This window comes from Streptococcus suis YS56 (assembly GCF_000440115.1).
Lineage (GTDB): Bacteria > Bacillota > Bacilli > Lactobacillales > Streptococcaceae > Streptococcus > Streptococcus suis_L.
Genome location: NZ_ALMY01000087.1, coordinates 1 through 47139, shown reverse-complemented (window position 1 = coordinate 47139; position 47139 = coordinate 1). Strand labels below are relative to the sequence as shown.

The following is a 47139-nucleotide window of genomic DNA, read 5'->3' as shown; positions in this document are numbered from 1 at the left end:
TGTACTACTTTGATTGATGTTTGGTTATGATTTTCGTTTTCTGAAAACGAATTTTTCTTCATGCGTTTGGCGTGCTAGGATACACAGTATTCTTAGATAAAAACACAATAAAACAAACAAATCTGGAAAAATTTCTACACGAGGCTGGGCAAAAAGCCCAGCTCCACTAGTCAGAGTTCGTGTCAACATCTCAGCGCAGTGGTTGATTGGCTTTAACAGTCTGGGAGACTGTTAAAGGTGGGAGATAGGATTTGCTTTGCAAATCTCAGCACTTCGTGTTTTACACTCCAAATCTAACCATTACGACTGTTGCGAACAAAGTTCGCTTTATCTCCAACCTCAAACTGTCTCCCAGGCAGTTTGAGCTGTGCGGGGGTGGAAGTAAAATAGTCCAGTGGACTATTTTAGCCCAAACCTAAATGTTTGGAAGTGAGGGGAACTCTTCTATGAATGGCTGAGGTCTTTCCCACTCCCAAAAAGAACATGATTAAGACACCAATTACTAAAATAAATTCCAGGATACCAGCCTCTATCTCTAGTAAAAATATACCATTTAAAATTTTTAAAAAATATGCACTATTGCCCCAAAAATGTGAACGATTTGGCATTTTTTTCTTCTTACAAGTAGTATAATCTGATTGTACAAGTAAATATGTAAAAAGGAGAGGAAAATGTATACCAAGAAAATCGCTCTTAAACAACTAGCCATATCTAGTACTACAGTAGCCATAGTGAGTAGCCTATGGGGAAGCCAGCCTCCTATAGTTTACGCAAATGATGCATCGACGGTATCTGTTCAATATCACTATATTGCACAAGATGAACTAACAAGTTCAGAGAAGGATTCTGTCTTATCTAAGCTGAAAACTGTCTCACCTTCCAAAGAAACAGCTACGGAGAATCAAACAATCTATCTCATCTACAAGACCGAACCTAAAAAAATATTTGGGATTCTTCCAGCTACAGGGGAGACTGGGATCAATCTATTAACGATTGGAGGGGGACTTCTTCTAGTTCTAGGAATAAGTTTGGCCGGAAAAGGCAAAAAGAAAAGGATTATTTCATCCATCCTTCTTCTGACCGCCACTGGTTCTATTCTACCTATCCAGAGCATCCAGGCTCTAGAAGGCAATTTACTTGCAGGCTACAATCAGGTTCATCAGCTCAAAGTCGGAGACCAACTCCCTGATCCAAGTAACATAAAGCTGTATCAGTATGTAGGCTATGTCACTGACAAAGATATAGGTCCACAATCTACCGAGAATAAAGAGAGCTCTTCCACAACTGCATCATCTCAGCAACAAGATAGTACCGATAGCGCTATAGATAATGAAACCTTGCTCTTCAATCTAAAAAAATTAGATCCAACAAGCGACAACCAGCAACTAAGAAAGGCTGCCAACAATATTGGTGCAGACCACAAATTGGCTAGTAGTAAAATGATCAGCCTTGTCCCCATGGCCGACAAAACCATTATTTCTGATATACAGGGAAGAGAGGAAAACATCAATACACTCCTAGCTCACTTTGAAGATGGCAGCACCTTATTTTTCCCACTCCAATATACAGAAAACAAAGATAAACGTGCTTACTACCAAGTAGCGGATTGGGGAGTTACTTATTCACCTCTCCAAACATTACAAGACTACTCTGACATTCTAGACAAGGTAGTTCCAAGCCTACAAGCGGTTGAATTTCGTTCTGAAAATATGTATACCGCTCTCTCCATTACAGAAAATCAAGAGCAGCAAATGGACCGTCTCTATCTAGAAGAACCATTTAACAAAGTTAAGACAAATATTCGTGACTATCTAAAAAAAGCGTTAATAAATGATGAGTCTGTTAAACTAGATGATCCAGAATCAGTCACACAAACCATTCGTACCATCGAAGAGAATAAAGAAATTATCTTACTCAGTTTAGCCTACCTCGATAGATGGTACGATATTGATTACGGAGAAATTAATAGCAAGGAATTAACAATGTTCCATACGGATTTCTTCGGAGGAGAAGCGGATTCACTAGATGCTCTCATAACTTTTGGACAAAATGACTACCAGAGTTACAGTCCGCAAAAAAGTTATTTTTCCTATGCAGAGAACTTTGCATCTGTCACAGACAAGGCATCCCTGACTGATTTCCTTGAAGCCTATCGAGAAATCTTTTTACCTGAAATGTCTGATAACGATTGGTTCAAACAAACGACAGATGCCTTTATCGTAGAGACTAAATCTACCGTTCTTAGCGATGAAGACAACAGCAGACTAAATGTCTATGAGCGATTAAAAGATCCTCAAATCCCTGAAGAAGTAATTACGCCTCGTATCCGCGATACCTATCCAAATATGTTACTCCCGCTATTAACAACGAGCGAGGACAATGTTTACATCATTTCAAACCTATCAAATCTCATCTTTAGTTCCTACGATCGTTACATTGATCAATCTCTAAAACTAAGCAATCCCGAAGCCTATCAGGCCGAACTCTCCAAAATAAAAGATCAAATCCTGGCAGATGCCGAGTTGTATCGTGCTCATTACGACATGTGGTACCGTATCCTGCCTGATTATCATAAGCATACCTTACTCTACTTCCAGCCAGTATGGGGAGGACACGGCAATTACGCCTACGACGCCTCTTCTTACGCTTGGAAAGGTGTTTGGTATTCCGATACAGGCAAGCTCACTCCTGAATTTGTTGATAAAATGCAAAATGACGCTACCGCTGAGACGACAGCTGTCATTCAAGAAGTTTTCGGTCCTTCTGGAACCTACTTCCTTCCTGAACTCACTTGGGCCGGTGCTTATGCTTGGAGACAGGAAGTCAACTTTGTCATCACCCCATTACTCGGAACAGATGGCGCCGTAACACTCACGCACGAGATGGTTCACGCATTTGATTATGATAAATTCTTACTCGGTCATAACCGAAGAGCTGGTATGCAACTTGAAGCATTTCCTGAAGGAATGTTACAAGCACCAGACCGCGTCGACTATCCAATCATCGGCTTTAATTCTCTATCTGATTATTCAGGTTATACTGGCACTCGCTACCACAATGTTAGTCCTGAACGCTTCCAAAATTCAACAGATTTACAACAATATATGCAGGGCTTATTCGATCTCATCTACACATTAGAATACGCCGAAGGTACAGCTATTTTAAAACAGGATAAAGACACTCAACGCCAATGGTTTCACAAATTAGAAACGAAAGAAAAAATCATCCCAGGTGCGGAAGAGTATGGACCTTACGGAGTAAACCTTAAACGTGATTTCACAGATGAAGAATGGAATAGCATCGAGCTAAAAACTGTTGATGACCTTGTTGATAATGATGTGACCGTCCGTCGTGAATCTGCAAATCGCATTGAGCGAGACCCTGATAATCCTGAAGAGGTGATGAACAACGGCTATCACAAACTAAGTCTCTTTGCTCCTATCTGGGCTACCGCAACAACCGAGCGTGTTCCTGGTGATCTTTCTTTTCGACGTACAGCATTTGAACTTCTAGCTGAAAAAGGATATGAAAATGGCATGGTACCTTACATGTCTAACCAATACAAACAAGCAGATAGCGATGTCGTTCCTGATTCACTCATCTTTACCAATATTCTCCCTGAATACAATGGCGATTATAAGACTTTCAAGAAAGCGATGTACCAAGAACGCGTCCAAAAACTTGCTTTCCTAAAACCTGTTACCATCAACTATGATGGGCAGGAGCTCACGGTAGCCAACTATGAGCAATTGCAAGAATTGATGGATCAAGCTGTCCTAGCCGATATTGCTGCAGGTAATTTTACAACAGAAAATACGAAAGTTTCTGAATTAAAAGGATTGTTACACGATGCCTATCTAAAACTTACAGATGATTATAGAACTAGTATTTTTACAGAATAAGAAAAAAGTTAGGGATTATTTCTAGTCCCTAACTTTTTATATTACTTTTCTGATACCTGTTTTGCCAAAGCAAAGTTTCCAAGAGTTGCAGAACCATTTTCAGCAACAGCTGGCGTCACGATATATTCTTTGACATCTGGTGTTGGGAGATAATCGTTCATCAAACCGACAAACTTCTCACGTACACGATTAAGCATGTGCTCTTGAGCCATAACTCCTCCACCAAATACAATTACTTGCGGACGATAAAGTAAGGTTGCCTGTACGGCTGCTTGAGCAATGTAGTAAGCCTGCACATCCCAAACGTCTGAATTTAACTCGATCAATTCACCACGAATACCTGTACGGCCTTCAAGAGAAGGACCTGCAGCTAAGCCTTCCAAACACCCATTGTGGAATGGACACATCCCTTTAAATTCATGTTTTACATCGTAAGGGTGTAGGGCAACGTAAGTATGACCCGCTTCGGTATGACCCAAGCCACCGATAAACTCACCATTTTGAATAGCACCTGCACCAATACCTGTACCAATTGTATAGTAAACTAAGCTCTTTACCCCTTTACGAACCAATGTTTCACCAAAAGCTGATGAATTCACATCTGTCGTGAAGTAGAATGGAATGTTAAATTCCTTAGCAATCAGACCAAGTAAATCAATATTTGACCAGTGTGGTTTTGGTGTCGAAGTGATATAACCATAAGTCTGTGAGTTTTGATCAACATCAATTGGACCGAAAGAACCAATCGCAATACCTGCCAAACGATCTTCATAGCGCTTGAAGAATTCAACCGTTCTCTCAATCGTTTCATAAGGAGTCGTCGTTAGAAATTGCGTTTTTTCAATTACTTGGAAATTCTCATCACCAACAGCACAAACAAATTTTGTACCACCAGCTTCCAAGCTTCCGTAAAGTTTTGTCATGTGAATATCTCCCATTTTTTATCTGTTCTATTATACCATAGATAATAACAGAAGAAAAAGGCTTACCGCCTTTTTCTAAATATTTTTACTTCTAGGCTCTCATCTTACTTTCAGTACTAGGCAACGAGCTGAAGGCTGTACTGAAGTACGCCAAAGCGAGTTAACGAAGTAATGAAAGCAAAGAGGGGGGCTAGAATTATTTAGCAACTTTCAAGAAGTCCGCACCGTGAGCGATTGTTCCCTCTGCAAGTGGAGTTACTTCTGTAAAGTCTGCAGTGTTTGTCACGATAATCATGGTTGTATCATCAAGACCAGCTTCAGCAATCTTAGCTGCATCGAATTTTGCAATTGCATCGCCAGCTTTAACCTTGTCGCCAGCTGCAACCAATTTCTCAAAACCGTTACCGTTCATTGATACTGTATCAATACCGATATGGATCAAGATTTCAGCACCTGAAGCTGTTTTCAAGCCATAAGCGTGACCTGTTTCAAAAGCAATTGTTACTTCTGCATCTGCTGGAGCGTAAACAACACCCTCAGACGGTTTAACAGCCAAACCTTTACCCATAGCTCCTGATGAGAAGACCGGGTCATTTACATTTTCAAGAGCAACAACATCACCTGAAAGTGGAGATACAAGAGTTTCTTCAGCTACAAGTCCTGTTTCTGCTTCTTCAAGCGTTTCAGCTGTTTCTTGTGCAGAAGCACTAGACTTTTTTACGTCTTTCTCCTCATCTTCATAACCGAAGAGGTAAGTCAAAGCGAAACCAAGAGCAAATGATACAGCAACCATAAGGATGTATGGAAGAATTTGACCATTACCTGCGTAAAGTGTCAAACCTGGGATGATAGTAACACCCATACCTGTACCGGCAAGACCAAGAAGAGATGCTACAGCACCACCGATGGCACCAGCAACCAATGAAAGAAGGAATGGTTTGCGGAAACGCAAGTTAACACCGAAGATAGCTGGCTCAGTAATACCGAGGAAGGCAGAAAGAGCTGCTGGGAAAGCAAGAGCTTTCAATTTAGGATTTTTAGTTTTCACACCAACCGCTACTGTAGCAGCACCTTGTGCTGTCATAGCTGCAGTGATGATAGCGTTGAATGGGTTAGCACCAGTGTTTGCTACCAATTGAGCTTCCAAGAAGTTGAAGATATGGTGAACACCTGATACAACGATGACTTGGTGAACACCACCGATAAGGAGACCACCAAGACCCATTGGCAAGTTCAAGATAGCTTGTGTACCAGCCAAGATGTAGTTTTCAACCACGTGGAAGACTGGACCAATGACAAACAAGCCAAGAATAGACATTACAAACAAGGTCACGAATGGCGTTACCAAGAGGTCAAGAACTTCTGGAACAACCTTGCGGACAGCTTTTTCAAATTTAGCACCAATCAAACCGATGATGAAGGCTGGCAATACTGAACCTTGCAAACCAACAACTGGGATGAAACCGAAGAAGATAGTTGGTTTCACATCGCCACCTGATGCTACAACCCAAGCGTTTGGCAATTGACCAGCAATGAGCATCATACCAAGAACGATACCAATTGTTTGGTTACCACCGAATACACGGAAGGTTGACCATACTACCAAGGCTGGCAATACGATGAATGCTGTATCTGTCAAGATTTGTGAGTAAACGTTCAAATCTTCTGGAAGAGTATAACCAAGAGCTCCAAGAAGACCACGAAGACCCATGAAAAGACCAGTTGCTACGATAGCAGGAATGATTGGAACGAATACGTCACCGAAAGTACGGATAGCACGTTGGAAAGCATTGCCTTGTTTAGCAGCTTCAGCTTTTTGCTCACCAGTAGTCGCTGTTGGCAAACCAAGGGCAACCACTTCATCGTAGATTTTGTTTACTGTACCAGTACCAAAGATGATTTGGTATTGACCAGAGTTGAAGAAAGCACCTTGTACTTTTTCGATGTCTTCGACTGTATCCTTGTCGATTTTTCCTTCATCAACAACCATGACACGAAGGCGAGTCGCACAGTGGGCAACACTGCGTACGTTCTCACGTCCACCAAGGGCGTCAATGACTTTTTTTGCAATTTCTGTATTATTCATCTTGCAAAAATCTCCTTATTAAATATTTTTTTATTTTTTTGAAAGTGTTTTCAAACTTTCGATGGTTTTATTATATCACTTTTATAAAATATGTCAAACGTTTATCACATTTTTTTTTGAATTTCTTAAAAACATTGTTAAAACTTGATTTTTTACAAGAAAACGTTTACTATATTAATGAAAAACTAGAAAATTTGGAGAAAATTATGGCATTTACAACAGAGGAGCGTTACAGGGCTTATGCTGACTGGACACCCGAATATATTGAAAAAATAAAGAAGAATACAGAGAGTTCACCTTGGAGGACCAACTTCCATATTGAAACACCACATGGACTGTTGAATGATCCAAATGGATTTTCTTATTTTAATGGAAAGTGGACGCTTTTTTACCAATACTTCCCATTCGGTGCTGCGCACGGATTAAAATCTTGGGTCCATACAGAGTCAACGGATCTGGTCCATTTTGAAGAAACTGGTACGGTTATGTACCCAGATACACCACTTGATAGCCACGGTGCCTACTCTGGCTCTGCCATGGAATTTGGCGACAAGCTCTTCCTCTTCTATACTGGAAATGTCCGCGATGAAAATTGGGTTCGCCATCCATACCAAATCGGTGCCTTGATGGATAAAGATGGTAAGATTGAAAAGATTGATAAAGTCTTGATTGAGCAACCAGAAGATACCACCGACCATTTCCGTGATCCACAAATTTTCGACTATAAAGGGCAATATTACGCTATCGTCGGTGGACAAAATCTGGAGAAAAAGGGAATTGTCAAACTTTATAAAGCTGAAAATAACGACTACCTCAACTGGACCTTGGTCGGTGACTTGGATTTTGCCAATGATATGACAGCCTACATGATGGAATGTCCAAATATTGCTTTTGTCGGTGAGCAACCAATCCTTCTCTACTGCCCACAAGGTTTGGACAAAGAAGTCTTGGACTATGGCAATATCTATCCCAACATGTATAAAATTGGACAGAGTTTTGACCCTGAAACAGCAACTATTGTTGAACCGAGTGAATTGATCAATCTGGACTATGGTTTTGAGTGCTATGCAACCCAGGCCTTTAATGCACCAGACGGTCGAACTCTATCTGTTAGCTGGCTGGCTCTTCCAGATGTGGAATACCCAACCGATGCTTATGACTACCAAGGCTGTCTGTCATTGGTTAAAGAATTATCTATCAAGGACGGTAAACTTTATCAGTACCCTGTGAAAGCCATTACCAGCCTTCGCCAAGAAGCTCAGCCATTTTCAGCCAAAAAAGAAACCAATAATGTTTACGAATTGGAACTTGATTTTTCAGCAGATACTAAGTATGAAATAGTACTTTTCGCAAATGAAGACAAGCAGGGTCTTGTCTTGACTGTCGATACAGAGAAGGGACAGATCACAGTGGACCGTGAACATTGTGGCCAGCCATTTGCTTTAGATTTCGGTACAAGTCGCTCATGTGCTATTGAGGCAGGTCCATTAACTGCCAATATATTCATTGACAAATCAGTCTTTGAAATTTTCATCAATAAAGGAGAGAAAGTATTTTCTGGTCGTGTCTTCCCTAATGCGGATCAGTCTGGTATCGTCATTACGACTGGTAATCCGACCGGAACCTACTACCATTTAGATTATGGTCGCAAAACTAACTGATGTCGCACAGTTAGCTGGGGTCAGCCCAACAACTGTCTCGCGCGTTATCAATAAAAAAGGATACCTATCTGAAAAAACCATTCGCAATGTCGAAGAGGCTATGCGTGAACTAGGCTACAAACCTAATAATGTAGCTCGTAGTTTACAAGGTAAATCTGCAAAATTAGTTGGTCTCATCTTCCCAACAATAAACAATATTTTTTATTCTGAATTGATTAGCCATTTAGAAAAAGAGCTTTTTGATCGAGGCTATAAAACCATTATTTGCAATAGCCAGCACGAGTCCGATAAGGAACGTGAGTATCTGGAAATGTTAGCAGCTAACCAAGTAGATGGGATTATCTCGGGCAGTCACAATCTCGGTATCCAAGACTACGACCGTGTCGTAGCTCCAATTATCGCTTTTGACCGCAACCTCTCTCCTTCCATTCCCATTGTCTCTTCAGATAATTTTGCTGGTGGGGTATTAGCTGCCCAAACCTTACAAAAAGCGGGATGTCACAATCCATTAATGATTACTGGAAACGATGATTCCAATTCACCTACCGGCCTTCGCCAAGTAGGTTTCACATCTATTTTGAACAAAGCCGAAGTTTTTCATATCTCCAGTGATTTCTCACCTGTGCGCAAGGAGATGGAAATCCGAGCCATTCTTGAAAAACAAAAACCAGATGGTATCTTTGTATCTGGCGATGCAACGGCTATGCTGGTATGGAACGTCATTCGTTCATTGAATCTGTCTATTCCAGAAGATATTAAATTGATTGGTTATGATGGAACAAGTTTCATCGAAAACTACTATCCTCAACTGACAACCATCAAGCAACCATTAACCGAAATAGCTCGCCTGCTGGTTGAACTATTAGTTGATAAAATCGAAGGAAAAAAACTGACAAAAACAGACTATATCCTACCGATTAGCCTACTAGCAGGAGCTAGTATATAAAAAAAAGCTGTGCCTAATAAAAAAATTAGGTACAGCTTTTTTGTGATACATTCTCTTGTTTCTCAAGTAAAAAAGAAGCTCATCAGGCTTCTTCTTTAATAAACTGGCTCAAAACTCCATTGACAAACTTAGCTGAAGATTCATCAGAAAATTCTTTAGCCAATTCAATAGCCTCGTTAACAGCAACACGGTCTGGTGTTTCTTCGAAATGTAAGATTTCAAATAGGCCTAGTCGCATGATATTCTTGTCAATCAAGGTTAAACGGTCTAAGGTCCATCCTGCTTTTAATCGGCTAGACAACTCCTTATCCAAGTCATCACGATAGTCTGCGACACCATTGACAAGGTTAAGGAGAAAGAGCGGAATTTCAACTCCTTCTTGCTCTTCCTCTCTATCATAAAGATAAGAAAACTGAGCTGCCTGAACAGGTTCTTGACCAAATTCAAGTGATACGATTGCCTGCAAAGCACACTTACGCAGGGCATGTCTGTTATTCTTCATCAAGGAAATCCTCTCCGAATAAATCTTTCAATGCTGGTTTTGGTGTTTTATCAGGAACAATGCCGCTGACATGGATATTAACCGCAGCCACTTGAACTTCTGCATAATTGTAAACTGCTGTCTTGACTGCACGCTGGATGTCCATTGATACGGCAGGAACATTTACACCATATTCTAGATAGACGTAAATATCCGCAGTCACTCGACCTTCCTCGTCAGTTTCAAGATAAACACCTTTATTTAACGATGTTTTTGACCAACTGTCTGCTACACGCTTATTTTGAAGAGAATGTACTCCATCAACTTTCGCTGCAGCAATGCCTGTAATTACTTCAAGGACGCGAGGTGCGATAACAATCTCGCCTTGATATTCTGTTGTCATAGGCTCTCCTTTCTTAAGAGGAAACGATTAAGCACGTGATACGTAAGTTCCTTCTGCTGTGTTGATAACGAGTTTTTGACCTGCTTCGATAAAGTCTGGTACGTTGACGACAAGACCTGTTTCCATCGTAGCTGGTTTACCTGAACCTGTAACAGTCGCACCTTTGATAGATGGTTGTGTTTCTGCAACGACCAATTCAACAGTTGTTGGTACAGTAACACCGATCACTTCTGTTCCGTAGAACTGGATCTTCACATCGGAATTCTCCAAGATATAGAGCAATTCTTCTTTGATGGTCGCTACTGGAATTTCATACTGATCGTAAGTCTCAGTATTCATGAAATAAGCTGTGTCATCCATTTGGTAAAGGTACTGTGCTGGAACTGTTTCGATAATAGCTTGTTCAAATTTTTCATCTGGACGGTAAGTTGTATCGAAGGTTGAACCTGTACGTACATCACGCAATTTCATACGCATGATGGTGTTTCCTTTACCTGGTTTGTGGTGGCTTGCATCCAAAACTTTAATCAATTTACCTTCAGCTTCGAAGGTCATACCTGCTCTAAGTTTACTTGCTTCAATCATTGTATTGAATACCTCTTCAAATTTTATTTATTCGTTTTATTTTACCACAAACTGTCAAATTTCTCAAATGACAATCAATTCCTTGGGTGCTAATGTCAAGACTTCACAACCGTTTTCCGTAATCAATAGGTCATCTTCGATACGGACACCATATTTGTCATCCAAATAGATACCAGGCTCATCCGTCAAGACCATACCTGCCTTGATAGTCTCGTCAGATTTTCCAAAATACGGATATTCATGAATATCCAAGCCGATACCGTGACCGATGCCGTGTGTAAAGTTGGCTCCGTAACCCGCCGCATTGATAATCTCACGAGGAATAGCATCAAACTCGCGGTAGGTGACGCCTTCTTTGGCCTGCTCAATTAAAGCCTTATTGGCACGCAAGACCACATCGTAAATCTCACGCTCTTGATCTGTCACATGACCGATATGGATGGTCCGTGTCATATCGCTGACATAATGCTGGTAATAGCAACCAAAATCCAGCGTCAAGGTCTCACCCGTTTGGATAACCTTTTCAGACGCTCTTCCATGAGGCATAGCAGAGCGGTAGCCAGATGCCACGATGAACTCAAATGATGCCCCTTCTGCACCGAGTTGACGCATGCGGTGGTCAAGGAAATGATTGACGTCCATCTCAGTCGTCTGACCTGGTTTGATAAAGTCAAGAACATCAATAAAAGCCTGATCCGAAATTTGACATGCACGGCGAATGGTCGCAATTTCTTTCTCATCCTTAATCATACGCAAGTCTTCGATAAAGTTGGACATAGCGACCAACTGATACCCCTCAAAAATGCTGGTCAGATATTGATAGAAACCATAGGTCACTTCGCTATCAAAACCAAGCTTTTCAAGTCCATCTTCCCTAATCACCTTAGCAATTTCTTCAAGAGCAAAACGGCTGTCGATAATATCAAAGCCTTGCACTGTCGCCTTGGCAATCAAGGTATAGCGTGCGTCCGTCACAAACAAACGACGTTTGCCACTGATGAAGACAGTCGCCTCTGTTCCCCAAAAACCAGTTAGGTAGTAAATATTGTTTTGACCAGTTACCAAGATTCCATCAACAGTTGATTGAGCTAATTTTGCTTCGAATTTTTCAAGTCTTTTTTGCATCCTATTCCTCCAATGATTTTTTAACTATTATAGCAGAAAATTATGAATAAGAAAAACTACTGCCAAAAGACAGTAGTCCTATTTTTAACGAGAACGCAGCTCAACAGGTTCCAAGAATATGAGTTGTCCTAATTTAGCTACACCAGTAATTCTAGCTTTGATATGAAGGTTCTGTCCCAACTGAACTGAATCTGTATCATCTACGAGTTTTAAATCATAAAAGTTAACATTTTCAAATTTCATTGGTACTCCAAAATAATTAGAGGTGTTTTCATCAACCCAATCTCCACCTTCAATCAAATAATCAAAGCGAGTATCGTAACTTCCGTGAGGCATAACATGAGCGACATGTCCATCAAATTCGACAATTACCCCCTTATATTTCTCAAAAAATTCCTTGGCCTTTGCTTCATCGGGATTAGATAAAATATAGGCAAAATCTGGATTATCTGGCGTGATTACCTGTGTTTGTTGCTCTGTCTGACTAGTGCTTGTTTCAGTACTTGCTTCTTGTTCAGAACTAGAAGACGAACTTTCTAAGCTTGAGCTACTCTCTACATTATTGCTTTCTGTACTCTCCTCAGAGTTGTTATAGTCTTTAAAAGTATGATAATGAATGGTTATAGGCGTATCCTTTTCAAACAAGTCTCCCTCCGAAAAACTATCTGTCCCCTTTACTGTAATCTTTTCAATCTCCCCATCCTTAGTAAAAATTCCAAAGGTCAAATCTTCGATTTTCTGTGTTGATACATTTTCAAAGCCGGCATCCTCTAATTGCTTTTGAATGGACTGATAGTCTGCTTCTTCAGGACTAGAACCAACTGGAATAGCAATTTTATTTGTATCTGTTGTTTCGCTACTGCTACCACAGGCTACTAAACTAATACTTACCAAACAGGCTAGACATAAAAATAAGAATTTCTTTAACATAGTTGCTCCTTTATCTTTTGTTAGGTATATTGTACTACACACCATTTATTTTTGCAATACAAATAGTAATACATTTTGTGATATTTATTATTCGTTTATTTCGCTATACACTTGTAACAAGGAGCAAATAGATGGCATTCAAATTAAAATCAGATAAAAAAGAAACAGAAATCAAAACCATTCGATTTCCGTCAGAGTTGGTAGATAGAATTGAGGAAGCAATCGTCAAAAAAGATGTCAGTTTCTCAAGCTTTGTCATTCAGGCCTGTGACTATGCCTTGAATAATATGGATAAAGAGCAGTAAAAAAGAGCCGATGGCTCTTTTTTATAGTCTTTTAGTTTACTTTTAGTACTAGGCAACGAGCTGCAGGCATAACTGAAGTTAGGCAAGGCGAGTTCAAACACTCCAGTGGAGTGTTTGAAGTTGGAAATAAGGAAACAAAGTTTCCTCATTCGTCCAAGTAATAAAAGAAAAACTAAATGACGATACTTGCTTATTTCAACTTCATTTTCAGATACTGGCCTGTAAAGCTGGCTGGATTTTGAGCAACTTCTTCTGGCGTTCCTGTCGCGACAACGGTACCGCCACCGACACCGCCTTCTGGTCCCATGTCGATAATATGGTCAGCCGTCTTAATGACATCCAGATTGTGCTCGATGACAAGGACAGTGTTGCCGTCATCGACAAAGCGGGCCAAGACCTTGAGCAACTGAGCAATGTCCTCAGTGTGCAGACCTGTCGTTGGCTCGTCCAAGATATAGAGGGACTTACCAGTTGACCGCTTGTGGAGTTCAGAGGCCAATTTCATCCGCTGGGCCTCCCCACCTGACAGGGTTGTCGCAGGTTGTCCCAAAGTCACATAGCCTAAGCCCACGTCTTGAATGGTGCGGAGCTTCCGTTCGATTTTGGGAATGTGTTTGAAGAATTCCACCGCATCATTAACCGTCATATCAAGGACCTGAGCGATATTCTTCTCCTTGTAGTGTACTTCCAAGGTTTCCGAGTTGTAGCGATGTCCATGACAGACTTCACAAGGCACAAAGACATCTGGCAGGAAGTGCATTTCAATCTTGATAATCCCGTCACCCGAGCAGGCTTCACAACGACCTCCTTTGACGTTAAAGGAGAACCGTCCTTTCTTGTAGCCACGGATTTTGGCTTCATTAGTCTGGGCAAAGAGGTCACGAATATCGTCAAAGACACCTGTGTAGGTAGCTGGGTTGGAACGCGGTGTCCGTCCAATCGGGCTTTGGTCAATGTCAATCAGGCGGTCCAAGTGTTCAATTCCTGAAATGGACTTGAATTTACCTGGCTTGTCCGAATTGCGATTGAGTTTCTGTGCAATAGCTTTTTTCAAAATGGAATTGACCAGGGTTGATTTACCTGAACCAGACACCCCTGTCACCGCTACAAATTTCCCAAGCGGGAAACGAACAGTCACATCTTGCAGGTTGTTTTCCTTGGCACCTGTCACCTCTAAGAATCGACCATTGCCAATACGACGTTCCAAAGGAACTGGAATTTCACGTTTGCCAGACAGGTACTGGCCTGTAATGGATTTTTTATTTTTAGCTACTTGGGCAGGCGTTCCAGAGGCCACGATTTCTCCGCCAAAGACACCCGCACCTGGACCAATATCAATCAACCAGTCCGCCTCCCGCATGGTGTCCTCGTCATGCTCCACCACAATCAAGGTATTGCCCAAGTCCCGCATCTTTTTCAAGCTGGCAATGAGACGATCATTGTCTCGCTGGTGCAGACCAATCGACGGCTCATCCAGAATATATAGGACACCAGACAGGTTGGAGCCAATCTGAGTCGCCAAACGAATTCGCTGGCTCTCACCACCAGACAATGTCCCCGCTGCTCGTGAAAGCGTCAGATAATTGAGACCAACATTATTTAGGAAGGACAGACGATCCTTGATTTCCTTGACAATCGGTGTCGCAATCGTCGCTTCATTTTCAGACAAGGTCAGATGTTCAATGACTTCCAGATGATCCGCTACGGACAAGTCAGACAACTGCCCGATATGAAGTCCCTGCTCGCCACCAACTTTGACAGACAGGGCTTGGTCATTGAGGCGGTAGCCGTGGCAGGTTCCACAGGTCAGCTCATTCATATAAGCCTTCATGACCGTCCGCGTATAGTCACTATTGGTTTCACGATAGCGGCGATTAATGTTGGTAATCAAGCCCTCGAATGGAATGTCAATGTCACGCACTCCACCGAACTCATTTTCATAATGGAAATGGAATTCTTTCCCATCAGAACCGTTGAAAATCAGGTTCTTCTCCTCTTCCGTCAATTCCTCAAAAGGCTTATCCATGTCCACACCAAAGTGGTTCATGGCCTGCTCCAACATCTGAGGATAGTAGTTGGATGAGATTGGATTCCAAGGAGCCAAGGCACCCTCACGCAAGGTCTTGCTGGCATCTGGGACAATCAAATCCGTATCCACTTCCAGCTTCATCCCCAAACCGTCACAATCGCTACAAGACCCAAAAGGCGCATTGAAAGAGAAAAGACGAGGCTCCAACTCTGGTACCGTAAAGCCACAAACTGGGCAGGCATAGTACTCAGAGAAAAGCATTCCCTTCTCGTCCATGGTGTCGATGATGACATAGCCGTCCGCAATCCGCAGGGCCGCCTCAATGGAGTCAAAAAGCCGCGAACGAATGCCCTCTTTGATGACAATCCGATCGACCACGACCTCAATGTTGTGAGCCTTGCTCTTGGACAATTCTGGTACTTCCGATACATCATAGACATCACCATTGACCCGCACCCGAACGTAGCCGTCCTTCTGGATTTTCTCAAAAATAGTCTTGTGTTGCCCCTTTTTCTTCCGAACAATCGGAGCTAGAATCTGCAAACGCTGGCGCTCTGGCAATTCCAAGACCTCATCAACGATTTGTTCCACCGAAGAAGCCGCAATCGCTCCGTGGCCATTGATACAGTAAGGCACCCCAACTCGAGCATAGAGCAAACGGAGATAATCATTGATTTCCGTCGCTGTACCGACTGTCGAACGCGGATTCCGCGACGTCGTTTTTTGGTCGATGGAAATAGCAGGGCTGAGACCCTCTATGGAATCCACATCTGGCTTGTCCATGTTGCCCAAGAACTGACGAGCATAGGCAGACAAGGACTCTACGTAGCGCCGTTGGCCTTCGGCATACAGAGTATCAAAAGCCAAACTCGACTTACCAGACCCCGACAACCCAGTCACCACCACCAGCTTCTCACGCGGAATGGTCACATCAATATTTTTTAAATTATGGGCACGCGCCCCATGAATCACAATATTTTCTTGCATAACATGATATAAGTGCGTTAAGAAAGCGAGAAGAAAATAGGAAAATGTGACGTCACTTCGTGACAAAACATTTTGTCTTTTTCTCGACGCTTTTAGCACGCATTCGAATCCTTTCTAAGATACAAAGGGCGTCAAATGCACAGTCAAAATAGGAAACTGACGATGTGTCTGAAAGACACAAGGAAGTTTATCTTTTTGACACTGCATTTAGCCCGTGTTCAATTCCTTTCTAAAGATACAGAGCCCGTAAAACGTAAGGTGAAAATAGGCGGTAAGTCCGAAATCTGTGATTTCGAAGACGCACCCCCGTCAAGACAACTAGTGCTTTCACAGGTTGAAAACCGAAGAAAGTACAGATGTCTACGACGCAGAAGCCAGTTCCACATGCTTAAACATGAAGAAACCAGCAATTTTTCACACAGCGTTTAGGGCGTGTTCATTTCCTTTCTTAAGAGGCTATAAGCTATGGTATACGGAACAAGGAAAAATCCGTACAACTTATTCGCTTAAATGTCTACATATTATATCACATTTCTATATAAAACCTTTCCGAAACTGCACATTTTTTGGTATAATAGAGGTTGCGTTAACGCAACAAAGATAAAAGGAGGGCAAAGATATGAAACAAATTTTTCTATCAACCATGACTGATTTAGAAGAAATTCAAACCTTTGAACCAGGGGCTTGGATTAATTTGGTCAACCCCTCCCAGAGCGAGTCTATGGAAGTGGCTGAGCACTATAAAATTGACATCGCTGACCTGCGAGCACCACTCGATGCGGAAGAATCCTCTCGTATCACCGTCGAAGATGACTATACGCTCATCCTGGTCGACGTCCCAATTCTTGAAGAACGAAACAACAAGACATATTATATTACTATTCCTTTGGGAATTATTCTAACAGATGATGCGATTATCACGACTTGTTTGGAACCATTGCCACTGTTTGAGCAGTTTATCCATCGTCGTCTACGGAATTTCTTCACTTTCATGAAGTCTCGTTTCGTTTTCCAAATTCTCTACCGCAATGCCCAACTCTACTTGTCAGCCCTACGGACCATTGACAGAAAGAGCGAAGAGATTGAGAAGCAACTCCATGAGGCCACTCGAAATGAAGAATTAATTGTACTCATGGAATTGGAAAAAACCATTGTCTATTTCAAGGCTTCCCTGAAAACCAACGAGCGGTTGGTCAAGAAACTGGCTTCTTCTTCTCGCCTATTACGAAAATACGAAGAAGACGAAGATTTGTTGGAAGACACCCTGGTTGAAACCCAACAGGCCATTGAGATGGCAGACATCTATGGTTCCATCCTGAACTCTATGACCCATGCCTTTGCTTCTATCATTTCTAACAACCAGAATACCATCATGAAAACCTTGGCATTAGTGACAATCGTTCTCTCTATCCCAACCATGGTCTTCTCCGCATACGGTATGAACTTTAAGGACAACATCATTCCTTTTAACGATATTCCCTATGCTTTTTGGTGGATTATCCTCTTCGCATTTGCAATCAGCCTATCACTCACCTTCTACTTCATCCGTAAGAGATGGTTTTAACCTAAGGAGATTAACATGTCATTTACAGAAATCAACGGATTAACAAAAAAGAACCAAGAATTTATCCATATTGCGACCAACCAACTGATTAAAGATGGAAAGTCTGATAGCGAAATCAAAGAACTCTTGGAAGAAATTTTACCAACTATCATTGAAAAGCAAAAAACTGGCGTGACTGCCCGCAATCTCTATGGAGCACCCAGTGAGTGGGCTGCTAGTAAGACAATTTCTGAACAGGAAAAGAAAGACCAAGTGGAATACAATGAAAATCCATGGTTGATGTGGCTGGATTCTAGTCTCTTTATGCTGGCTATCATCGCTGGTATCAATGGCTTGATGAACCTGTTAGGACAAGGTGCCCAATATGGATTCTTTACCCTCTTAGTTATCGGTTTCGGTGTTGGTGCAGGGATGTACTTGATGTACCATTTCGTTTACAGAGAACAAATTAAAACTGGGCAACGCCCTAAATTGCTGAAAGCTATCGCTTTTCTCGGACTTGCTACTCTGGCTTGGTCAGTCGTTTTCATTCTGGCAGCACTGATTCCGGCCGCTTTTAACCCAGTTCTCCCTCCGCTTGTTACTATTCTTATCGGAGCTGCTGCTTTCGGTGCACGCTACCTCTTGAAAAAGAAATATAACATTCGCAATGCCATGTCCCCAGTTCAATAATAAAACAAAGCGATTGGAATATTCCAGTCGCTTTTGTTTATCTATACGATAATCTGAATACTCAATATACTTTCGTATTCTAAGCAAGCCGTTGAAACAGTCTAGCCACAGACTGTAACTCGCTTTATTTTTTCTTGGCTCGGGTTGAAACAGTCTATCCCCAGACTGTTTCAATCCACCAGACAATTACTCGCTTTCTCATTTTCAAGCTCATGAAAAATAACCCGCTCTCGCTATTGCGCATTTCACATTTTCATAGCGCAAGCTAAAAAGACCCGTCAGGGTCTCAATTCACCTTCTAATTTCCGAGCTCATGAAAAAACAGTCCATACTCTTATTGCGCTTTTCACATTTCCAGAGCGCAAGAAAAAATCGCCACACAGGGCGATTGCGCCTTTCCAGCTTCTAGGTCGTAAGCTAAAAAGAGTCGTAAGCTAAAAAGACCCGTCAGGGTCTTGATTCGCCTTCTAATTTCCGAGCTCATGAAAAAATGGTCCACTGGACCATTTTTTTAATCTTCGTTTACGAATGGTAGCAATGCCATTACGCGAGCACGTTTGATAGCTGTTGTTACTTTACGTTGGTTTTTAGCTGAAGTTCCAGTTACACGGCGTGGAAGGATTTTTCCACGTTCAGAAATGAAACGGCTAAGAAGCTCAGTATCTTTGTAATCAACATATTCAATTTTGTTAGCTGCGATATAGTCAACTTTTTTACGGCGTTTGAAACCGCCACGACGTTGTTGAGCCATGTGTGTTCTCCTTTATATTATTATTTTCAGACCTAGAATGGTAGGTCATCGTCTGATATATCCATTGGATTGCTTGCTCCAAATGGACTTTCTTCTCGAGCGAAGTTTGGTGTAGATTGTGCAGGTGCTTGATAAGGTGAGTTATAGTCATTTCCTCCAGCAAACGAGTTGCCAGCTGAATAGCCTCCACCTTGACCTTCACGGGCAGTACGGCTTTCCAAGAGTTGGAAACTTTCTGCAACTACCTCAGTAACGTAGACACGCTGCCCTTGCTGATTATCATAGCTACGAGTCTGGATACGACCTGTAACACCAATCAGAGCACCTTTCTTAGCCCAATTCGCCAAATTCTCAGCTTGTTGACGCCAAATGACTACGTTGATAAAATCCGCTTCACGCTCACCGTTTTGATTTTTAAAATTGCGGTTAACCGCCAAAGTAAAAGTCGCAACAGCTTGGTTAGACGGAGTATAACGAAGTTCTGCATCACGGGTCATACGACCAACCAATACTACATTATTAATCATACAACACCTTCTTACGCGTCAAGTTTGACAATCATGTGACGAAGAATGTCGCCGTTGATTTTTGACAAACGGTCAAACTCTTTAAGAGCTTCATCGTTGTTAGCTTCAACGTTAACGATGTGGTACAAACCTTCGCGGAAATCTTTGATTTCGTATGCAAGGCGACGTTTTTCCCATGCTTTTGATTCAACGATAGTTGCACCGTTGTCAGTCAAGATAGAGTCAAAGCGTGCTACCAAAGCGTTTTTAGCTTCTTCTTCAATGTTTGGACGAATAATATAAAGAATTTCGTATTTAGCCATTGATATGTTCCTCCTTTTGGTCTAATGACTCATGGTCTAGCCACGAGTAAGTGAGGGATACTCACAGAAAATAATTATACCATAATATAGAAAATGTGCAAGTGAAAACAGCTTACTGAAAACAATTTCACGAAAGAAAAGACTATCCAAGTTCATGGACAGTCTGATAGATTAAGCCACAATCGCTTTGGCTACTTCTTCTGTTGTCATGCGTGAGAAGTACTGTGTGGTGTCGATTTCTTGCAATTTGGCAAGAACATCTGCGTATTCATAGCGGGTGCCAACCAGCAAGTCTTCAATGTCTGACACATCACCAATACCGAAGAAGTCTCCGTAAATCTTGATGGATTCGATAACAGATTTTTCGGCCTTGATGTAGGTTGTGATTTTACCTGCTGGGTAACGAACGCTACGCTCCACTGTATATTCTGGTGTTTGACCGTAGGTCCAATCCCATGTCGCAAACTGGGTATCACGGATTTCTTTGATACGAGCCAAGTCACCTTCTGACAAGACATACTCGTCCATATCTGGATATTCTTGCTTCATCTGGTTGAGGATAGCATCTTTGAAGTCCAAAATCGTCATCTTCTCTGGCAATTCGTTATTGATATTGGTCACGCGGGCACGGACTGACTTGACACCCTTGGATTCAATCTTGTCCTTGCTGACCTTGAGGGCACTTGCGAGGACTGACATATCCACATCAAAGAGCAAGCAACCGTGGTGCATCATACGTCCTTTGGCATAGGCTTGGGCATTACCACAGATTTTCTTACCATCGATTTCCAGGTCATTACGGCCAGTAAAGTTGGCTTCTACACCTAGTGTTGCCAGAGTATCGATAACTGGCTTGGAGAAGGTTTTGAAATCAAAAGCTCCCTCGTCTGCCTTGTTAGAGATAATGGTGTAGTTGAGGTTGTTGAGGTCATGATAGACAGCGCCACCACCTGACAGACGGCGAACAACATGGATGCCCTTTTCGTCTGTGAATTCCTTGTTGATTTCTTCAATAGCATTCTGGTGCTTACCGATAATGATGGCAGGCTCATTAATCCAGAGAATAAAAATTTCGTCAATATCTGTTAATTCCTTGAAAGCGTAGGCTTCGAGGGCAATGTTATAAGCTGGGTCATTGCTGTTATTTACAATGTATTTCATGCAAAACTCCTTTATTGTTAACTAATTTTTATTATAGTGGAAACGATAACAAAAGACAAGCCACAAGACTTGTCTTTCTATTGTATTTTAGACGCTCTTATTATTTCCGTTTTGGTGGGTTGTGAATCGCAACACCCAGAACATCAAGGAAGGCTTCGTACATTACTTCTGAGAAGGTTGGGTGACCGTGGATTGATGCTGCCACGTCGTCAACTGTCAACTCAGATTCCATGATGGTTGCTGCTTCGTTGATCATTTCAGCTGCAACTGGACCGATGATGTGAACACCAAGGATTTCATGGTATTTCTTCTCAGCGATAACTTTTACGAAACCATGTGCTTCGTTAGAAGCAATGGCACGACCGTTACCAGTGAAGCTGTTGCGACCGATAAGGATGTTTTCTTTACCGTATTTCTCGATAGCTTGGTCTTCTGTCAAACCAACCATAGCGATTTCTGGGTGTGTGTAAACCGCTGCTGGTGTGAAGTCCAATTTAGCTTTATGGTGGTTACCGTGGATCGCATTTTCAGCTGCCACTTCACCCATACGGTAAGCAGCGTGTGCCAACATCTTCGTACCGTTGACATCACCTGGTGCGTAGATGCCTGGGATAGAAGTTTCTTGGTATTCGTTGACCTTGATACGACCGCGGTCCAATTCAAGGTTAAGATTTTCAAGACCAGCCAATTGTGGTACACGACCGATTGAAAGAAGGGCTTTTTCAGAAACGATTTCTGAGCCGTCATTCAACTTGATAGTCAATTGGTTGTTAGCTTCAACGATTTCAGATACACCAACAGAAGTCAAGAATTTCATACCTTTCTTAGAAAGGACTTTTTGCAATTCAACAGACACTTCGCGGTCCATACCTGGAATGATACGGTCAGCCATTTCAACAACGGTTACTTCTGTACCGTATGATGCGTAAACCAGACCAAGTTCCACACCGACTACGCCACCACCCATAACAGTGAGTGACTTAGGAATTTCACGCAAGTCAAGGATATCGTCAGAAGTCAATACCAGCTTAGAATCAATACCTGGGATGTTGATGCGTGATACTTTAGAACCTGTTGCAAGGATGATGCTACGACCTTTGATAACCTTGTCGCCAATGACAACAGTCTTGTCAGGGTTTACTTGACCAAGACCGTTGAAGATCGTTACCTTGTTAGCTTTCAAGAGACCTTGAACGCCACCAGTCAATGTCTTCACAACCTTGTTCTTGAAGTCAACTGTCTTGTCCATATCAACGGTGTAGTTAGTTGAAGCAAGATTAATACCACGCTCAGCCGCAATCTTCAAGCCGTCAAGGATTTCAGCGTTCTTAAGGTAGGTCTTAGTTGGGATACAACCCTTGTTCAAGCAGGTACCACCAAATTCTGATTTCTCAACGATAGCGATTTTACCGCCCAATTGAGCACCACGAATAGCGGCATAGTAACCAGCAGGACCACCACCGACAACAACCATGTCGTACTCATCAGCTGCCAATTCAGCCTTAGGAGCTTGTAGAGCTGCTGCAGGAGCTGCAGGTACTTCCAAACCAGCCGCCTTCAAGTCAGCAGTTGCTTGAGCAACTTCAGCTGGAGCAGGTGCAGCACCCACTTCAACTGTTTCACCTTCTGCACCAAGGTAAGCAATGACTTCAGTTACAGGAACAGTTGCACCGTTACCGTGAACAATTTTCAAAAGAACACCTGATTCTTCCGCTTCCAATTCCATACTTGTCTTGTCTGACATCATCTCCAAGATAACATCACCTTCGTTGACAAAATCACCCTCTTGTTTTTTCCACTCGATGATTTCGCCTTCTTGCATATCTACACCAAGTTTCGGCATAATAATTTCAATTGCCATAGTTATGATACAAAGAACGTCAAATGCGACAGAATTTTAGGAGTCCAACGAAGGATGCTTGCATCCAAGGCGGACTATCTAAATTCCGAAGCATTTAGTTCGTGTTCAAATGTCACGAACTCGTTCTACATCCTTTCTTTATTTTTTCTCTTTACCAAATTGAGCACAGGCTAAAAACCTATTGAAAAAGATAAATCGCCTCGTGCCTCAAGGCACATCGTTGATTTCCTATTTTCATACGGTTTTCTTAACGCCTTTTGCATCTTATCTCAGATCAACAATTCCAATGGGTTTTCCAGCAAGTTCTTCAAGTCAACCATGAACTTAGCACCATTCATACCATCAATGATACGGTGGTCGATGGTCAAGCAGAGTGCCATGATTGGACGGATTTTGATTTCGCCGTCGATAACAACTGGTGTTTGAACAGTTGATGCTACACCAAGGATTGCTGAGTTTGGTTGGTTGATGATTGGGTTAAAGGTTTTAGTACCAAACATACCCAAGTTGGTGATAGAGAAGGTCGAACCTGACATTTCAGCCCCCTTCAACTTACCAGATTGAGCCTTCTTGATGACATCTTTCGAAGCCACCACAAAGTCAGACAAGCTCATCTTATCTGCGCCGTGAACAACTGGCACCACCAAGCCATCATCTAGACCTACTGCGATACCAAGGTTGACGAACTTGTGTAATTCGATTTCTTGTGCATCGTTAATCAAAGATGCGTTCATGTAACGGTGTTCTTCTTTCATCAAAGTACGAACAACCGCAAGACCAATCAAGTCTGTAAAGGTTACTTTCAAACCAGTCTTGTTCATGATTGGCTCAAGGACTTGCTTACGAAGTGCAATAAGGTTGGTCATGTCGATATCGTAGTTAAGCGTAAAGGTTGGAGCTGTCAAGTAAGAGTTGACCATACCTTTTGAAATTGCCTTACGCATTGGGCTCATCTTGATGATTTCAACGCCTTCTGGCAATTCTTTAGCTGGTTTTTCTTCTGCTTTCGGTGCTGGAGCAGCAGTTTCTACAGCAGCCGGAGCAAGTACTGCAAGAACGTCGTTCTTGACAATCTTACCGTTGACACCTGAACCTGCAAGGGTTGACAAGTCAACACCTTGGTCTGCTGCAATACGGGCTGCAAGCGGAGTTGCTTTTGGAGCTGCTCCCTTGAAGTCTTCGACGTCAACCTTGTGGACACGACCGTTAGCACCTGTTCCTGGAACAAGACCCAAGTCAATACCAAGCTCACGCGCCAACTTACGCGCAGCTGGAGTAGCGCGCACCTTGCCACCACCTTGTGGTTTGGCAGCAGCTGCAGGAGCAACGATGACTGGTGTACGACCTGCAGGTACTTCTTCAATAGCCGCTGCTGGTTCAACAGCCGGAGCACTACCGACTTCGACTGTTTCACCTTCTGCACCGATGTAGGCAATGACTTCTGTTACAGGAACGGTAGCACCGTTTCCGTGAACAATTTTCAATAGGACGCCTGACTCTTCTGCTTCCAGCTCCATGCTGGTCTTGTCAGACATCATTTCCAAGATGACGTCGCCTTCGTTGACAAAATCGCCCTCTTGTTTTTTCCACTCGATGATTTCACCTTCTTGCATGTCCACACCGAGCTTAGGCATAATGATTTCAATAGCCATAATTATGATACAAAGAACGTCCAAATGCGACCGAATTTTAGGAGTCCAACGCAGGATGCTTCACATCCAAGGCGGACTATCTAAATTCCGAGCATTTAGTTCGTGTTCTAATCCTTTCTTTCAGTCTCTTACCTTGTCAAGAACCAAACCAGACTTCGATAAGCGAAGTGGCTCAATTCTTTTCCAAGCATTCTTAGTCATGCTAGAACATTTTATTTCTAGCATAGCAGGGTTAGCGTCTTTCCGATTGTATTTCTGCCAAGGCGATTTGGTGCAGGCATAACTGACCTTTGGCAAGCCAAATCAACACAGTCAGAAAAGATAAGCGGATGACGATAATATTAGCCCTTGTTTACTTGCTTGTAGATTGCCGCTTTGATTTTCTCTACGTTTGGCAATACTGCGTTTTCAAGAATGTTTGCGTAAGGAACTGGTACATCGTCTGAAGCGATACGGATGATTGGTGCATCCAAGTAGTCAAAGGCTTCGCTTTCTGTGATGATTGATGCGATTTCACCGATGAAACCACCTGTTTTGTAAGCATCGTTAACCAAGATAACCTTACCAGTTTTCTTCACAGATTCGATGATCAATTCTTTGTCCAATGGGATAAGGGTACGTGGGTCAACCACTTCTACGCTGATGCCTTCAGCAGCTACTTCTTCAGCCGCTTTCAAGGCACGTTCCAACATACGACCGTATGAAATGATGGTTACATCTGTACCTTCACGTTTGATTTCACCTTTACCAAGTGGAATGTAGAAATCAGGGTCCAAGTTCACTTCTTCTTTTTTACCGTAAAGAGCTTTTGGCTCCAAGAAGATAACTGGGTTGTTGTCAAGGATAGATGATTTCAAAAGACCTTTTGCATCATTAGCTGTACCAGGTGCAACCACCTTGATACCTGGGATGTGAGTCAACCAAGCTTCAAGAGATTGTGAGTGTTGTGCCGCTGAACCGATACCTGATCCAGATGCCACACGGAAGGTTACAGGTGTTTTCAAGCCACCACCAAACATGTAGTTGGTTTTAGCCGCTTGGTTAACAATCGCATCAAGGGCAATTGTGATGAAGTCCATGAAAGTCAAGTCAACGATTGGACGAAGACCTGTTTGAGCCGCACCAACCGCAGAACCAGCGATTGCTGCCTCAGAGATAGGCGTGTCGCGAACGCGTTTTGGACCAAACTCATCCAACATACCAACAGATGTACCGAAGTCACCGCCGTAGATACCGACGTCTTCACCCATCAAGAATACTTTTTCATCCTTACGCATTTCTTCGCTTTGAGCCAAGTTAATCGCTTCACGCAAGGCCATTACTTTTGTTTCAGCCATTTTTTACTCCTAATTTATATCAATTTATCTTTACTATACTAAACTGTACTAAAGTTTGACTTGCTCTTTAGAGCTTAGTCAAACTTCTTACGTTACAATCGTGTTCGGTCTAAAAACTCGGAAAAAAGAGACGCAACCGTTTCAGATTCAGCTGAATTACGGATGTGGCTACCTTTAGGTGCGAACTTCCTTGTGTGCAAGCACACTGTGTTAGTTCCCTATTTTTCAGTCGTTTTTTAGACGACCTCACAACTTAGTTAGAATTGTACTCGAACTAAGGACTGTGCGAATTTCATGTTTAACTATTGTAGTTACTGCGTCGTAGACAACTGTACTTTCTTCGGTTTCACCTGTGAAAATACTAGTTGTCTTGACGAGGGTGCGTCTACGAAATCAAAGATTTCGGACTTACCGCTTATTTTCGCTGTGTCCATTTAACGTTCTCATTACTTACGACACGGAGACTATTCAGCCGATATTGCTGAATAGGCGAAGTTAGTGAGGTAAGTAGGTAGTCCACCATAGTGGCTACCGTAGTTTGACTTGCTCTTTAGAGCTTAGTCAAACTTCTTACGTTAGTCTACAAACACATCTTCGTAAGCTACTGAGATGTCTGGATCTGGGCTTTCTTGTGCGAATTTTACAGATGCTTCTACTTGTTCTGCAACTTGTGCTTCGATGGCATCCAATTCTTCGTCTGTCGCAATCTTGTTTTCTGTCAAGTATTTGCGGTATTTCTTAAGCGGGTCTTTTGCTTTCCACTCGTTGACTTCTTCTTTGGTACGGTAAACACCTGCGTCGGCAGTTGAGTGACCAAACCAGCGGTATGACTCAACCTCAACCATTGCTGGTCCGTTACCTGCACGAACGTATTCGATGACTTCTTGCATTTTCTCATAAACGGCAATGACATCGTTACCATCTTCAACATAGTGACCAGGCATACCGTATGCAGCAGCACGTTGGTAGAGGTGAGGAATCTTAGTCGAATAAGAAATATCTGTTGAGATACCGTAACGGTTGTTAGTGATGAAGAAGATAACTGGCAAGTTCCAAACAGCTGCCAAGTTCATTGACTCGTGGAATGAGCCTTCGTTAGTAGCTGAGTCACCTGAGAAGGCGATAACGATATTATCTGTACCAAGATATTGTTGAGTAAGGGCTGCACCTACTGCAAGGGCATAACCACCACCTACGATACCGTTTGAACCAAAGTTTCCTTTTTCAACGTTTGCCAAGTGCATAGAACCACCACGACCTTTTGATGTACCAGTTGCCTTACCAGCAAGCTCAGCCATCATGCCGTTGATGTCAATACCTTTTGCAATAACGTGACCGTGACCACGGTGGTGTGAGAAGATGATGTCTTGGTCTGTCAATCCAGCAATAGGTCCAACAGCTGCAGCTTCTTCACCGACTGAGAAGTGAGTCATACCTTGTACAAAGCCACGACGCACCAATTTGTTCAATTTCATATCAACATCACGGATTTGTTGCATTTTCAAGAACATATCCAAGTGTTGTTCTTTTGAGATAGATACCATAATTTCCTCCAAAGGTTTTTCTCTTTCTGTACTATGATAGACCAATATTTCACAAATGGCAAGTAATTGAACCGTTTTCTTTTTACAGAAAGTTTCCTGAAACAGCTTGATTTCGTGCGTTTTTTCACAAATCTATCAAAGCTAACCACCTTCTTTTTGAAAAATATTTCACAAACTTGAAATCCTCTTGAAAGCCCTTATCCTTTCTGTTAATATAAAGAAGGAGGTGCTTATGGAATTCGATTTATTTCTCAATATCTGTAACTACATTGGTACGATTGCATTTGCAGTTTCTGGAGCAGTAAAAGGCTTTAAAAAGAATCTAGATATCTTTGGGATTTGCCTTCTCAGCATCATTACTGCTGTCGGAGGTGGTATCATTCGTGATACCATGGCCAATCGTATTCCTACTGCACTTACCGATCCAAAAGCCATCTATCTTTCCCTTGTGGTCGCCATTGTCATGTATAGTATCGTCATCAATGTCAAACAGGACAAGCCATTCGATAAAAAAATGATTTATTTTCTGGCACAGACAAACCTTGTTTTTGATGCGATTGGGCTTGCTATCTTTGCCCTCATTGGCGCAAGTACTGGAGTATCTCTTCATTTGAATGCCATGACCAGTGGGATTTTAGCAGCCTTAACTGGGGTTGGAGGTGGTATTGCTCGTGATTTGCTCGTCAATGAAACCCCAATCGTTTTGAAGGAAGATGTCTATGCAGTATTAGCTCTTTTTTCTGGCATCCTCTACCACCTTTGTGTCGTTAATTGGCACTTCCCTCAAATTCCAACCTTTATCAGCATTTTTACAATCAGCTTGATGATTCGTTTACTTGTTATAAAATATAAAATCAATCTTCCCAATATGGAACATAAAAGAAAGGCCTGAGTAGGTAAAACTCGGACCTTTTCTTATTTTTTCGGCTTACCAGCCACCACGTCCACCAGGACCTGTATGTACAATTTCAGTAATTTGTTCACCATTGACTGTGACCGTACCACCAGTCAATTCAGCTATCCCATCAAAGTCGAAGGAAGATGTTGGTGCAGTTACTGCAATGCTACCACCAGAGATGTAGATATCACCGTTAGCATCGAAGGCATCTGTATCTCCACTTCCTACTGCAACTTTCAAGTCACCACCTGTCACCTTAATAAAGATATCTGATGAAGTTGTGCTCGCTGCATTAATGGCATCATCTGAACCGTAAACATCCAAGGTACCACCATTGATGGTAATATTGGTTCCCTCAAGGGCTTCTAGTGATTCAGGTACTGTAATGGTACCACCATCAATTGTCAATGCAGTTTCTGCTTTGATACCATCATCGCCTGCTCTAACAGTGATTTCACCACCTGTAATAGTTGTGTAACCTTTTGTCGTATCTGTATCATTGGTTGATTTGATACCATCACCACCTGCAGTTACATTGATTGTTCCGCCATTGATTGTCAATGAATCTTTACCACGAATACCATCATCAACTGCTGTCACTGTGATATTTCCTGCATTGATTACTAAATCATCCGTTGAAACAATACCATCTTGGAAATTACCTTCAACTGTCAAGTTACCATTACCAGTAATGGACAAGTCAGCTTCGACGTGGATGGCTCCTTCGATGTTTGTATCTGAGTGATTGCTGGTATCTTTTACTGTATTACTTGTACCATCTTGAATTTCCAATTCAACGTTGTCTGCGCTAATAACATTGATAGCTGCTGTATCAGAGCTTGAAACTTCAGCTCCTGCCAAGATGATTCGTACATTAGCATCAGTTTCAACTGTTACACCTGCAGTTGTTGAACCTGTCAAAATGTAGGTACCACCCTCTGTAATTTTCAAGCCATCATTTGACAAAGTCACTTCTGTTGTTGGAAGAGCTGACCAGTCAATAGATGAAGAACTTGAATCAGATGATGTTGAGTTACTTGATGTAGTTGATGATTGGCTAGTCGTTACCGAACTTGATGTTGTTGTTGAACTAGAAGTTGAAGAACATGCTGCTAAGACACCAAGACTCATAAGAGTAACACCAGAGTAAAGTAAGTTTTTAAGATTTGTTTTCATATTATAGATTCCTTTTCTTTCTTTAGAAAGTCGTATCCCTTCCTGATACGCTCCTAGTTTACCTTTCCTTCCTAAAAGAAAGATTAAAGATTGCCAAAAGAAAACTTAAAGTCTGATTTTTACCAGTATGCTTGTACTACCTAGGCTCCTTCCACTACCGTCCATTCAACATTCGTTCCATGATTACCCTTCCCCTCAAGGAATACCCTATTAAAATTGGGTCCCCTGATGTAGACCGCCTGAATTTGAACTTACGTCCTTTCCTCTCTATTTGAAAATGAAAAGAATAAAAAGGAAAACAAAGTTATGATGCCAAATAGTAAATAATTACTCCTTATACCAAAGTTATCTGCGAAAATACCAGCTAGAAAGTCCGATACCATAAAACTAATGGAAATAAATAAATTATAGACCGACCATGATACTGCTCTATTTTTTTCTATCGAACTATTAAACATAGAATAAAAATGATTATTATAACTTGAATTGAGAACACGCATCAATAAAAATAATACAATTTCTATGAATACATTCGTTTGAAAAAACATAAAAATAGCTAGCACTGGTAGTAATAAACTGATTTCAAACTTCATTTTTAGGTAACTCCCCAAAGCCATAGCTATATTAAACATGAATAGTACTATGCCCAACATATCTAGTGAAAGTCCCTGTTCATTTAGAAAAATGCCTGCATAGGAATTGCTGATCATAATTAGAGTTGAGAATGCTACTCCTAACAGTAGTAAATACCATGGAATCGTTTTAACATCATCAAAGCTAAAAAATCTTGAATCATTAGGTAATTCATTTTTTATTTCAGGTAATTGTATCACATTTAAGAGGCTGAAAATGACAAATACAATCGAAATAATAATCGGATAAATATAATTCCTATTCAGTAGATAGGGAGATATAATTGTAATAATCGCTATAAAAATGTATTTTACCGTATTGAGGTATTTCAAAAAAGATTGATATACTAGCTCGTTGCCAATTAATTCAAAATTATAAGCATTAAGAACGCCTGAAGATAAGGATTCTGACAAGCCAAAAAATATCGCTGAAATATATATTATTTTTGATTGTCCTAACAGTAAGCAAGATAGGGCTAAAGTTAATAACAAATTTGATAAAATCAAAATTTTCTTATAGCCAAACTTACTTGAAAGAAAACTTAAAGGAATATCAAAAACTGAGCCGCATAACTCAGTAATCACTGATAAAGTAGCTATTTCTGTGAAAGAGAAGCCCAGATGCTTTAAGAGCAATACACCTATAAAATAGTAGGGCAATCCGGACAAAAATATATTCATCATGTATAAGTTCAAAAATCTTTTACTCATAATTGGCAAACTGAGTCTCTAAAATATTCTGGACTCTTCTCCTTGATCAAGTTAACATAGCAGCCACCCTCGCAAATTTTTAACAATCCACAAGATAAACACTTAGAATTCTTCGTTCTAAAAGAACGAATCCCTCCATACAACGGATCATCATACCAAACATCTAACAAATCTTTTTCAAAGGCATTCTGCTTAGTTTGATTAACTCCTAAAAAAGCAATGCAGGGCAAGATATCCCCATTAGACATTATTTCCATCTTAGTATATTTTGCACGACATCCATAATACATTTCGTCAAACTCTGAAAATTCAATTGAATTATTTATCAACTCTGGATAAGCGGTGAAAAGATGACATCCCTCAGTAGCAAAATTTAAATTTGCTTCACGTTGAGTTATATAATCTGTAACATACTCATTCAACCTTCTCAAATCAGCCAAATCGTATTTTTTCTTTATTTTCGTATATCCTGTTACCTCAGAATAATTAGCTACTGAAAACCTATCTATTTTATTCTCTATACAAAAATCAACCAATTCTATAATTTGCTCATAGCTTTGCTTTGTATACACTGCATTAATTCTACATTTTTTTCCAACCTCATTAAAGTACTTCGCTAATTTTATTTGTCTATCAGGTCTCACCCCCATTAATTCAAAATTTAATTTAGAATCTAAAGTCTGCAAAGATAAAACCGGTGTAATATATTTAGATTTAGCTAGAATTTCTACTGTACTTTTCTTTATTAATTGGGCATTAGTTGTTATAGTAGTCTTTATCTTTAGTTCCTCACAAGCTATCAACAAATTATCAATATCAAAATATCTAGTCGGTTCCCCTCCTAAAATTGAAACACTTAACACTCCATTATCTTTTGCTTGGCGCAAAATTCTTTCCCAATCTTTAGCAGGTTTGGCATTTCTATCTTCACGATTTGCTAAAAAACAAAAACCACATTTTAAATCACAGTACATACTGGGGTATATTACTAGTTCAAGCGGAAAACTCAGTATGTTATGTTTTTTTAATTTTGCTACATGCTTTCTCGCATTTTGAAGAGTCTCGTAAGGATTGTTCGATGAATCCTCAATATTATTATCAGAATAGATATTTAATGATAATGCTCTCTCTAGTTTCCCCATCTCAATTTCTTTTTTAAAAAAAGAAGTTGCAATTTCAATACCATGATTTTGAACTAAATATAGAAAGAAAGCCTCAGTCTCATCTAACTCTATTCTTTCAAAATTTGTTTTGTTTATTAAAATTCCACCAAACTTTTCTAATCTAAATAAAATATCTTCTGAAATTGTCCTCATCTTGAACACCTCTTTAAAAAAGCAGAGGAAAATAACCTCTGCTTAACCTATGTATAAATTACTTTATACATGCCAACCGTCGCCTTTTGCCATAGCACTAGACTCAAGGACTTTTTCAAGTTCTTTTGACATAATTGCTACTCCTTTCGAACGTGATACTGTAAGTATATTCTTTTAAATCAATTACAATAAAATGTTCCCATATATGCCAATTAACTATTTTCTGTTAAAATTTTTTTCAAATGTTCTTCATAAATCTGTGCCACATGATCACTACCTGCTAATTTCATCGCTCCAATACACTTCCTCATTTCCACAATCGCAAATTTACTTCCAGTTTTGCGATAGCGATAAAGATTTTGAGCATAGAGAAAAACAAGTCTCTCATAAATTTCTGTTTCGATAAAAAAGCACTGTTTCAATTGCTTCTCAAAATACAAAGCATCTATAAGATTTTGCCGTTCGATACAGGTGATATAGGAATTAAGTAACATCGTAGAAATAAGACGACGATTATTAGGGATTTCTTTAAAAAAGTCTGACCGTCTAGACATTTCCCTCGCTAATACTATGAAAACATCATATTTCAAGACATCTAAAGTATTCATGAAAATCAAAAGTTCATAATAGCCCCAGTATTCCACACTAAATAAATAGTCAGTTAATTCATCTAAGTCTTTATCATTGTAATAATTTTCCCCTGACAAATCTTGCAGGCGAATCTTTAATAAAATGATATTGATGTGATAAAATTTCTCCCGTTTATCCTCCGATTCTATCTGAGAATAAAGAAGTTTTTTCATGCCTTCGACATCACGAGTAGATACATAATAACGTACTTTTGACAGGAGCTCATTTAGTTCATCTCTATGAAAATCATGAACCGCATACATAAATTCATCGATCGGCATGTTAATTTCATCCAATATGAGTAAGAACTTTGAAATCGTTAAGTCAGTCTCTCCTTTCTCAAATCGAGAGAGCTGAGACGTTGAGATACCAACCTTTGCGACATCTTTTAATTTTAATCCTCTCGATTCTCGAAACTTTTTAAAAATTTCTCCAAAATTTTTCATCTCTCCTCCTCCATCACGCATATATGGGAATAATTTTTGTTTGATCCTATAATAGCATACAATAAAGAAAAATAAAAGTGAGGATTATCACATGAAAAAATACCATTTATTAACTCTTCTTTTTGTTATTTTAGAAGGAATTATCGTCATCGGTGTAGGATAAAATCGAGTAAGAGCTACTCACCACCCCCTCTCACACCACCGTACATACCGTTCGGTAAACGGCGGTTCAACTAATTTTTAACGCATGTCGTTCTAGATAATAATCTAAGTAAGAAGCCAGTCCATGTTTAGCGAGGACTGGTTTTGATATGGCACATTTCAATACCGACTTCTGAGCCACTAATGGATAACGGTCACCCTATCCAGATACTTTATTCGCTATATACGCCTTATACTAAATTAGAATCAAATTTCACAAACCGTTCCGGCATAGCTACCAACAACTATTCATTACATTTTGCAAAGTACTGAAACTAGAAAATTTTTAGGTAGTTTATCATTAAATTTACATATCTGATATAAAAATTTCCAATTATACTCATTTTGATTTTATACTCAGTTAAAATCAAAAATAGCGGAAGTCCAGTCTCTATCTACAATTGATTTGAGTTGATAAGCGGTTAAGGTTTGAATAACCTCTTGAAGTTTATCGATTACCTCATTTAAGGTCCTAAATACTTTATTCTTGAAACCAAGTTTACGAATCTCAGTCCAGACTTGCTCAATAGGATTCATTTCAGGTGTGTAGGGTGGAATGAAGGTAAATTCAATATTCTTAGGGATATTTAAGGTCTGAGATTTATGCCAGATGGCATTATCCATGACTAAAACAATATAATCTTCTGGATAAGCTACCGATAGTTGGCGTAGAAATGCATTCATCCAATCACTATTACATCCGCCTGCTATGATGAAAAACGAGTCGCCTGTATGGGCATCCACAGCTCCATAACAATAGCGGTACTCACGAATATGATGACTTGCTACGTGAGGACGATAACCTTTAGGAGACCAACACGAGCCAAGTTTACTGATACGCCCAAAACCCGCCTCATCTTGAAACATAAGGCGGATTTTTTGATATTCTTTTCCATCAATAAAGCGCTTACTCGTTCTCTCCTCGAATAAAGATTTTATTTTTAGACGCTAAAATGGTTTCGGCGTCTGCTTTTTTCGGATGTTGGGGACGTGGGCTAACTTTACGCCAACCATGACGTTTCAGGAGAGCATAGAAACCTTCTCGAGTTGTCTTGTGCCCAACTCTCTCTTGATAAGCTTTAAAGAGGGTGTTAACAGTAACGAATTCTCCATTCAAAGAGGAAGAGAGATGCTCTTTAAGGAAAACTTCTTCCTCCTCATGCGTCATATACGAACGGCGGCGACCACCACGATTTTCCTTTAAGAGGGCTTCTAAGCCACCACTTAGATAGCGATTCAATAAGTTTCGGACTGTCTGATGGACAAAACCTACTGATTTAGCTACGGATGTTAAATTATGGCATTCAGAATAAAGAATGAGTGCCTGGATTTTTCTATGATGCGGAGCATTATTTTTATCTTTAAGTGCTTGCTTTAATTCTTCAACTTGTGTCTGGGTAAATTCTTTTGTCATAATACTATCATATCGCTATTTTTGATTTTTGTTAAGTATTAGGTCTCGACCTCACGATAGTCAGACTTGGGAGTCGCTATTGGGTTCATGGGCTGTGGGTGCCCACAGAGGACTTGCTCCTCCGATTTACGACATACCGATGTACTCAAAGTGCTTAGGAACTACAAAAGGCCGGGAAACCCAGCCTAGGAATAATCATTGATAAAATCTATAGCTTAACCCAATGCAAGCTTTTCAACTCAAGCAAGGGGGATGTTTCAGGATTAGTATCCGATTCAGAAATCCGTTTCAATCCTGGAATCATTGCATTGTACTGATAAATCCGGTATACTCCACCCCCTTCAAATAAATAGGTTCCATCCTGTAAGGGACGAAGAATGGCATCCGGGCCAATTTCAAAACCAATATTTCGGAAATTATCTACTAAACGAAAATTCTCCCCAGATAGCTGCGTGTAAAGATCAATGAGGATATAGTCACCAGATTTATTCAAGGCTATGAGCAATTCCTCTGTCCCATTTTGATCAATATCGTATAGGCTATAAAATGCTCCGCTGTATTCTTGGCCTTGACTCGTCAGTAAACTTAGATAACTACTAACCTCGTCCTGATTAATCGCTTCAGAAACCTGACCTAAATTGGCTTGGTAACGATCGATAACGGACTGGTACACAGTCGGTATCGCCTGAGTATTTGTAGAAGATGCTTCGGTTTGTGAGTCTGAACTAGATGTAGTCTCTGAGGAAGACTCTGAGGTAGATTGTTGGTCCGAACTAGTTGTAACTTGGCTCGATGAACTAGTATTGGAAGTTTCATCCTCCTTGGTCTGAATGGATTGACATGCTGCTAATAACACAACCGTGGATACCAACATTATACGACTAATAAACTTTTTCATAACTTCCTCCTACGCAATCTCTTTTATATTAGTATACCATCTTTAGAAAGGCTTGTAAACGCTCACCTTTTTTTCACACACCGTACGCATGTAAAATAGTCTCTCTTCAAACCGTTTTTTATCCGCTACCTCGCGATAGTCTAGCTTGGGAGTCGCTATTGGCTTTACCGTTAGCAGGTGCCCTTGGAGAACTTTCACCTCAGATGTACAACATGCTCGTCGTACACAGAAAAAGCCGAATGTTTCCATTCGACTTTCTTAATCTTTCTGTTCGAGAGCACGGAGCATTTGATCAATTTTGTTACCATACTCTATTGATTGATCTTTTTCAAAGACCAAATCAGGAATTTTATAAAGTGTCAACTTGCGACCAAGTTCCCTTTTAATTGTTCCTGTTGCTTTTTCCAAACCAGTTTGTGCTTTTTGATTGTCGGAAGCCAAGTCACTCATGATTGTGTAGTACACTTTGGCCATTGATAAATCACCAACCATCTGAACATCAGTGATGGTTACACCTTGCACACGGGGATCACGGACTTTCTTTTGCAAAATTTCATTGACTTCGCGCTTGATTTCCATCCCTACACGGTCTGTACGAAAATGGTTTGCCATATTTTTTCCTTTCTTATACTCATTTAAAATCAAAAATAGCTATCTCCCAATAAAAGTAGATGTAGATGGTTTCGATTTTGAATTTTTTCAAAAGAAAACAACATGCTTAAAATTAATGATTCGTAACTCGAACATAAATAGAACAGTTTTGCGTATTATAAATAATTTACGCTTGCTATTTTTGAACTTAACTGAGTATTACATGATAGAAAAGCTGAGTTTTCTCAGCTTGAAAAATCCTAGTAAGTTTGAAGGCTATTGCCTCAAACCTACTATCTTCTATAACAAATGGTCAGCTTCTCAAACGATTACTCTATAAGATAGTTCATTCTTGAGAAAAGATTATTTCTTAATTTCTTCCATGATGTAGGCTTCGATGGTATCATCTACACGGATGTCGTTGTAGTTTTCAATCATCAAACCACCTTCTTGGGCATTACCGACTTCTTTCACATCGTCCTTGTAACGCTTCAAGCTTGCCAATTTACCGTCGAAGATAACAACGCCATCACGGATGACACGGACACTTGAGTCACGGGTAACCTTACCACGTACGACCATAAATCCACCGATAGTACCAATTTTAGATACCTTGAAGGTTTCACGGATGACTGCTTCACCGATGATTTTTTCTTCAAACTCAGGATCCAACATTCCCTTCATGGCATCTTCCATCTCTTCAATTACCTTGTAGATGATACTGTGGAGACGTACTTCTACATCATCCGCTTCCGCTTGATTGCGTGCTTCGGCAGTTGGACGAACGTTGAAACCGATGACAAGCGCATTTGATGCTTCCGCAAGGGTGATGTCTGATTCGTTGATAGCACCAACTGCTGAGTGAACGATATTGACACGCACACCTTCCACTTCAATTTTCTGAAGGGATGAAGCAAGTGCTTCAACAGAACCTTGTACGTCAGCCTTGATAATCACATTAACTGACTTAACTTCACCTGCTTTAAGAGTGTCAAAGAGGTTTTCAAGGCTAACTCGTTGCGTTGCTTGACGTTGTTTAAGAAGGGCGCGTTTAGCACGCTCTTCACCAGCTGCACGCGCAGATTTCTCGTCTTCGTAGACTGCAAAATGGTCACCAGCCATTGGTGTTTCGTTCAAACCAGTGATCGAAATTGGAGTTGATGGACCAGCAACCTTGACACGACGACCAAGGTCATTTGTCATAGCACGAACACGACCGAAGGTATTCCCGACAACGATTGGGTCTTGCACATTGAGCGTACCTTGTTGAACAAGGAGGGTTGCCACGGCACCTTTTCCTTTATCCAAATGCGCTTCAATAACTGTACCAATCGCACGAACAGTTGGGTCGGCCTTCAGTTCTTGAATTTCAGCAACCAAAAGAACAGTTTCCAACAATTCATCAATGTTTTGGTTAAACTTAGCTGAGATTTCTACAAATTCAGATTCTCCACCCCAAGCAGTTGAGATAACACCGTGCTCAGCCAATTCACCGATGACACGCTCTGGGTTTGCACCTGGCTTGTCAATCTTGTTGATAGCTACAATGATTGGCACATTAGCTGCTTTTGAGTGGTTGATAGCCTCAATTGTTTGTGGCATGACACCATCATCTGCTGCAACGACTAGGATGGTCAAGTCGGTAACAGATGCACCACGTGCACGCATAGAAGTAAAGGCCGCGTGTCCTGGAGTATCCAAGAAGGTAATTTTCTTACCAGCTTCCTCAATTTGGTAGGCACCGATATGCTGTGTGATACCACCAGCTTCTCCAGTAGCAACACGAGAATTACGTAGGGTATCCAACAAGGTTGTTTTACCATGGTCAACGTGTCCCATGATAGTCACAACTGGTGGACGCTCTGTCATCTCTTCTTCATTGAGGTAACCCTCTTCAACGAAGAAACGCTCGATATCTGCATTGTCCACCTCTACTTTTTCTTTGGCTTCGATACCGTAATCAACCATGAGGAGTTCAATGGTATCGCCATCCAGAGATTGGTTCTGTGTTGCCATGACACCCATGAGGAAGAGTTTCTTGACGATCTCGGCAGGCTCACGCTTGATCCGTTTTGCAATTTCTGCGACGGTCATGCCAGCTGTGTATTCAAATTCAGTTGGCAATTCGTGGAACTTGCGTTCTGTGACAGGCTTGGCAGGTTGATTGTTCTTGCCACGTTTATTTTTCTTGTTGTTATTCCAGTTACTATTTCTTTGATTTCTCACTTGATTTTGACTATTTCGATTTCTTTGTTGTTTCCGTGGACCATCTTCTTCGTCACTGTTAAAGTCACGCTTTTTATCTGGTCGAGCTTGTTTCTTACGACGGGTATCTACAGCACTGTCAGCAACTTTCTCAGGTACCGCTGCGACTGGTGTTGGTTTAACAAATGGCTTGCTTTCAATCACCGGTTCTTCAAACTTGATTTCCTTCGGTTTTTTCGGTTGCTTTTTCGCTTCTTGTGCCTGACGGAATCGTTCTTCGCTAGTGCGAGCATATTCTGCATTTTGCTCAGCTTTTAGAGCTGCTGCACGTGCTTTGAAATCAATTTTCGGTGCTGCTGGTTTTGCAACCTCTTTTTGCTCAAAGCGTGCTGGTTGGCCTGAACGATTGTCTTGGCGACGGTGATCACGATTGTCACGACGGTCACCAAAACGATTGTCCTTGCGTTTATCTGAACCTTGCTCACGTCTATTATCGCGTCGGTCATTACGGTCATTATTTGGACGGTTTTGACCTTGTTGACGGTTATCACGACGGTCTTGATTTTGTTTGCCTTGACCACCTTTACCTTGTGCTCGTTTAGCAGCTTGCTCCTTGGCACGCGCTTCCCGTTCTGCCTTAAAGTTACGGCTCTGTGGACGATGTGGTGTTGCTGGTGCAACCACCTTTGCTTCTTCCTTAGGCGTTGGCGCAGGCGCGTCTTCTTTTACGACCTCAGCCTTGGTTGCTGCTGGCTTTTCTACCGGCTGAACTTTCGCTGTTGGTGTAGGCGCTTCTACTTTTTGGTTAAAGCTATCAACCAAGCGTTTAGCACCTGCTTCATCTACACTTGAAGCATGGCTTTTGACTTCAAAACCCAATTCTTGAGCCTTAGCAACAACTTCCTTACTGCTGACGCCTAATTCACGGGCTATTTCATTCAATCTCTTCTTAGACAATGCCTTGTCCTCCTGTTCTATTCCATAATAGACCTCATCTTCTTTGTAAATCCAGCGTCTGTCACTGCAAGGACTTTTCTGGCCTTGCCGACAGCTGCACTCAATTCCAGTGTTGAAAACACTGTTACAACTTCTACTTGATAGGTATGACTTTTATCTATTACTTTTTTACTTAAATTTCCAGCTGTATCGTTGGCTAAAAACACCAACTTTGCCTGCTTTTTTTGGATGGCTTCAACAACCAAGTCTTCGCCTGAAACCAAGCGACCTGCTCGTTGGGCCAAGCCCAATAAATTTAAGATTTTCTGTTTCTTATTCCAGTCCAAGCTCTCTCCTCTTGACCTTGTGATCAACATAGGCAATCAATTCATCATAGAACTCTGCAGCCACTTCCATACTAAAGGAACGATCGAAAACACGACGTTTTTTAGCCTGAGCAGCTTCCTCATTGTCCAATTTTATATAGGCGCCGCGACCGTTTGCCTTGCCAGTTGGATCGATAAATACTTGACCTTCTTTATTTTTTACAATACGGAGCAAATCCCGTTTGTCGATGATTTCACCGGACACCACAGACTTGCGCAAGGGTATTTTTCTAGCTTTTGCCATGGTTGCTCCTTTTGCCTTATTCTTGTTCTTCTGCGATTTCTTCTACAACTTCGTCCGTCGCATATTGAGCTGCCTCGATTGCTTCATACTCTGATGCAGACTTGATGTCGATGCGGAAGCCTGTCAAATGGGCTGCCAAACGAACGTTTTGACCACGGCGACCGATTGCTAATGACAATTTATCATCTGGCACAACGACTGTAGCGTGCTTGCCATCTTCTGTGTCAAACAAGACTTGGTCAACTTCAGCAGGTGCGAGAGCATTGTAGATAAATTCCGCTTCGTCAGCTACCCACTCGATAACATCAATATTTTCCTCAGTCGGAATCATACGGTCATTCTTAGCATCATAACGAGCTGGGTGGAATTTGCTCGTGATTTTCTTGATATTTGAACCACCACGACCAACGATCGTACCGATTGCATCCACGTTTGGATTGTGGCTACGAACAGCGACTTTCGTACGGTCACCCGCTTCACGAGCAACACTCATGATCTCAACAGTCCCATCATACACTTCAGGAATTTCCTGCTCCATGAGGCGTTTGATCATTTCTGGATGGCTACGGCTAACAAATACGTTAACTCCACGACCGTTGTCTTCTACCTTGTAGACATAGACTTCAATACGGTCATGTGACTGGAAAACTTCGCCAGGAATTTGATCCTGTTTTGACAATTGAGCTTCAATCGTACCAAGGTTGACATAGATAAAGCGATTATCAAACCGTTCAACAGTACCAGACATGATTTCATTTTCATGTTGCTTGTAGGTATTGAAGGTAATGGCACGCTTTTGCTTGCGCATTTTTTCCATAATGGTCTGCTTAGCTGATTGAGCAGCTACGCGGCCAAATTCTGCTGGATCTTCTTGGAATTTGATTTTATCTCCCATTTCATACGCAGTTGAGATGGCCAAGGCATCCTTAAGGCTGATTTCCAAACGGCTATCAAAGACCTCATCCACTACTTCACGGACAGTATATACATGGAAGTCAGCCTTCTTCTCATCAAACTCGATGACTGCTGACTCTGCTTGTCCATAACGGCGTTTATAAGCAGAGCGGAGTGATTCCGTCACTGCATCAATAATATCCGCCTTGTTGATACCCATGTCTTCCTCTAAAATGCGGAAGGCTTCTAGCATTTCTCTACTCATCTTCATTTCCTTTTGATATCAAAAGGTCCTTTCTTATACTTAAATTTTAACGGCTAAACGTGCCTTGGCTACAGTCGAATATGGAATGGTCACTTCCTTTTTACGGGTCTTGTCCATGTATTCCATGACTAAATCCGTTCCATCAAAGGACAGGAGAGTTCCTTCAAAAATCTTCACCTTGTCAATTGCCTGATAGAGCTTGACATGAATGTACTTCCCAACAGCCTGGGCAACTGCTTCTGCTGTCTTCAAGGGACGTTCCAAACCTGGACTGGTCACTTCAAGCATATACTGCTCTGGAAAGGGATCTGGCTGAATCGTATCCAAAAGCGGACTAATGATTTCGGATAAATCTGCCGTATCCTGAAGGGAAATCCCTCCTTCCTTATCAATAAAAATCGATAAGACATAGTCACCACCCATTTTGCCATATTCCACATCTACCAACTCATAAGGAGCTTGGATAGCTGGTGCAATGGTAGCCGTGACCAAATCAATAATTGATGACATAGGCACCTCCTTTTACAATTCTAACCTGTTACATTTTGCATACAGGGAAAGGGTTGACTGACGTCAACCCCCTTTTCTCTTTATTTCTATCCTGTATTTTACCACAATTCCCTAGAACTGTAAAGAAAAACGATAAGGGCAACTGCTAGTAAACGTTATCCATTTTTACAGTTGCATCTCTAAGATTACTTTGCTATACTATCATTGGAGGTCTATCATGAAAAAAGAAAGTATAGTATTCACCCTTTGCCTAGTGCTTCTCATCATAACTCTAGCTGTCTTTCTCTTTATTGACCCATTTATTGTATGACTTAGAAAGCCTTAGACCAATAGCCTACTTGCTCATCGGCTCAGCTATTGCCACTTGCATTGTCTATCTAATCCATTTTACTAAACAAAAATAAGGAGTCCATTGGGATTCCTTATTTGCTTATCTTATTAAAATCGTGCTTCCACGCGATAGATAACCTGACCCTTGTTTGAGAATTTCTCCTCATACTCTGTCATAACGTTACCTTCTAAACCATCTGCATGTAAATCCAACCAAACCTGCTTCAAGACCATGCCATATTGAGAAAAACTAGCCAGGCTATACTCAAACAGACCACGATTATCTGTTTTGAAGTGGATTTCTCCCTTCTCAGGTAGGATTTCCTTGTAGGTATCTAAGAATGACTTGTAGGTCAAACGGCGTTTCTCATGACGTTTCTTAGGCCATGGATCTGAAAAATTCAGATAAAGCTGATCTATCTCTGCCGGTGCAAAATAGTTGGTCAAACTCGAACCATCCACCTGCAATAATTTTATATTTGGCAAGCCAGCTTCAAGCACACGGTCCAAGGCATAGCTTAACACGGTCATCTGAATATCAATACCAATATAGTTAATATCTGGATTTTGCGCAGCCATACCAGTGACAAAGCGACCTTTACCAGAACCAACTTCTATGTGGATAGGATTATTGTTTCCAAAAATCTCTGCCCATTTCCCCTTACATTCCTCTGGATTGGAGATAACATACTGGGGATTGTTTGCTAGAAGCTCACTGGCTCCCTTACGATTTCTAACTCTCATACTTCCTTATAGAAACTCTGACGGAATTGCCGTAGAGCATAAATTTCTTTATTTGCAGCCAAAACATTGTAGCTTTCTACATGCTTAGCAATTTGGTTTAGGTAGCCAAGCTGGCCATACCAATAAACCTTATTTAATACTGTGCTGTTATATTTGTAGCCATAAGCCCGAAGCCACTCTTCCCATGACTGACGAGGAATATAATGCGTCAAAATATAGGCAACATCCAACATCCGATCCGTTACACAAGCGGTCTCCCAATCTGTCAAATACACCAAACCAGACGTCGTTTCTACCCAGTTACTATGATGCAAATCTCCGTGAACAAATGTTGCCACCTCTTGACGGAATCTTGGTAGATTATTCAATAAATCTTGGCAGATAGATTGCAGATAAGAATTCTGTCCCAATCTAGTTGGCGCCTCTTTTTGCCAACGATAAACCAAATCCTGAGGTTCCATATAGGTGTAATTCATCTGCAAAGCCTGATTGAGCAAAATGCGAGAATAGTGCATTCTCACCAGTATTTGACGAATCTGTTTACTAGTCATATCTTGACGCTCCAAGGTACGACCATTCAACCACTCCTGCTCTACACGATGCCCCATTCCTACTTCACGATTTGCTGACAAAACGGGTGGTGTAATTTGCTCACGCGCAAGAGCAGACACTATCGGAGGCATCTCATACTTCACAAAGACTGGCGTTCCGTCTGACCGTAGGCCTTTAAACGCTTTGCCACTATTTCCTGCAATAGACTGTAATTGTAGCCCACTGGTATCAAACTGCATGCCTTTCCTCCTTTAAAAATTCCTTACTATTTTACTAATTTTCGTCTATTTAGTCAATCAATTTTTTTATTTTTAGAGGCAAATATATTTCATGCAAGAAAATCCCCACGAGAAGTAAGACGACTACCATCGTATTCTCTTTAGAAAATAGCAGAGCAAAGCCCAATTCCACCAGTAATAGACTGTATAAAATCACTCTAAGCAAATTCTGAAGACCGATTTTCTTGGAAGCTTTCTCCAAAGGATACAGTTGTGTTACATATTGATAATCATAGTGCTTGTAAAGCCCCAACAACTGGAAGACAAGCAAATAATGAAAGACTAAAACTAGGCCGATGGATAACCACGATTCTTCGATGGCAAATAGGGACAAAATCGCCAACAACAGTAGACGTATCGTCAAGCCCAAGTAGTCTCCTGAACGCAAGAAAGCCCGTAAGTAGAGATAAAACCAAGTCTGTCTCGACTTGACAAGACGCAAGATTCCATTGAGATAGCTTCTCGGTTTAACAGTCGTGCTGATGCCTTTAACCGTCGTAAACAAGGCAAAGAAACGTAAAATAGACTGTTTCCTTTTTTGTTCATCTTGAATAGCCTTAGACCAGTCCAATACTCCCTGTGACTGATAAGCCACTAATTGGCGCTTGACAAGAAGACATTTTAAAACCAACAAAGCAAGAAGACCAGCTACAATCATCCACACCGGTAAACCCAGTTTCAAATAGATTGGTAACAAAACAAGCTGAACCACCACCTGTATAGAGGACCAAAACAAGACCGTGCGTCTGGCTGCAACCTCGAGTCCTTGCAGAATGTCTTTTTCCTTGGTCAATAAGAAGATTTGATCAGCTTCTTCTAAATAAGTCGCAATTCTTCCAGACAATAGCACCAGTAGACTGATTGCAATAACCACCAAAACAACCGGCAACGGATTCTCAGGGAATGACAACAATAATTGACGGTATTGCAAACTCAAAAAGCCTAATAAAACCATGAGAACCAAAACAAAATGGTCATTCAGAACATAGCGCAGATACTTGGAACAACGATTTAAAAAATCTAGTCGGCGTTGTTGAAACAATTCTTTCATCCAGCCACTCCTTCTTGCGTCAAGGCCAGATAAATTTCGTTCAGACTTGCACCATCCATACCAAATGCGCTTTGTAGTTCCTCCAAATTTCCAGTTGCACGGACCTGTCCCTGATGTAAAATCACAAAAGAGTCGCACATTTTCTCAGCTGAGTCAAGAACGTGAGTGGACATGAGAATGGAAGTGCCCTTAGATTTTTCTTCCTCCAAAAGAGCTATCAAGTCAGAGATAGCCACAGGGTCTAATCCCAGAAAAGGCTCATCAACAATCAGCAGACTCGGCTCCACCATAAAAGCACAAATAATCATGACCTTCTGCTTCATTCCCTTTGAAAAGTTGACAGGAAACCAGTCCAATTTTTCATCCAAGCGAAACAGTTTTAACAAGTGCTCAACACGTCCCCAAGCTTGCTCCCAGGATAAATCATAGGCCATTGCTACCACTTCCAAGTGCTCTTTGAGGGTTAGTTCTTCATACAAACTTGGTGTTTCAGGGATAAAACCAATCTTCTTCCGATAATTTTCAGCCCCTTGTAACAAAGTTAGGCCGTCAATTGCAATCTGTCCTTGATAAGGTGTCAAAAGACCGATAATTTCCTTAATAGTCGTTGATTTCCCTGCACCATTTAAACCAATTAGACCAACTAATTGACCATCCTCAACCGTAAAAGATACATCTTTCAAAACCGGGATATTGACATACCCTCCAGTTACATTTTTTACTTCTAACATACATTTCTTCCTACAATTTGATATAATTATTATAACAAAAATCCCAGAAAGAGGTTGCCATTATGTCGGATTGTATTTTTTGCAAAATTATATCTGGAGAAATACCAGCTTCAAAAGTCTACGAAGATGACCAAGTATTAGCCTTTTTAGACATCACTCAGGTCACAAAAGGACACACATTGGTCGTCCCTAAAAAACACTACCGAAACGTGCTTGACATGGATGAAGAAGCTGCAGCCACACTCTTTTCTGTTGTGCCAACCATCACTCGTCAGTTAAAAGAAAAACTTGGAGCTAGTGGTCTAAACATCGTTAATAACAACGAGGAGGTCGCTGGACAAACCGTCTTTCATACACACATCCATCTCTTACCACGCTTTAACAATCAAGATGGATTGAACATTCAATTTAAAGCCAACGACCCTGACTTCCCAGCCCTGGCTCAACTGGCACAAGAGCTCTATCTAGGAGAATAATATGAAACTTCGTAATATCATTTTAGCCGTAAGCGCCGCTACCGCCAGCTTCCTTGCAGTCACGCATCGGGATAAAATTGCTAAAGAAGTACAGGAAACCAAACAACTTCTATCAGATATTCAATTGAGCAAGGACAATATTCAGGAACAGCTTGCCATTATCCAAAGTTTTCAAGAACCCTTACAGGAAATGGCTTCTGACTTACAATATAAGACTCGAGTCTATCAGCAAAGCATTGCAGGAAACTTGGAAGAAATCCAACAGATTCTCAAAAAATACCAGAATTAGAACAGCACGAGGCTGGGCAAAAAGCCCAGCGCCACTTCTTAGAGTTCGAGTCAACATCTCAGCGCAGTGGTTGATTGGGTTTAACAGTCCAGTGGACTGTTAAAGGTTGGAGATAAGATTTGCGAAGCAAATCTCAGCAATTCGTGTTTTGCACTCCAAATCTGACCATTACGACTGTTGCGAACAAAGTTCGCTTCATCTCCAACCTCCAAAGGTTCCCCGAACCTTTGGAGCTATGCGGGGGTGGGAGTGAAACAGTCTGGGGATAGACTGTTTCAGCTCAACAACTAGAAATAAAGACTTGTTGACGAACTCTTTTTAGACCAGTCGACTTCTTTCCCACTCCCATTTCCAAACATCATCATTTAGTTTCTCTTTTATTACTTCAACGTAAGAGGAAACTCTGTTTCCTTATTTCCAACTTCAAACACTCCACTGGATTGTTTGAACTCGCCTTGCCTAACTTCAGTTATGCTCAGTTATCCCTGCAGCTCATCGCCTCGTACTAAGAGCAAACTAAAAGCCTATAAAAATATAAAAAATTGAAGAAGTTTGCAAAAGATATCAAGTCATTAAACTCTTAGAAACATTGATCTTTCGT

The 47139-nt window shown here is 41.1% G+C and carries 42 protein-coding genes and 3 pseudogenes; 9 read left to right on the top strand and 36 right to left on the bottom strand.

What is annotated here, in order from left to right; all coding sequences use genetic code 11:
* Positions 1 to 404: 404 nt before the first annotated feature.
* The gene (locus tag SST62_RS0111305) at positions 405 to 608 is read right to left on the bottom strand and encodes a hypothetical protein (protein WP_029187417.1); all 204 of its coding nucleotides are present in this window, start codon (positions 606 to 608) and stop codon (positions 405 to 407) included.
* Between the two features lie 63 nt (positions 609 to 671).
* On the opposite strand from SST62_RS0111305, the gene SST62_RS0111300 reads away from it, so the two are divergent.
* Positions 672 to 3902 (top strand): ZmpA/ZmpB/ZmpC family metallo-endopeptidase, encoded by a 3231-nt coding sequence (locus SST62_RS0111300; protein WP_029187416.1) that lies wholly within the window; start codon positions 672 to 674, stop codon positions 3900 to 3902.
* Positions 3903 to 3943: 41 nt separating this feature from the next.
* Here SST62_RS0111300 and scrK read toward each other — a convergent pair whose 3' ends face one another.
* Positions 3944 to 4825, bottom strand: a complete 882-nt coding sequence (scrK, locus tag SST62_RS0111295; RefSeq protein ID WP_029187415.1) for a fructokinase ScrK — start codon at positions 4823 to 4825, stop codon at positions 3944 to 3946.
* A gap of 196 nt (positions 4826 to 5021) precedes the next feature.
* Complete coding sequence (locus SST62_RS0111290; RefSeq protein WP_029187414.1) at positions 5022 to 6911, bottom strand: sucrose-specific PTS transporter subunit IIBC; 1890 nt, start codon at positions 6909 to 6911, stop codon at positions 5022 to 5024.
* 206 nt (positions 6912 to 7117) lie between these two features.
* Here SST62_RS0111290 and SST62_RS0111285 point away from each other — a divergent pair, with 206 nt between their 5' ends.
* The gene (locus SST62_RS0111285; RefSeq protein WP_029187413.1) at positions 7118 to 8572 is read left to right on the top strand and encodes a sucrose-6-phosphate hydrolase; all 1455 of its coding nucleotides are present in this window, start codon (positions 7118 to 7120) and stop codon (positions 8570 to 8572) included.
* Complete coding sequence (locus SST62_RS0111280) at positions 8553 to 9518, top strand: LacI family DNA-binding transcriptional regulator (RefSeq protein WP_029187412.1); 966 nt, start codon at positions 8553 to 8555, stop codon at positions 9516 to 9518. The genes SST62_RS0111285 and SST62_RS0111280 overlap by 20 nt, the downstream gene beginning before the upstream one ends.
* A gap of 82 nt (positions 9519 to 9600) precedes the next feature.
* Here the strand turns inward: SST62_RS0111280 and nusB are convergent, their stop codons facing one another.
* From nusB to SST62_RS0111255, 5 genes are all read right to left on the bottom strand, one after another.
* Complete coding sequence (gene nusB / locus SST62_RS0111275; RefSeq protein ID WP_002938276.1) at positions 9601 to 10020, bottom strand: transcription antitermination factor NusB; 420 nt, start codon at positions 10018 to 10020, stop codon at positions 9601 to 9603.
* On the bottom strand, positions 10010 to 10402 hold the full coding sequence (locus SST62_RS0111270; RefSeq protein WP_002942446.1) for an Asp23/Gls24 family envelope stress response protein: 393 nt from the start codon (positions 10400 to 10402) through the stop codon (positions 10010 to 10012). The genes nusB and SST62_RS0111270 overlap by 11 nt, the downstream gene beginning before the upstream one ends.
* Before the next feature lie 27 nt (positions 10403 to 10429).
* The gene (gene efp, locus SST62_RS0111265) at positions 10430 to 10987 is read right to left on the bottom strand and encodes an elongation factor P (protein ID WP_002942436.1); all 558 of its coding nucleotides are present in this window, start codon (positions 10985 to 10987) and stop codon (positions 10430 to 10432) included.
* A 63-nt stretch (positions 10988 to 11050) separates the two neighbouring features.
* Positions 11051 to 12112, bottom strand: a complete 1062-nt coding sequence (locus SST62_RS0111260) for a M24 family metallopeptidase (protein WP_029187411.1) — start codon at positions 12110 to 12112, stop codon at positions 11051 to 11053.
* An 84-nt stretch (positions 12113 to 12196) separates the two neighbouring features.
* Positions 12197 to 13042, bottom strand: coding sequence for a DUF4839 domain-containing protein (locus SST62_RS0111255; RefSeq protein ID WP_029187410.1), 846 nt, complete (start codon positions 13040 to 13042; stop codon positions 12197 to 12199).
* Between the two features lie 131 nt (positions 13043 to 13173).
* Here SST62_RS0111255 and SST62_RS1000000112820 point away from each other — a divergent pair, with 131 nt between their 5' ends.
* A complete protein-coding gene (locus SST62_RS1000000112820) occupies positions 13174 to 13347 on the top strand; it encodes a YlcI/YnfO family protein (protein ID WP_002942417.1) in 174 nt (57 codons plus the stop codon).
* Between the two features lie 190 nt (positions 13348 to 13537).
* Here SST62_RS1000000112820 and uvrA read toward each other — a convergent pair whose 3' ends face one another.
* On the bottom strand, positions 13538 to 16363 hold the full coding sequence (uvrA, locus tag SST62_RS0111245; protein ID WP_029187409.1) for an excinuclease ABC subunit UvrA: 2826 nt from the start codon (positions 16361 to 16363) through the stop codon (positions 13538 to 13540).
* 619 nt (positions 16364 to 16982) lie between these two features.
* On the opposite strand from uvrA, the gene SST62_RS0111235 reads away from it, so the two are divergent.
* Together SST62_RS0111235 and SST62_RS0111230 are read left to right on the top strand one after the other, a co-directional pair.
* Positions 16983 to 17927, top strand: a complete 945-nt coding sequence (locus SST62_RS0111235; protein ID WP_002939248.1) for a magnesium transporter CorA family protein — start codon at positions 16983 to 16985, stop codon at positions 17925 to 17927.
* Positions 17928 to 17942: 15 nt separating this feature from the next.
* A complete protein-coding gene (locus tag SST62_RS0111230; protein ID WP_029187407.1) occupies positions 17943 to 18599 on the top strand; it encodes a DUF1129 domain-containing protein in 657 nt (218 codons plus the stop codon).
* A gap of 511 nt (positions 18600 to 19110) precedes the next feature.
* Here the strand turns inward: SST62_RS0111230 and rpsR are convergent.
* From rpsR to SST62_RS0111190, 8 genes are all read right to left on the bottom strand, one after another.
* Positions 19111 to 19350: a 30S ribosomal protein S18 gene (rpsR, locus tag SST62_RS0111225; RefSeq protein ID WP_002939250.1), complete on the bottom strand. Its 240-nt coding sequence runs from the start codon at positions 19348 to 19350 to the stop codon at positions 19111 to 19113.
* Positions 19351 to 19382: 32 nt separating this feature from the next.
* A complete protein-coding gene (locus SST62_RS0111220) occupies positions 19383 to 19877 on the bottom strand; it encodes a single-stranded DNA-binding protein (RefSeq protein ID WP_002942409.1) in 495 nt (164 codons plus the stop codon).
* 11 nt (positions 19878 to 19888) lie between these two features.
* The gene (gene rpsF / locus SST62_RS0111215) at positions 19889 to 20179 is read right to left on the bottom strand and encodes a 30S ribosomal protein S6 (protein ID WP_002942403.1); all 291 of its coding nucleotides are present in this window, start codon (positions 20177 to 20179) and stop codon (positions 19889 to 19891) included.
* Positions 20180 to 20350: 171 nt separating this feature from the next.
* The gene (locus SST62_RS0111210; protein ID WP_029187406.1) at positions 20351 to 21340 is read right to left on the bottom strand and encodes a lipoate--protein ligase; all 990 of its coding nucleotides are present in this window, start codon (positions 21338 to 21340) and stop codon (positions 20351 to 20353) included.
* A 100-nt stretch (positions 21341 to 21440) separates the two neighbouring features.
* Positions 21441 to 23201: a dihydrolipoyl dehydrogenase gene (lpdA, locus tag SST62_RS0111205; RefSeq protein WP_029187405.1), complete on the bottom strand. Its 1761-nt coding sequence runs from the start codon at positions 23199 to 23201 to the stop codon at positions 21441 to 21443.
* A 269-nt stretch (positions 23202 to 23470) separates the two neighbouring features.
* The gene (locus SST62_RS0111200) at positions 23471 to 24853 is read right to left on the bottom strand and encodes a dihydrolipoamide acetyltransferase (RefSeq protein ID WP_029187404.1); all 1383 of its coding nucleotides are present in this window, start codon (positions 24851 to 24853) and stop codon (positions 23471 to 23473) included.
* Between the two features lie 341 nt (positions 24854 to 25194).
* Positions 25195 to 26190, bottom strand: coding sequence for an alpha-ketoacid dehydrogenase subunit beta (locus SST62_RS0111195; protein WP_002942393.1), 996 nt, complete (start codon positions 26188 to 26190; stop codon positions 25195 to 25197).
* Positions 26191 to 26765: 575 nt separating this feature from the next.
* Positions 26766 to 27734 (bottom strand): thiamine pyrophosphate-dependent dehydrogenase E1 component subunit alpha, encoded by a 969-nt coding sequence (locus SST62_RS0111190; protein ID WP_029187403.1) that lies wholly within the window; start codon positions 27732 to 27734, stop codon positions 26766 to 26768.
* 232 nt (positions 27735 to 27966) lie between these two features.
* Here SST62_RS0111190 and SST62_RS0111185 point away from each other — a divergent pair, with 232 nt between their 5' ends.
* Positions 27967 to 28626, top strand: a complete 660-nt coding sequence (locus SST62_RS0111185; protein WP_029187402.1) for a trimeric intracellular cation channel family protein — start codon at positions 27967 to 27969, stop codon at positions 28624 to 28626.
* Between the two features lie 36 nt (positions 28627 to 28662).
* On the opposite strand, the gene SST62_RS0111180 is transcribed toward SST62_RS0111185, so the two are convergent.
* From SST62_RS0111180 to SST62_RS0111090, 19 genes and pseudogenes are all read right to left on the bottom strand, one after another.
* Entirely contained in the window at positions 28663 to 29808 is a 1146-nt protein-coding gene (locus tag SST62_RS0111180) for a carbohydrate-binding domain-containing protein (protein WP_029187401.1), read from the bottom strand.
* 251 nt (positions 29809 to 30059) lie between these two features.
* Positions 30060 to 31151 (bottom strand): MFS transporter, encoded by a 1092-nt coding sequence (locus SST62_RS0111175; protein WP_024376422.1) that lies wholly within the window; start codon positions 31149 to 31151, stop codon positions 30060 to 30062.
* Positions 31148 to 32467, bottom strand: coding sequence for a KxxxW cyclic peptide radical SAM maturase (gene kwcM, locus SST62_RS0111170; protein WP_029187400.1), 1320 nt, complete (start codon positions 32465 to 32467; stop codon positions 31148 to 31150). The genes SST62_RS0111175 and kwcM overlap by 4 nt, the downstream gene beginning before the upstream one ends.
* A gap of 63 nt (positions 32468 to 32530) precedes the next feature.
* On the bottom strand, positions 32531 to 32599 hold the full coding sequence (locus tag SST62_RS1000000112955; RefSeq protein ID WP_099778207.1) for a KxxxW-cyclized peptide pheromone: 69 nt from the start codon (positions 32597 to 32599) through the stop codon (positions 32531 to 32533).
* Positions 32600 to 32679: 80 nt separating this feature from the next.
* Positions 32680 to 33543, bottom strand: coding sequence for a helix-turn-helix domain-containing protein (locus SST62_RS0111165; protein WP_029187399.1), 864 nt, complete (start codon positions 33541 to 33543; stop codon positions 32680 to 32682).
* 229 nt (positions 33544 to 33772) lie between these two features.
* Positions 33773 to 33931: pseudogene (locus SST62_RS1000000112485) on the bottom strand (group II intron reverse transcriptase/maturase); the annotation flags it as partial.
* Between the two features lie 170 nt (positions 33932 to 34101).
* A protein-coding gene (locus SST62_RS1000000112480) for an IS630 family transposase (RefSeq protein WP_416332982.1) occupies positions 34102 to 35158 on the bottom strand; the annotation gives its coding sequence in 2 pieces (ribosomal slippage) (positions 34102 to 34692 and positions 34694 to 35158; 1056 coding nt in all).
* A 208-nt stretch (positions 35159 to 35366) separates the two neighbouring features.
* Positions 35367 to 36056: a hypothetical protein gene (locus SST62_RS0111150; RefSeq protein ID WP_024401261.1), complete on the bottom strand. Its 690-nt coding sequence runs from the start codon at positions 36054 to 36056 to the stop codon at positions 35367 to 35369.
* A 258-nt stretch (positions 36057 to 36314) separates the two neighbouring features.
* Positions 36315 to 36668, bottom strand: a complete 354-nt coding sequence (rbfA, locus tag SST62_RS0111140; RefSeq protein WP_024391503.1) for a 30S ribosome-binding factor RbfA — start codon at positions 36666 to 36668, stop codon at positions 36315 to 36317.
* 342 nt (positions 36669 to 37010) lie between these two features.
* Positions 37011 to 38996: pseudogene (gene infB / locus SST62_RS0111135) on the bottom strand (translation initiation factor IF-2); the annotation flags it as partial.
* A 98-nt stretch (positions 38997 to 39094) separates the two neighbouring features.
* A pseudogene (locus SST62_RS1000000113105) lies at positions 39095 to 39809 on the bottom strand (translation initiation factor IF-2 N-terminal domain-containing protein); the annotation flags it as partial.
* 17 nt (positions 39810 to 39826) lie between these two features.
* Positions 39827 to 40165 (bottom strand): YlxQ-related RNA-binding protein, encoded by a 339-nt coding sequence (locus SST62_RS0111130; protein WP_050571908.1) that lies wholly within the window; start codon positions 40163 to 40165, stop codon positions 39827 to 39829.
* Positions 40122 to 40418, bottom strand: coding sequence for an RNase P modulator RnpM (gene rnpM, locus SST62_RS0111125; protein WP_029187395.1), 297 nt, complete (start codon positions 40416 to 40418; stop codon positions 40122 to 40124). The genes SST62_RS0111130 and rnpM overlap by 44 nt, the downstream gene beginning before the upstream one ends.
* Before the next feature lie 16 nt (positions 40419 to 40434).
* Positions 40435 to 41577 (bottom strand): transcription termination factor NusA, encoded by a 1143-nt coding sequence (nusA, locus tag SST62_RS0111120; protein ID WP_029187394.1) that lies wholly within the window; start codon positions 41575 to 41577, stop codon positions 40435 to 40437.
* 39 nt (positions 41578 to 41616) lie between these two features.
* Complete coding sequence (rimP, locus tag SST62_RS0111115) at positions 41617 to 42087, bottom strand: ribosome maturation factor RimP (protein ID WP_029187393.1); 471 nt, start codon at positions 42085 to 42087, stop codon at positions 41617 to 41619.
* A 438-nt stretch (positions 42088 to 42525) separates the two neighbouring features.
* Positions 42526 to 43161, bottom strand: a complete 636-nt coding sequence (trmB, locus tag SST62_RS0111105) for a tRNA (guanosine(46)-N7)-methyltransferase TrmB (protein ID WP_002942362.1) — start codon at positions 43159 to 43161, stop codon at positions 42526 to 42528.
* Entirely contained in the window at positions 43158 to 43952 is a 795-nt protein-coding gene (gene ccrZ, locus SST62_RS0111100; protein ID WP_002942360.1) for a cell cycle regulator CcrZ, read from the bottom strand. Before ccrZ ends, trmB begins: the two co-directional genes overlap by 4 nt.
* Positions 43953 to 44001: 49 nt before the next feature.
* Positions 44002 to 45042 (bottom strand): ABC transporter permease, encoded by a 1041-nt coding sequence (locus SST62_RS0111095; RefSeq protein ID WP_029187392.1) that lies wholly within the window; start codon positions 45040 to 45042, stop codon positions 44002 to 44004.
* The gene (locus SST62_RS0111090) at positions 45039 to 45773 is read right to left on the bottom strand and encodes an ABC transporter ATP-binding protein (RefSeq protein ID WP_002942356.1); all 735 of its coding nucleotides are present in this window, start codon (positions 45771 to 45773) and stop codon (positions 45039 to 45041) included. The genes SST62_RS0111095 and SST62_RS0111090 overlap by 4 nt, the downstream gene beginning before the upstream one ends.
* A gap of 62 nt (positions 45774 to 45835) precedes the next feature.
* On the opposite strand from SST62_RS0111090, the gene SST62_RS0111085 reads away from it, so the two are divergent.
* Positions 45836 to 46249 (top strand): HIT family protein, encoded by a 414-nt coding sequence (locus SST62_RS0111085; RefSeq protein WP_029187391.1) that lies wholly within the window; start codon positions 45836 to 45838, stop codon positions 46247 to 46249.
* 1 nt (position 46250) lies between these two features.
* On the top strand, positions 46251 to 46538 hold the full coding sequence (locus SST62_RS0111080) for a hypothetical protein (protein ID WP_029942773.1): 288 nt from the start codon (positions 46251 to 46253) through the stop codon (positions 46536 to 46538).
* Positions 46539 to 47139: the final 601 nt, after the last annotated feature.

What these genes read in the sequence shown, in the direction of transcription:
- SST62_RS0111305 (WP_029187417.1), bottom strand. Translation starts at nt 608, where the DNA reads ATGCCAAATCGTTCACATTTTTGGGGCAATAGTGCATATTTTTTAAAA.
- SST62_RS0111300 (WP_029187416.1), top strand. Translation starts at nt 672, where the DNA reads ATGTATACCAAGAAAATCGCTCTTAAACAACTAGCCATATCTAGTACT.
- scrK (WP_029187415.1), bottom strand. Translation starts at nt 4,825, where the DNA reads ATGACAAAACTTTACGGAAGCTTGGAAGCTGGTGGTACAAAATTTGTT.
- SST62_RS0111290 (WP_029187414.1), bottom strand. Translation starts at nt 6,911, where the DNA reads ATGAATAATACAGAAATTGCAAAAAAAGTCATTGACGCCCTTGGTGGA.
- SST62_RS0111285 (WP_029187413.1), top strand. Translation starts at nt 7,118, where the DNA reads ATGGCATTTACAACAGAGGAGCGTTACAGGGCTTATGCTGACTGGACA.
- SST62_RS0111280 (WP_029187412.1), top strand. Translation starts at nt 8,553, where the DNA reads ATGGTCGCAAAACTAACTGATGTCGCACAGTTAGCTGGGGTCAGCCCA.
- nusB (WP_002938276.1), bottom strand. Translation starts at nt 10,020, where the DNA reads ATGAAGAATAACAGACATGCCCTGCGTAAGTGTGCTTTGCAGGCAATC.
- SST62_RS0111270 (WP_002942446.1), bottom strand. Translation starts at nt 10,402, where the DNA reads ATGACAACAGAATATCAAGGCGAGATTGTTATCGCACCTCGCGTCCTT.
- efp (WP_002942436.1), bottom strand. Translation starts at nt 10,987, where the DNA reads ATGATTGAAGCAAGTAAACTTAGAGCAGGTATGACCTTCGAAGCTGAA.
- SST62_RS0111260 (WP_029187411.1), bottom strand. Translation starts at nt 12,112, where the DNA reads ATGCAAAAAAGACTTGAAAAATTCGAAGCAAAATTAGCTCAATCAACT.
- SST62_RS0111255 (WP_029187410.1), bottom strand. Translation starts at nt 13,042, where the DNA reads ATGTTAAAGAAATTCTTATTTTTATGTCTAGCCTGTTTGGTAAGTATT.
- SST62_RS1000000112820 (WP_002942417.1), top strand. Translation starts at nt 13,174, where the DNA reads ATGGCATTCAAATTAAAATCAGATAAAAAAGAAACAGAAATCAAAACC.
- uvrA (WP_029187409.1), bottom strand. Translation starts at nt 16,363, where the DNA reads ATGCAAGAAAATATTGTGATTCATGGGGCGCGTGCCCATAATTTAAAA.
- SST62_RS0111235 (WP_002939248.1), top strand. Translation starts at nt 16,983, where the DNA reads ATGAAACAAATTTTTCTATCAACCATGACTGATTTAGAAGAAATTCAA.
- SST62_RS0111230 (WP_029187407.1), top strand. Translation starts at nt 17,943, where the DNA reads ATGTCATTTACAGAAATCAACGGATTAACAAAAAAGAACCAAGAATTT.
- rpsR (WP_002939250.1), bottom strand. Translation starts at nt 19,350, where the DNA reads ATGGCTCAACAACGTCGTGGCGGTTTCAAACGCCGTAAAAAAGTTGAC.
- SST62_RS0111220 (WP_002942409.1), bottom strand. Translation starts at nt 19,877, where the DNA reads ATGATTAATAATGTAGTATTGGTTGGTCGTATGACCCGTGATGCAGAA.
- rpsF (WP_002942403.1), bottom strand. Translation starts at nt 20,179, where the DNA reads ATGGCTAAATACGAAATTCTTTATATTATTCGTCCAAACATTGAAGAA.
- SST62_RS0111210 (WP_029187406.1), bottom strand. Translation starts at nt 21,340, where the DNA reads ATGAAATACATTGTAAATAACAGCAATGACCCAGCTTATAACATTGCC.
- lpdA (WP_029187405.1), bottom strand. Translation starts at nt 23,201, where the DNA reads ATGGCAATTGAAATTATTATGCCGAAACTTGGTGTAGATATGCAAGAA.
- SST62_RS0111200 (WP_029187404.1), bottom strand. Translation starts at nt 24,853, where the DNA reads ATGGCTATTGAAATCATTATGCCTAAGCTCGGTGTGGACATGCAAGAA.
- SST62_RS0111195 (WP_002942393.1), bottom strand. Translation starts at nt 26,190, where the DNA reads ATGGCTGAAACAAAAGTAATGGCCTTGCGTGAAGCGATTAACTTGGCT.
- SST62_RS0111190 (WP_029187403.1), bottom strand. Translation starts at nt 27,734, where the DNA reads ATGGTATCTATCTCAAAAGAACAACACTTGGATATGTTCTTGAAAATG.
- SST62_RS0111185 (WP_029187402.1), top strand. Translation starts at nt 27,967, where the DNA reads ATGGAATTCGATTTATTTCTCAATATCTGTAACTACATTGGTACGATT.
- SST62_RS0111180 (WP_029187401.1), bottom strand. Translation starts at nt 29,808, where the DNA reads ATGAAAACAAATCTTAAAAACTTACTTTACTCTGGTGTTACTCTTATG.
- SST62_RS0111175 (WP_024376422.1), bottom strand. Translation starts at nt 31,151, where the DNA reads ATGAGTAAAAGATTTTTGAACTTATACATGATGAATATATTTTTGTCC.
- kwcM (WP_029187400.1), bottom strand. Translation starts at nt 32,467, where the DNA reads ATGAGGACAATTTCAGAAGATATTTTATTTAGATTAGAAAAGTTTGGT.
- SST62_RS0111165 (WP_029187399.1), bottom strand. Translation starts at nt 33,543, where the DNA reads ATGAAAAATTTTGGAGAAATTTTTAAAAAGTTTCGAGAATCGAGAGGA.
- SST62_RS0111150 (WP_024401261.1), bottom strand. Translation starts at nt 36,056, where the DNA reads ATGAAAAAGTTTATTAGTCGTATAATGTTGGTATCCACGGTTGTGTTA.
- rbfA (WP_024391503.1), bottom strand. Translation starts at nt 36,668, where the DNA reads ATGGCAAACCATTTTCGTACAGACCGTGTAGGGATGGAAATCAAGCGC.
- SST62_RS0111130 (WP_050571908.1), bottom strand. Translation starts at nt 40,165, where the DNA reads ATGTTGATCACAAGGTCAAGAGGAGAGAGCTTGGACTGGAATAAGAAA.
- rnpM (WP_029187395.1), bottom strand. Translation starts at nt 40,418, where the DNA reads ATGGCAAAAGCTAGAAAAATACCCTTGCGCAAGTCTGTGGTGTCCGGT.
- nusA (WP_029187394.1), bottom strand. Translation starts at nt 41,577, where the DNA reads ATGAGTAGAGAAATGCTAGAAGCCTTCCGCATTTTAGAGGAAGACATG.
- rimP (WP_029187393.1), bottom strand. Translation starts at nt 42,087, where the DNA reads ATGTCATCAATTATTGATTTGGTCACGGCTACCATTGCACCAGCTATC.
- trmB (WP_002942362.1), bottom strand. Translation starts at nt 43,161, where the DNA reads ATGAGAGTTAGAAATCGTAAGGGAGCCAGTGAGCTTCTAGCAAACAAT.
- ccrZ (WP_002942360.1), bottom strand. Translation starts at nt 43,952, where the DNA reads ATGCAGTTTGATACCAGTGGGCTACAATTACAGTCTATTGCAGGAAAT.
- SST62_RS0111095 (WP_029187392.1), bottom strand. Translation starts at nt 45,042, where the DNA reads ATGAAAGAATTGTTTCAACAACGCCGACTAGATTTTTTAAATCGTTGT.
- SST62_RS0111090 (WP_002942356.1), bottom strand. Translation starts at nt 45,773, where the DNA reads ATGTTAGAAGTAAAAAATGTAACTGGAGGGTATGTCAATATCCCGGTT.
- SST62_RS0111085 (WP_029187391.1), top strand. Translation starts at nt 45,836, where the DNA reads ATGTCGGATTGTATTTTTTGCAAAATTATATCTGGAGAAATACCAGCT.
- SST62_RS0111080 (WP_029942773.1), top strand. Translation starts at nt 46,251, where the DNA reads ATGAAACTTCGTAATATCATTTTAGCCGTAAGCGCCGCTACCGCCAGC.